The organism is Niveibacterium sp. (assembly GCF_041909475.1).
Taxonomy (GTDB): domain Bacteria; phylum Pseudomonadota; class Gammaproteobacteria; order Burkholderiales; family Rhodocyclaceae; genus Niveibacterium.
Window position 1 is genome coordinate 1 of sequence record NZ_JAYRDJ010000001.1, and the last position, 57,671, is coordinate 57,671.

Genomic DNA, 57,671 nt, shown 5'->3' on the forward strand with positions numbered 1-57,671 from the left:
CGCCCGCCCGCCCCTGATCGTTGAAACCCATCGCGACGGATGGCGGCGATGCGTTTGCAGTATTCGGCAAACCCGTCGCGCGAGCGCTCAGCACATCAAGCGGCAGGCGGTTTCCGTCGTGGTCACGCGCAGCAATCGTGAAGACAACGTCTTCACCGCTGGCGACGAACACGCGGCTCTGGCTGGTGAGGATGCGGATCGACGGATCTGCTTCGTCGCTGCCGTTGTTGAGCGGGCGATCTTCCGTCACCGGTCGGTTGGGGTAGAGCTGATCGGCGTTTTCAGCGGCGGGGCGGGAATTGAAGGGATACATCGTTGTCTTCCGGTAGCCCTCCAGCGCGGCCCGCGCGCGAGCGGCGCGTTCCTGCCACAAAGCCAGCGCGGCAGCCCGCTCTGCGGCAGTCATCGGCGCGTTGGCGTTGGTCGCGCCGGGGGCCGAGAACATCGGCCGCCCCTGCGTTGCCGCGCTGGCGTCGGGGCCCGCGCGCTCCGCGAGGCGCGCCGATGCAGCGGGCCACAGCAGCCAGCCGAGGCCTGCTGCGGCGACTGCGAGCATCGCGAGGCGGGTGCCGATCCGCAACAACCGACGCCCTCGATGCGGCCGCTGCTCAGCGGGCATTGTTCACCACGTCGGTGCGCACGACCGACACGATGCCGCCCCAGGCGCCATTGGTGTAATGGTTGTAGGCCTCGCCGTCGTCACGGAACTTGACCGTGTGGTAGCTCCACTTGGCCGATCCGCCCTCGTTGTTCGCGGTGCCCAGGTTGAGGTCGTTGCAGAACCAGTCGGACGGATTGCAGAAGCTTGCACCGGATGAACCCGATACGCCGCCGGTCGAGTGGTAGGCCACCACCTCATCGTCCTGACCCGGCAACACGCTGGAATACAGCGTGCCCTTGGCCCCGGCGAACATGTTGAACCACACGCCGCGCGTGGTGTTGTGGTTGTACAGCGCGCGCGCCGTGGTGGTCTTCAGATCCTGCGTCAGCACATCGGACACCGCCCACGAACCGATATCGGCGAGCTCCGACCCGCCGCCGGCGCCGGACGCGACGTTGATCCACTTGATGTTCCATCCGGTCTGGGTGGTGCCGTCACTGTTGCTGCAAGTGCCGGACGCGTCGGGTTGCGGATTCTTCTTGTAGCGAGTGGAGCCACCGTAGTTGGCCATCGTGTAGCCGATCATCAGATCGCCCGCGCTATGCACTGCGACGTAGCACCAGTTGTTGCCGGTGCAGTAGCAATCCAGCGCGTTGCGGATCAGGTAGTTCTGGTCAGCGATGTGGCTCTTGCCATCCCAGTTCACCGCCTTCTTGTTCACGCCGGCCGCCGTGCTGGCCGGCCCCCAGTACGTGAAGCTGTCGTAGTTGCCGATCTGCCCGCCGCCGTTGCGGCCGTTGATCCAGAGCGTGAAGTTGGCGGCTATCGCGGGTACGGCAAGAAGGGCGAGGAGGACTGCGAGGGCGAGGCGATACGGTTTCGTCATGGTGCGTGCTCCGTTTGGGTGAGTGACACGATGCGATGCGTTCCGGCGCAGCGGGTGGCGCGCGTCGGAGTTGGGCTTGCCGGAATCACGGTCTTCGAGCGCAAGCGGGCGATCCCCAGCAAGCCCGGCTGGATGGAGACCGCGCGGCACTATATCCGCCTCGCATGGCCCAGTGGTGACAGGCTTCAAGGCCATGTTGCGCTGCTGCCAGCGCACAAAATCGCCATACCGAGCGGTATGGAAAAGCGCGTTGCACGTGGGGGCGGGCAGATCGTTTCTGTACCGTCGGCCTTGGCAGCGGGCGGGCGTCGATATGGCGCCGCAACACGTCGCGCAAGCCGCGCAGCGAGAGGCTCTACAATCACGCGGTGCGTCCGTCCCGCCTGCCCAAGCCACTCTTCCCGTTGATCGCGATCATGCTGTTCGGCCACATTGCCGTGTCGGGCGGGCGTGTGGCCTCATCCGTTTTCGTGCTGCAGTCGGGTGCGGGGGAATCTGCGGTCGGTTTGTTGATTGGGCTCTACAGCGTCGTTTCGGTGCTGCTGGGCTTGCAGTTCGGCCGCTGGAGCGATCGTTTCGGCCCACGCCGTGTGGTGACCGGTGGCGTGTTGTCGATTCTCGTGGGCATTCTGCTGCCGGTTTGTTGGCCTGCGCTGCCGTCCATGCTGGCGGGTGCGGTGTTCTGTGGCACCGGGGTGACAGTGGCCTCGGTCGCGATCCAGCATGCGGTCGGGGCTCTGCCGATCGAAACCACACAGCAGCGGGTCGCGCTGTTCGGCTGGCTTACGCTGGGGCATTCGACTTCGTCGGTGCTCGGCCCGTTCATCGCCGGGGCGATGATCGATGCGGCCGGCTTTCGCGCGGCGTTTGCGGCCTTGTGCGTGGGCACGCTGCTGGCGCTGGTGCTGACACGCAAGGTTGCCGACACGCACGGTGATGAAGTGGCGCCGACCCCGAGCCGACATGCCCGTGGCTGGCGGGGTTTGCTGGCCGATCCATCGCTGCGGATGATCTACCTGCTGACCTCGGCCAACGCCGTCGCCTGGGACGCTTTTACCTTCCTCGGGCCCGTGCTGGGGCATCGCGCTGCGCTGAGCGCGACGGCGATCGGCACGATGATGTCGTGCTTCGCGCTGGGTACCTTCGCAGTACGCGCCGTGATTCCCTGGGTGGCGCACCGCCTGGGCGAATGGCGGATGCTGGCGGCGGCCCTTACCCTGATCGCCTGCGTCTGGGCGCTGCTGCCGTTTGCGCGTGCCGGCGTGCCCTTGTTTCTGCTGGCTTTCCTGCTCGGTTCCGGCGTTGGCTGTGGCCAACCGAATGTGCTGTCATTGCTGCATCGGTTCGCGCCGGCTGGGCGGGTTGGAGAGGCGATTGGCCTGCGCTCGCTGTTCGGCAATCTGTCCGGTGTTGGCGTGCCATGGCTGTTCGGCGCAACCGCCGCCGTCGCAGGCCTGTGGCCGGTGTGCTGGCTGATTGCGGGCGCTGCGGCATTCGCGTCGACGCGAGCGCGCCGCGGGACCCTGTTGGGCTGAGCGTCGCCGGCGCTCAACAGCCTTTGGCGCGTATCCGTTCCTTGAGCTGTTCGAGCATCGAGTCGCCGACTTCGCGTACGAAGGCTGGCTCGTCGCGTGGCTGGCGCGCGATGGCGCGCTCGGTTTCCTCTTGATATTGGCGCATTGCGGTACATCCGGATTGTTCGATCCGGCAACCCTTCTCTCTCGCCTCCGTCAGCGACGCCGAAGACGACAGGTTACGACAGGCCGCGCTGGTGGGGCCGTACTCGTCGGCGAGATTATTGCGGCGGCTCCGCGCACGTGCCGCGATCGATGACTCGCGAGTCGCGGGAACCGGCGTGGGCGTGATACCGCCGGGCTTGACGACATCGACCGACTGCGCGCTCTGACGCGGCGGTGGAACATCGCTGTAGTGGACCTTGCCTTGCTCGTCGGTCCATTTGTACAGACCTGCATAAGCCGGCAGCGAGAACAGACAGAGGAGCAGGGTGGTGATTCGCATGGGCGTTTGGCGGGTTGGAGGCCCCTGCATCTTAGCCGCCCTGCGCGCCACCTGATTGACCGGATCGGGGCTGAGGCGGCGGGTCGTTATAATTGGGCCGATGCAGCCCTCCCTCGACGCCGCGCCAGCGGCCCCTGCGCTCGACACCCTTCGCCACGTTTTCGGCTACCCGGCTTTCCGCGGGCAGCAGCAGGCGATCGTCGAGCATGTCGCAAACGGGGGCGACGCGCTGGTGCTGATGCCGACCGGCGGTGGCAAGTCACTGTGCTACCAGATCCCCTCACTGCTGCGCGAAGGCTGCGGCATTGTCGTATCGCCCCTGATCGCGCTGATGCAGGATCAGGTCAGCGCGCTGAAGCTGCTGGGCGTGCGAGCGGCCTTTCTGAACTCGACGCTGGAACTCGAGCATGTGTCGGTGATCGAGCGCGAGTTGCTCGAAGGCGAGCTGGACATGCTCTACGTGGCGCCGGAGCGCCTGATGACGCCGCGCTTCCAGCAGTTGCTGGGGCAGGCGCGGATCGCGCTGTTCGCGATTGACGAGGCGCACTGCGTGTCGCAATGGGGGCACGACTTCCGCCCCGAGTACATCCAGCTCTCGGTTCTTCACGAACGCTTCCCGAACATTCCGCGTGTCGCGCTGACTGCCACGGCGGATAACGCCACCCGTGCCGAAATCATCGAGCGCCTGCAGCTGCAGCACGCCGAGGTTTTCCTCTCCAGCTTCGACCGCCCGAACATCCGTTACACCGTGGTGGAGAAGGACAACCCGCGCAAGCAACTGCTGCGCTTCATCCGCAGCACGCACGAGGGCGATTCCGGCATCGTCTATTGCCTGTCGCGCAAGAAGGTCGAGGAGACCGCGAAGTGGCTGCGCGGGGAAGGGCTCAACGCCTACCCCTACCACGCGGGGCTCGATGCCGAGACGCGCGCGACGCACCAGAACAAGTTCATCCGAGGTGAGGGGGTGATCATGGTGGCGACCGTGGCGTTCGGCATGGGCATCGACAAACCGGACGTGCGCTTTGTTGCGCACCTGGATCTGCCCAAGTCGCTCGAAGCCTACTACCAGGAGACCGGCCGCGCAGGGCGCGACAGCCTGCCGAGCAACGCGTGGATGGCCTACGGCCTGCAGGATCTGGTGTTGCAGCGCGAGATGATCGAGCAGTCACAGGCACCGGACGAAGTGAAGCGGGTTGAGCGGCAGAAGCTCGATGCGTTGCTCGGTTACTGCGAGGCGCCCGCCTGCCGGCGCGAAGTGTTGCTGCGTTACTTCGGCGAGGAATCCACGCCCTGTGGTAACTGCGACATGTGCCTGACGCCGCCACAAACCTGGGATGCGTCGGTCGCCGCGCAGCAGGCACTGTCGACCATCTACCGCAGTGGTCAGCGCTACGGCGCGGGTCATCTGATCGATATCCTGCAGGGGCGCGAGACGCCCAAGGTGATCGAACGCGGCCACCAGCACCTGAGCACCTTCGGTATCGGCAAGGCCGTGAGCGATGTGCAGTGGAGTTCGCTGCTGCGCCAGATGGTGGCGCAAGGCTTGATCGGCGTGAACGAGCACGGCGGCCTGCTGCTGCTCGAACCCTGTCGGCCGATCCTGCGCGGCGAAGCAGAGTTCATGGCGCGCAAAGTGCGCGAAGCGACCCCGGGCGGTGCCACCAGTGTGCGCAAGGAGATCGAGTTCGAGAGCGACGAGGCGCGTGCCTTGTGGGCCGCGCTACGCCAGTGCCGGCGCAAGCTCGCCGAAGAGAACAACGTGCCCGCGTATATCGTGTTCGGCGACGCTACGCTCAAGCAGATGCTGGAGCGGCGGCCGGCGAGCCTCGCCGAGATGTCGGAACTCTCCGGTGTGGGCGACAAGAAGCTGGAACGATATGGCGAGGAGTTCCTCGAAGTGCTCAAGGGTCACGCCCGCCAATACGGCTGATCGCGCAAGGACGAAAGGACTCACCCATGGAATGGCTGTGGATCGTCGCAATACTCCTGATGTTGATCGGAATTGCCGGCGTCGTGCTGCCGGTGCTGCCGGGAACGCCTTTGCTGTTTGCAGGCATGCTGCTCGGCGCCTGGCTGGATGATTTCAGCAAGGTCGGCATCATCGCGGTCGTGGTGCTCGGCGTGCTGGCGGTGCTTGCGTGGGTGATCGATTTTGTTGCCGGGATCTTGGGCACGAAGCTCGTCGGTGCGAGCGGGTACGCGATGGCCGGTGCCGGCGTTGGCGGGTTAGTCGGGCTCTTTGGCGGCATCCCAGGGCTGATTCTGGGGCCTGTCATCGGCGCGGCGGCAGGCGAACTCTATGCCCGCAAGGACGCACAGCAGGCGGCCAAGGCGGGTGTCGCAGCGGGGCTTGGATTCGTCGTCGCGATGGCGGCCAAGCTGGGTATCACGGTTGCAATGATCGGCGTTTTTCTCTTCGCTTACTTCGTTTGAGACCGGCTTTTCGGCGCTGGCTCGGCGTTCTCGGACGTCATCGCTGTTTTGCTGCAGGCCGCTTCGCGCAAGGCTTTCCGCTGGCTCGACTAGGGAAAACCCTTAAAACGTCAGATTCAGCAATTTCCGACTAATCCGCCACTGGCGGCACCTCCAGAATCCGTTTGGCATGTGCAAGTGCACCTGTCGAACCCTCACCGACTTTTGGCCTGGAGCCCCCATTCATACTCCGGGCCGGAGTTGTTTCTGGAGCAGGAATGACTTCTTCGAATCTTGGTCGCCGTTGCGCGATCTGGCTGGCGCTCGCGGGTGCCGGTCTCTCGCTGGCCCCGGGTGCATGGGCCGCAGACTGGAAGCCGGGTGTGCCGCGCACGGCCTACGTCAATCTGTTCGAATGGAGCTGGGCGTCGGTGGCGCGCGAATGCGTGACCGAGCTGGGCCCGAAGGGCTATGCTGCGGTGCAGGTGTCGCCCCCGCAGGAGCACGTGAAGGGTTCGGAGTGGTGGACCCGCTATCAGCCGGTGAGCTACAAGCTCGATTCGCGCAGCGGCAACCGCCGCGAGTTCTACGCGATGGTGCAGATCTGTAAGGCCGCGGGCGTGGATGTCTACGTCGACGCCGTGATCAACCACATGGCCACGCCGCCTGCGACGACGTCGGTTGGGGTCGGTGGTTCGAGCTACAGCAGCTACAACTTCCCGGCCGTGCCCTACACCGCCGCGAGCTTCCACCCGAAGTGCACGATTGCCTCGACCGACTACGACGGCAACCGCAACAACGTGACGCAGTGCGAAATGCCGGGCCTGCCGGACCTGGATACCAGCAATCCGGCGGTGCAGGACCGCATCGCGGCCTATATGAAGGATCTGCTGTCGCTGGGCGTTGCGGGCTTCCGCATCGATGCCGCGAAGCACATCAAACCGGACGAGCTGGCCGCAATCAAGGCCAAGGTGCCGGGTTCGTACTTCCTGACGCAGGAAGTGATCAAGGACGGTTCGCTGTATGACTCGGGCGACATCAACCGCTACCCGGAAATCGGGACGGTGAACGAGTTCAGCTACGTCTACGCCATGAAGAACATGTTCATGAATCTTTATGGCTTCAACCTTTCGCGCATGCCGGAAGCTTTTGCCAACTGGGGCATGTACCCCAGCAGCAAGGCCACGGTGTTCGTGAACAACCACGACACCGAGCGCAAGTACTGCGACAAGTACGCGCCGGGCGCCAACTGCGATTCGATGAACACCTTCAACGGCGACAAGCTCTTCCTCGCCAACGTGTTCATGCTCGGCTATCCGTACGGCTATCCGCAGGTCATGTCGGGCTACAACTTCAACAGCCACGACATGGGCCCGGTCGGCCAGCCGTACAAGGGCTTCGAGCTGGTGCCGTCGAACTGCAGCAGTGACCCGACTGCCACCGGCAAGTGGGACTGCGTGCATCGCGATAAGCGTGTGGCGAACATGGTCGGCTTCCGCAACTACACCGCAGCCTCGCCGCTGCTGTACTGGGCTGCTGATGGTGCGAACCGGATCTCGTTCAGCCGCGGCAACAAGGGCTTCGTTGCGATCAACAACACGACGGATGCCTGGAGCAAGACCTTCGCAACCAACCTGCCGGATGCGACGTATTGCAACGTGGTCGCCAGCGCTGCGCCTGAAGTCGGCATCTGCCCGGCAAGTGCCCAAGTGAAAGTGGTTAACGGCCAAGCAACGCTGAACATCGCGGCGAACAGCGCAGTGGCGCTGCATTTCGGCGCGATCGTGCAGCCGCTCACGCTGAAGACGCTGCCGGCGCGCGTGCCGGATAGCCTCAACGTGGCGCGCAATCAGGTCGTTACCTCCGCGCCGCTACGTTACCTCGACTACAAGTCGGCGACGATTTCGGTCACCAACGGCCAGTTGAGCGTGAATGGCGGTGCGTTTGTCAGCGGCTCGACGACGATCAAACCAGGGCAGGTGTTCCGTCTGCGCACTACGGCAGCCGCGACCGATCACACCGTCAAGCTTGTCGGCGTGAGCATCGGCGCGCAGAACGGCGTGTGGAAGGTGGCGACGGCGGGCAACGTCTGTGTCGAGGCTTACTGCCCGACCAAGACGCCGTTGGACTACACCCCGTCGTCGATCACCGGCGGCCAGCCGGTCACGCTGTACTACAACGGTACGCTCGCCAACAGCGCTGCACTGACGCTGCGCTGGGGCTACTCGGGCTGGAACAACGTGACCGACACCGTGCTGACCAAGCGCGGCGACGGTTTCTGGTCCGCCACGATCACGCCGCCGAGCAACGCCAACGCGATCAACTTCGTTGTGACCGATGGCACCAACTGGGACAACAACGGCGGTGCGAACTGGAACCTTCCGGTGACGCCGGCGGTGGATACCTCGGTGACGGTCAGCTTCAAGGTCACTGCGGAAACGGTGTGGGGCGAGAGCGTCTACATCGTTGGCAACACCGCGGAAATCGGCAACTGGGGTACCAACCCCGACAGCTTCCGCCAGTGCTCGCCGACCGCCTACCCGCAATGGACCTGCGTGATCAAGTTCCCACAGGGCGGCGTTGGCATCGAGTACAAGTACCAGAAGATCGGCAACGGCAACGTGACTTGGGAAAACGGTGGCAACTATGTCTACACGTTGCCCACGGTGAACACCGAAGTGGATAACGGCAGCTTCCGCTAATCCAGCTGGCAGTGTCCGCGCCGCGAGGCGCGGAAAAAAGAAGGCCGCCCTGACAATAGTCGGGCGGCCTTTTTACGTTCGCGGCGGCTCGCATGAAGCGAACGGCCGGCTCCAGCGATGCGGGCGTAGTTTTGCCACTAGACGCCGCAGCCTGTTCCGGCTACGGCAGTGCGGTGTCAGCGCGCGATCTGCCAGCCCTTCGCGAGGAACAGTTCCAGGTAGTCGTCCGGCACGAACAGGCGGTCTTCCGGGTTCTCGACCGTGTAGTAGCGCTGCGGGTCGATCAGCAGGTTGTCGGCCTTCGAGAGATCGATCACCCAGCGGTTCGGCGCCTTGCGCTGCGTGAGGTAACGCAGCTCGAAGGCCTGCAGACGCAACGGGTCTTCGGTATCGAACACGCCAACGCCCGCTTCGCGGTTAGCACGGAACCACTCGCGGGCTTGCTTGAGGCGGTTGTCCGTTTCGGCGATACGCGCCTGGCTGCCAGGAATCGGCACCGCGTCGCGCAGGGCACCGATGCGCCGCCACGGTGCCACGTTCGGCCAGATGAAGTAGGGCAGTGCGAGCCCCTTCAGCATCATGCGGTGGTTATAGGTCGGCGGGCGATCGTCCGAGGCTTCTTCACGGTTGATCCAGCCGAGCAGGCGGCCATAGCTGTCCATCACTTCGCGCGAGAAGCGCACATAGAAGCGGAAGTCTTCCGGTGTCAGGCCGGTGCTCGCGAGGTCCGACGCGATTTCACCTTCCAGCCCGCGCTCCGCGGCTTCGGCGTGGCGATGGTGATTGCTTGCGCAACCGGGGCCGACGCGTGCGGCGATGTAGTCCTGCAAGCCCGGGTCGAGATCGATCGGCGGCAGGTGCGGCGCGAAGGGGTCGCTGAGAAAGGCCTCCCATGCCGGGTGGTCCGTCCGCACGAAGGCACTGGAGCCGGGCAGCGGAAGGCTGATCTCGGGCGTATCGACACCGAGGAAGCGCACCGCGAGATTGCCGAGCGGCCGCACCATCACCGTGTCGCCGTCGTGCACCAACGTACGCACGCTGCCGATGCTGCCGCCGTGCCCACCGAGGCCAACGTGGCCCACCGTGATGCTGCCGATTCGTTCGATTGCCTTGCTCATGTCGTCCCCCGAAATCCCTGATGCCGATGCAACGTGACCCGCAAGCCTAGCGCCCGAAGTCCGGACGGCCATGCGCTGGATCAATTTTGCGCCGCAGCAATTGCGTCGCGCCGCCAAGCGGACGGCGCGCATGAACTTGTTTGCCCGCAACGAGGGCGGCAAACTGCCACGTGGCTACGATGAGCCGAAGCAGCACGCTACGCAAGTCGGTGCCTGCTGGCGGACGAAACGGTACGGAGAACAACATGCAACACATGGGAATCGGGTTTCGGGTGTTCCTGGCCTTGGCTGGCTTGGTCGCCTCGACTCACGCAATGGCCGGCTTGCCTTCGGTGAAGGTCTGCGCGAACGCGAACTTCCACCCACCGTGCACCACGCTGCGCCAACCCTATCGCGATCTGTCGGAACTGGGCATCGCGAATGCGATCTCCAGTTTTTCGATCGAGTCCGGTACGTGGTTGATGTGCACCCGGCGCGATTTCCACGGCGTTTGCCGCGTGTTCGACGAAAACGAACGCGACCTCTCCGGCTCGCAGTTCCAGGACAGCATCGTTAGCCTTCGCCCGATGAACGAAGGCGGCTGGGATGGTGGAGGCGGTCAGCGCGAGGAGGGGGCGGCTGTGCTGTTCGAGGATGCAGGCTTCCGCGGCCATCGGATTGCGGTCACGGATCATGAGCCTGATCTGTCTCGTAACGGTTTCAATGATCGCGTGTCGTCGGTGCAGTTCAACGGTGGCCGTTGGCAACTCTGCAGCGACGCGGGTTTTCGCGGGCGTTGCATCACCGTGGATGGCAACGTGAGCAACTTTGCCGACCTTGGGCTCAACGACCAGATTTCTTCCTTGCGCAGGTTGGGCGGAGGGAATGATGGCAACGCGTGGGGGAACGCCAGCAATGACGGCGACGACGGCGGTGATGCCGATGTCGCAGTGCTTTACGAGGATGCCAATTTCAGCGGTCGCCAGATCACCGTGACCGAGGGCGTGCGCGATCTGGGTCGTTGGGGTTTCAACGATCGTGTCTCGTCTGTGCGGCTGCAGGGCGGGCGTTGGCAGGCCTGCACCGATGCCGACTTCAGCGGCCGCTGCGTGGTGCTCAGCGGCAACGTGAAGAACATGGAGCCGCTCGGGGTGAACGATCAGATCTCGTCGATCCGCCGTATGCACGACGGCGGTCACCAGGGCTGGGGCGGTGGCGGCGGAGGTTGGGCGGGCGGCGACGGCAACTATGGCGAGAAGCCGCATGACGCGGCGGTGCTGTACGCCGATGCTGACTACCGTGGCCGCCAGATCCGCATTGTTGGCGAGGCCGCCGATCTGTCGCGTCTGGGATTCAACGATCAGGTGTCGTCGATGCGGATGTCGCGCGGGCGCTGGGAAGTGTGTTCGGATGCGAATTTTCGCGGGCGCTGCCAGGTCGTGACCGGCAACGTCGTTAACTTCGATCGACAAGGCATGAACGACAGCATCTCATCGGTTCGCCAACTCGAATGAGCGGCGCGTTTCGAGTCAGCGCTCGTCGAAACTGATGTCGCCGTACCACGCATCGACTGTTTCGCCAGTGTTGTCGGTATCGGTCAGCACGCCGTAGCCGGTCAGACGAAGCGGACTCTCACCAAAGCTGTGTCGATAGTCCTCGACCCAGTTGCGTGTGGCGCTCTGCCACACGCCGCCGGGGCTGTTGGCGACAACGATCATCTTCACGCGGCTGGTGTGCGGGTTGTCGATCACCGTGCCGATCGGGTCGTGGCTGGACCATATGTACATCAGCGTGGCGTAGGCCATTTCGCGGCCCGCCAGCTGGCTGCCGATCGCGAGCGCGGCCTGGTCGAACAGCCCGAGCGAATTTCGATCGCCATCAAAACTCAGCACCACTCGTGCTGCCGCGTCTTCGCGCGTGCCGACGCGGTTATCCGCATGTTCGAGCGGGTGCGAAATCTTCCAGCGCCAGCGCAGCACCGGGCGCTTGTTCCAGTCTGCGGGGGGCTCGTGGGCGAGAGCCAGTGCGGCGGCCGCAGCGTGGGCGTGGATCACGGGCTTGCCGCCCTCACGCTCGATGCGGTACTCGGTCGGGCGTTTGTCGCCGGTCAACGGAATGCGGTGCCAGTCGGCGGGCAAAACGCCATCGTCAGCGATGCTGGCGTGCACGCTGTCGAGCCCGAGCAACAGGCTTGCGATTCCGGTGATCAGCGTTTTGCGCACGCAGTGAAGGCCTCGTAAAAGCGGCATCGTAAAAGAAAGAAGGGGCCGCCGGAACGGCGACCCCCAAACCACAGGTGCTACTGGGTGACTCCGGAATCTCAGACGTCGAAGCGGATGCCTTGCGCCAGCGGTAAGGCATCGCCGTAGTTGATCGTATTGGTGGTGCGCCGCATGTAGGCCTTCCAGGAATCGGAACCGGACTCGCGCCCGCCGCCAGTTTCCTTCTCGCCGCCGAAGGCGCCGCCGATCTCGGCCCCGGAGGTGCCGATGTTCACGTTGGCAATGCCGCAATCCGAACCGGCCGCTGCCATGAAGCGCTCTGCCTCCTGCATGCGTTCGGTGAAGATTGCGGACGACAGACCTTGCGGCACGCCGTTGTTCAGCGCGATCGCTTCGTCCAGTTCGCGGTAGGGCATCACGTAAAGGATCGGGGCGAAGGTCTCATGGCAGACAACCTTGAGGTTGCCAGGCACTTCGACGATGGTCGGTTGCACGTAGAAGCCGCCGGCCGGCAGGTTGTCCGTGATGCGCTTTCCGCCACAAACGATCCGGCCGCCCTGGGTTTTCGCGTCGTCGAGCGCCAGTTGCATGGCTTCGTACGAGGCGGCGTCGATCAGCGGGCCGACCAGCGTGCCCGGTACGCGTGGGTCGCCGACAGGCAGGCTTTGATAGGCCTTGACGAGCTTGGGCAGCAGTTCCGGCAGTACCGATTCGTGCACGATCAGGCGACGCAGCGTCGTGCAGCGCTGTCCGGCGGTGCCGGCAGCAGCGAAGACGATCGCGCGCAAGGCGAGATCCAGCCGCGCCGTCGGCGTCACGATCATGGCGTTATTGCCGCCGAGTTCGAGCAGGCTGCGGCCCAGCCGCGCGCCAACCGTGGCAGCTACGCGCTTGCCCATGCGCACCGAGCCGGTGGCGGATACCAGCGGCACGCGGGTGTCGGCGGCGATGGCTTCACCGACGTCGGCGAGCCCCACCACCAGTTGCGACAGGCCCGCCGGCGCTTCATCCATCGACGCAATCGCCTGGCCCACCAGGGTTTGCACGGCGAGCGCGCAGAGCGGCGTTTTTTCTGACGGCTTCCAGATCACCGAGTCGCCGCAGACGAAGGCGAGCATTGCATTCCACGCCCACACCGCCACCGGGAAGTTGAACGCCGTGATGACGCCGACCGTGCCGAGCGGCAGCCATTGCTCCATCATCCGGTGATCCGGCCGCTCGCTGGCGATGGTGAGGCCGTGCAACTGGCGCGAGAGGCCGACCGCGAATTCGCAGATGTCGATCCATTCCTGCACTTCGCCTTCCGCCTCGGCGGGAATCTTGCCGGCTTCCAGCGTGATGATGCGGGCCAGTTCGCGCTTGTTCTGGCGCACCGCTTCGCCGATGCGGCGCACCAGCTCGCCGCGACGCGGCGCCGGCACCGTGCGCCAGGCGACGAAAGCGGCCTGCGCCCGCTCAACGGCCTCGCTGGCCAGCGCCGTGTCAGCCAGAAGCTGGCTGCCGAGCGGCGCAGCGTCGAGCGGGCTCTTCAGCCCGCGGGTAGGGGCTCCCTCGGGGAAGCGCGCTTCGCCGTCGATGATGGCGGCGGGGTAGGTGGAGCCGCGCACCGGCGGCTGAACGCCGGCGAGTACCGGCAGGGTGTTGTCAGTCATGCAGCGTAGTCCTCACAGCGTCACGCGTTCGGCGTGATGCGATTCGGTGGAGTAGTAGCGGCCGAAACGGTTGGCCAGGAAGTGTTCGAGGTCGACCTGCTCCTGCCGCACGAAGCCCTTGTTCGGCAGGCGGCCTTCGCGGTGCAGGTCCACCGCGGCGCAAGCGCCGGCTGCGGTGGTGAGCTGGATCGAACTCCAGGCTTCGCCGAACAGATTCTGATGGTAGATCTTCCGTGCGTCGGTTTCCTGCCAGTAGTGGCCATCCTTCCAGCCGGACACCGCGCAGTACACCAGCACCACGTCCTGCTTGGTGATCGGCAGGGCCGATTCCATGATCTCGCGCAGCTCGTGGCGGCGCTCGAGGCTGTGGCCCATCTTCAGGCCGTTGATGAGGAAATCCATCAGGTACTGGTGGCCGGGGTAGCGCACGGTCTTGTAGTTCAGATCGTTGATGCGGCCTTCCAGGGTTTCACACAGCGTACCCAGCCCGCCAGAGGTGTTGAAGGCTTCGTATTCCAGGCCGTCGAGCGAGAAGCGTTCGAGGCCTTCAAGCGCGAGCACTTCCATGCGGCGGCCCTTGTGGATCACCTCGCAGGGGTTGCAGTACTCGTTGATGACCCCGTCGGTGGACCAGGTCAGGTTGTACTTCATGTGGTTGTGCGGGTACTGCGGCAGCGCGCCGACGCGCATCTTGATGCTGTCGAGCCGGTCGAAACGGCGGCTCATGGCGTGCGCGATGATGCCGATGAAGCCCGGCGCCAGCCCGCATTGCGGCATGAAGATCTGGCCTTCGCGTGCGTCGGCCGAGTACTGGCGCACGCGGCGCGTGGTCTCAACGTCTTCCGTCAGATCGAAATAGGACACCCCCGCATCCAGCGCGGCTTCCGCGATCGCCGGGTTCACGTCGAACGAGCAGGCCGAGAACACCGCACGCTGGCCGACCAGTGCCTGGCGCAACTGCTCCGGCGCCGACAGGTCGATCAACTGGGTTGCAACATGAAGTTGCTTCGCGAGCCGCTCGAGCGTGGCCGGGTCGCGGTCTGCGACGGTAACCTGGTAGTCGCCGCTCATGTGCAGCAGCTTTGCGATGGATGCGCCGATCTTGCCGGCGCCGAGGATCAGAATCGGATACATCAAGTGTCTCTCTCCGTTGTGGGTTGGAGGTGCGCTGCCTGCGGGCAGTCGTCAGTGTTCGGCGCGCACGCTTGTGCCGTGGGCCGATTTCTTGTTACCGCTGGGTGCTACAGATGCAGTGGGCCGCCAAACGAACGGGCGTATGCCGGCCGCAGGAAGACATGGATGGAAAGGTGCTGGAGCTTGGCGGGCAGGGAGCCTGCCGGAAGAAAAAAGAAGGGCGGACGCGCAACCGGGCAAGCCGGTACTCGTACGTACAACCAACATGCGCGATGTCACACAGCCGCAGTCCACTCGCATTCCCCCCAGAAGCGAAGTGGCTTCGCCCCGAGGAGAGACGAAGCGGGGGGATCGTGTCCCCCCACATGTTGGGCGTGCGCACAGGGATTGCCCGAACGCGCGTCCGCTCACCGGAAGCCGTGATGCGGTGTCTTCCGGTGTCGGAATTAAAGACTGCGGGGGCGATTGCGGCTTGCCGGTGTGCGGCGGGTGTTGTCGAAAACGGGACGCTCTGGCGGGCCTGGTGTGACTTATGACGTTCGCGCGAAAAGCGCCGACTGGCCCGCGGCGTCGATCAGGCGCCTGCTCTGCGCTGTCGTGCAGCCCAGCGGCCTCGAGGGACACTGCGGCGTTCTGACAGGGTGCCGCAGCGTGATCAGCGATGGGTCAACGGAATACGTCCATCAGCACATCGGCGACGATCGCAGTGCCGATTGCCACCAGCACCAGATCCGTCCCGCAGACCTGCCACTCATAGCCGGGATGCTTCGGCAGACGGGCGATCATGGGTGCCGGTGCTGACTGTTTGGCGATTCCCGGCGGCAGCGGTTTGCCACGTGCGAGGTTTTTGCGGATGCCGGGGGGCAGGGGTTTGTAGCTGCCCTGCTGGTAGCCGACATCGACTGCGATGCCGCGCGCGGCACTGACCGTGATGCCCGCGGTGCTCAGGCTCACCGATACGCTGACATCCGAGGATTCCTGAGATTCGCTCTGGTTACCGTGCCCCTGGTTGCCGTGTTTGTTGCCCTTGCCCGGCGGCGGGTTTGCCAATGCGGGCCCGATCCCAAGAGTCAGGCTCATCAGGGCCACCAGTAACTTGCTCGTGCAGCTATGTGAGTGACGTTGCATCAAAACCTCCCTGCCTCATGGATGCCTGTGAAAGACGCGCTCGGTGTGGGCGATGAGCGACCGCCCGTGCCGAAGCGGAACCGATTCTGGGCCTGCCGTCGGCGCCGTGACATGCCGAGTGGCAAGTGTTACATCGCTGCGCGTGGATCGCGACGCCGGTCAGTGCTTTCTGCGCGGACTTGCTTTGCATCATGTGGTGAGCTGCAGCAATCACCCAACCTCCCGTTAGCACTCATCATGGGGGCGGGCGAACAGGGGCCTCGCCGTTGGAACGAATGAAGCACATAGACTGGGACGACGCGTTCAGTATCGGGGTGCGGGTCATTGACGACCAGCACCGAACGCTCTTTACACTTCGCAACGACCTTGCCGATTGCTGTCGCGCGCCGGAGGCGATTCACTCGGAACGTTTTCACGACATCCTTTCCGAGATGTTCGAGTATTCGCGAACCCATTTCGCGACGGAAGAGGCCTACATGCGGTCGATCGGTTATCCGGAACTCGATCGCCACGTTGAAGAGCATGCTGGATTCATCGAGTCCGTTGCGGATCTCAGCGTCGCGATCATGGCCGGCCGAGCTACCCCGGAGGCCGTACTCGCGTTTCTGTCGGACTGGTTGCTTGCCCACATTCTGAAATCCGACCGCCGAATCTGCGATCCGATGCGTGAACCTGCGGTGGCGCTCGACTGCGGATAGCATGCCCGTTCCACGAACGACATGGAGGTGGCGGGGATGACGATGCAAACCGACGCGAACATGATCCGCGCGTATCAGCAGGCGCGCAGCCTTGGCGCGGCTGATGCGGCGCTCGTGCTGTTGTGCATTGGCGAAACAGAGAGCGTGCTTGTGTCAAGTGACGCGGGCGCTTCGCCCGGTGTTCGCATACTGCCTTTCGGTGCCGGCGCGATCGCCAGTCCGCCTTTTCGCCATGATCCTCCGACGCCGTTCGAGCTCGAAAACGCCATTGCCGTGATCGAAGACGAGCTGATGCCCTTGGCGAAAACTTTGCCGAGCCCAGCGGCGCTTGTCGTCGCAGGCGAGCCGGTGCGGCCACTGGCACAACTGATTGGTGGCCTTGAGTCAGCGAGCTCGGTCACGCGCGAGGCTATCGAGAACCTCTTCCAAGAGCTGGCGACGATCTCGGCAAGCGGGCACGCCGGATCGAGTGGCATGCCCACGGCGAGGCACTTCGCCGGCATGCTGCTGATCCTGCGCGAGTTCATGCATCATCTGGGCTTCGCAACGGCCAACCTTGCGCCAGCGCTGTACCCGAGCGACTTGGCGACGCGCTGATGGCTTTTTGAGCGGGGGCCGGATCCATCGCGCGGCGCTGTTTGGCGTGCCGAATGGTGTGCGCGAAGCTGTTTTGCTCGCGGCCACGCCGAGCGCCCTTCACCACGCCATGTACTTCCCATCTGCATTCGATTGCCATGACACATGATGACCCTCTGATTCGCGCGCTGGTACGACTCCTGTCGTCGGCGGGACGCGTTCCGACCGCCGAATTCTCCGCCTCCGAGCGCAGCGCCCTCGTCGAGTTTTCCCGCAGCAACGGTGGCCTGAGGCTCGTCATGGTCGGGCGCAAGTCCGACTACGCGATCACGAATCGCGCTGCGCTGGAGCGCCATATCAACCAACTGCAACCAGGGGCGTGGGTGCCAAATGCCGCGGCCCCTGCTGCGCCGCCGGCAGCATCAAGTGCCGCGTCCGATGGGGCTGGCGTTTTCTACCTGCTGCTCAAGGCAATCAGCCCTGACGCCTGCTGGACTGACGGTGCGTCGATGCCACCACGGACGCTGCAGATCGCGTCGCAGCAGCAGTCTGCTGGTGTTGCCGCGCTTGCGCTGCGGCATGACGACGCATGGCACAGCGACGGCGTGCTGTGGGTCGTGGAGCAGCAGGCGCAGTTCGATACGCCCGACTGGCTCCCGGTGGGCGCTACCGGCACGCTGGCGTACTGCGTCGTGCCGGCCCAAGCTGGCCTGCGGCAATGGTTGGCCCACAGCCGGCGGGCAAGCGAAGTCCGGCATGTGGCGCCGCGCTCAGCCTGAGGCCTTGTCCATCGTCCGTGTTGTCGCGCAGCGTATCCGCGGGCAAGCCCGATGCATGGCGGCGGTGGGCGTATGACGCCGCAGCGAGCCGTTTGTCGCTGGTTGCGTGGCCACACCCGGCGGCCACTCGGCTTAAGTTGTCAGCGCGACGGCCGTTAGTCCAACGATCGATCGGGCTGCGTATTGTCGGCGCTGGTTTCGCTGCACCGATGGCAGGCGCGAGATCGTCACTCGGCAACGGAGGGCTCGGGAGGTGGTCGTAATTGAGTACGGACGATAATGGGGAGCGCAGGCCGCGCATCGGCGTCCTGATTAATGAGATCGATGGTTACTTCAACCATCCGCTCATCGACGGATTCCGCGCCAGGGCGCAGTCGCTCGGGCTGCGGCTGATGTTCTTTCCGCTGCGCATCATCGATGCGGAGTCGGCCTTCGAGCGTCAGTACAACCAGTTGCTGAACTTCGCGGCGACGCCGCATCTCGATGGGCTGATCTCGGTGACGTCGTCCTTCATGTCGGCCGGTGACCACGCTGCGACGGTGGCGGCGCTGGCCCGACTGGCGCATGTGCCGACAGTCAGCCTGGGGCTGAAGTTGCCGTGGGCGCCGACGATTACACCGGACAACACGACGGGCTTCCGCGCGCTGATCGAACACCTGATCGTCGATCACGGCTGCAAGCGCATCGCGTTCATGAAGGGGCGCGAGAGCAATCCGGATTCGATTGCGCGTTTCGAGGTCTTCCAGGCCTGCATGGCCGCGGCCGGTTTGCCGATCGACGAGCAGATCATCGTGGTGGGTGAGTTCGATCATTACCACGGCCGTATTGCGATGGAAACGCTGCTCGATCGGCGCATTCCCTTTGATGCGCTCGTGGCCGCCAATGATGAGATGGCACTCGCGGCGATGTCGGTTGCGGCGGAGCGCGGCTGGCATATTCCAGATGACTTTGCGGTCGTCGGCTTCGATGACCTGCTGTCGCTTCACCGCACCGGGCCGCCCTTGAGTACGGTCAGGCAGCCGTTGTGGGAACAGGCCGAGCTCGCGCTCGACGTGCTGCTCGCGAAGCTACGTGGCGAGGTGGTGCAGGATCACCACGTCGTGCCGACGCGTTTGGTGCTGCGGCAGACCTGTGGATGCCGAAGCGACCGCGCTGCGGCCTCTGCGTTGGGGGCTGCGAGGGAGGGCGCCGCGATTGAGCAGATGCTCGACGGTGCTGCGGTGCCCGTCGAGTATCGGGACGCGTATTGTCGTCACTTGATCCGCCTGAACGATGCGCTGTTCAATGGGGACGAACGGGCGTTCGACGCCTGCGTGAGCGAGGTGGCGGAGGCCTGCCTCGCTGAACAGGGTGATCTGAGCACGCTGCAGGCCTTGCTGTTTCTGATGTGTCGGCGCCTGTTTGAAGATGGCGAGCGCTCGCGTGAGGACTTGCAGCGCCATGTTGAGCGGCTGCAGAACGGCCAGATCCTGGTTTCGAACGCTTACGCGCTCGACCAGATGCGGATTGCATTCACGTCGAAGTTCGTCGACACCCAGTTCACCGGGCAGCTGCGAACCCGTGTGTCGAGTTACGCGATCGACGAGACGCTCCACTTGATCGAGAGCGCGATTGCTCGCCTCGGGCAACGCAGTTGCTACATCGGGCTCTACGATGCGCCGGTATCGTTCGACGGTATCGCCCACAGCGCGGCGCCGGGTAGCGCGCATTTGATCTTCTCGCTGGTCGATGGCGTTCGTCAGCGTGCCGACGATTTGCCATCCTTCCCTGCAATCCATCTGGTGCCCGAGGCGCTGTTCCGCAGCGGTGGCTTTGAAGTGATGTGCCTCTTTCCGGTCGCCCAACTCAATCACCACTTTGGCTACCTGGTGCTGGACGTGACCAGCGAACCGCCGACCTCACGCCTTGAAGTGGTGATAGAGGAAATTACCTCCACGCTCTGTGGCGCACTGGTCGCGGCCGAGCTGGCGCGGGCGCGCGACATGCTGCGCAACGACCTCGCGGACGTGTCGCAGAAGAACAGGCGGCTCGCTGACCTTGCAGAGCGCGACGAATTGACGGGGCTCTATAACCGCCGCGGATTCTTCCGGCGCGCCGAAGCGGCCATGCTGGCCAACGAAGGGCAGCCGCTTGTCGTGATCTTTGCGGACCTCGACCGACTCAAGTACATCAACGACAGCTTCGGACACAAGGAAGGCGACTTCGCGATCCGCATGGCCGCGCAGATCCTCGCCCAGGCTTTCCGCAGCGGCGATGTGGTCAGCCGCATGGGCGGGGATGAGTTCGTGATCCTCGGCGTCGAATGCACGCTCGCGGCGGCACAACGGATCCGCACCCGCATCTATCAGATGTTCGACCAATTCAACACCCGCAGCGGGAAGGGCTATCCGCTCGGATGCAGCATCGGCTACTGCGAGCTCGCGGCGGGCTCGGCAGCCTCGCTGGAAGCGGTGATCAGCCAGGCCGATGCCTTCCTCTACGAAGAGAAGGCACGTCGCAAGGGGCTGCGACCGAGCTGAGGTTCGCATCGGGCGGCGTCCCGATGCTGATGAGCATCCTCAACCCGCGGCGCCGCGCTTCAGCTACAGAGGCAGGGCTGGGCCGGGAAGCGGACCTCGAATACGCTGCCACCGCCCGGATTCGCGCTGCATTCGACCACGCCGCCGAGCCCATCGGTCACCAGATTACTGACGATCGCGAGACCCAGACCGACATTGCCGGACAGCCGCCGTGTCGTGAAGAATGGGTCGAAGATTCGCCCACGCACGTCCGCTGCGATGCCACAGCCGTTGTCCGCTACGCGGATGCGCGCCGTGGCGCCCGAATCGATCAGCGCGGCGGACACGACGATCCTTGGTTCGATTTGCATCCCCGGCGGGAAGGCGTGACCCAGCGCGTTCTGGATCAGGTCGGTGAGGATTTCCTGAATCGCGGGCAAGTGCGCCCGAATCCACATCGGGCGGGTTGCGTCGATCGCGGTATGGATGAACCGCGCGCTGAGTTCCGCGTGAAAACTCGTCAGCACTGCAGCGAGCTCGTCGACCAGGTCGCAGTTAACCAGTTGATCGCCGAACTGCGTGATGGACACCTTCTTGAAGGTCTCTACCAGGCGAGCCACTCGGCTCAGATTGCGTTCGAGCTGATCAAGACCGCTGCGGCAGGCAGTGAAGTAGTCGATGACGTTCGTGCGCGAGAGGCGATTGCTCTGGTACTTCGCATCGAGCCCCTCTAGCTCGGAGCGGATGACCGACGCGACCGTGATACTGACGCCAAGCGGGGTGTTGATCTCGTGCGCAACGCCGCGCACAAGCGTGCCGATGGTTCGCGTCTTTTCCGCCATCACGAAGCTGCGGTTCCATTCGCTCAGGTTCTTGCGGATCGCGCGGGCGACTTCGTACTCCCGATCGCACACCAGTGCCAACGCCGCCTGCAACTGCATCAACATTGCTTCGCTGCCCGGATGCAGTTCAACGACCAGCAGCCCGTGCCAGGTGGAGCGCGATGCAACCGGCAGCACCAGCAGTGTGGATTCGCCGAGCTGTTCGATCCACGCGTCGGGCGCGATCAGTGATGCGTTGAAGCGCCGTGAATCGGGCGCCTCGTCAAGCGGCGGGCAACTTGCGACAACGGTGAAGCGTGTGTGGCACGTCGGGCCTGGCTCATGGTCTGGGGCGCTATCGGCAGTGCTGAACGGTGCGGCGTCGCCAACTTGCTGCGAGCCGGCCAGCGTGGGCATGACCGACAGACAGTATTTGCCGATGCCAAGTCGCGGCAGATGTAGTGCCATCAGATCCGGCAGCGAGGCGAAGCTCGCTACGCGCAGCGCATCGAGCGCAGCGTCCCAATTCGAATGCGGCTGAGCGCTCGCAGCACCATCGGGCGCGGCGCGGCGCGCCGCCACCCGGAGAAAGAGCCGGTTGTGCGCAGCACGCAGCGCGTTAGCCGGTAGCTTGGCGATGTTCGGGTGACGTTCAACGACAAGGCGTTCGATTGCGGACCACAGATCGAATGCCCGATCGGCCAAGTCGTCGCCCGCGCCGGGCAGAACGTCGATCGCATCGGCGAATGCGTCGGCATCTTCCGCGGCGGCAACGACATGGTTGCGCAAGGCTGTGTCGATGGTCCATCTGTCACGCGGGCAGCCACACGAGGCGCGTAACTGCAGTGCGCAGGGCGGCAGGCTCACGGGAGTAGGTGGCTCCCCCAACCAGATCTGGGCCAGCAACTCGATCGCGGCTTCGACCTGCGCGTAGATCGGTTGCGATACCGATGTGAGTGGCGGATCTGCATAGCGATTGTGCGGGTCGTCGTCGAAGCCAACCACGGCGACGTCCTGCGGCACGCGGATGCCCGCGTCACGCAGCACCGCAATGATGTGACGGGCCATCAGATCGCTGGCCGCGACCACCGCATCGAAGCGCTTGCCGCTGCGCCATGCGTCCACGAGGCGGTGTGCGTCGGGCACCTTGACGAAGTCGCCTTGCAGGACGAGATCCGCGTCCGGCTCGATACCGTGCGCGCGCAGTGTCTGTTGCCATGTCGCGTGGCGGACAAGGCCATCCTGCGCGCTGGCGGGGCCGCACACGAAGGCCTGGCGACGATGGCCGTGCGCGTGGATCAGGTGTTCCACCAGAGCCTGCATGCCGGCGGCGTTGTCGGCCAGCACCGCGGGCAGATCGTTGATCGACGCGGCAATCGAAACGGCGGGCAAGCCGCCGAAGTCGAGCAGAAACTGGGACGACGCTTCTCGGCCGTCGAACTGACAAAGCCCTGCGTTCAGGATCAGGCCATCCAGTCGCTGCGCATCGATCAGCCGAAATACCGCCGACTGCACACTGAACGACAGGTAGTCGCTGACGTCCTGCGGGCCGGTGAACACCAGTAAGTCAAAGCCCTTGCGGCGACAGATGTCGACGGCTGCGCGCCACAGCCGGTTGGTGTAGTGCCCTTCCCAGCCGAGATGATTAACGAGAAATCCGATGCGCCGGCGTCCAGCCATGTGCTGCCCTGGGTTGCGATCAGCGCGGAAGGTGGATCGAGCGCTGCGCGAGCTGCTGGCTTTACCCTGTATCCCTGCCGCGGATCTGTGTCTTGGCTGGGGTGTCCCGCCGTGTTGGCGGCGTTGCGATGGCTCGCAACGCCTGCCGTGTTCCGTTGCGCTGGATACTAGGCGGGGCAGGGGGCCACATTCCATGACCTTGATTGCGGCTTTTGTCGGGCGCGCCAACGAATGCCTGCGGGTCGGCACCCGATTCCGCCGCCGCGTGGCGCGACGGCGGGCATTGCGAGGCTCAGGGGAGCCAGAGGCTCGCTTTCTGTTCGATCGACTCCGTTGTGCCGTCAAGCGTCTGCAAGCGGAAGCGGATCGGCTGGGCGCCGTGCAGTGAGCCGATCCGATCGCCATTGATCCGAACGGCAATTGATTCCACTGCGGTGCCCGCGGGTGGCAGCACGAAGCGGGTGCGACCGATGATGCGCGCTGCGTTCAAGCCCTCTACGCTGAGGGTCAGCGTGCGTGTGGTCTCCGCCGTGTTCGCAATGGTGATCTGGTAGCTGTTCTCGATGCCGTCTTCGGTCTCGCGGTAAAGGCCACCGCGATCGCGCTGCACTGCAAGCTGCACATCGGCGCGGTGCGCGAGGCTCCAGCTGGTGCCGAGCATCAGGGCGGTGAAGATCGCGGCGTAGATCGCGGTGCGCGGCCGCAACGCCCTGCGCACGATGTCCTGCCGGCCGAGCTTGCGCACCACTGCGTTCTCGGTGGCGTAGCGAATCAGGCCGCGCGGGCGCTCGATCTTGTCCATCACCTGGTCGCAGGCATCGATGCAGGCAGCGCACGCGATGCACTCCGCTTGCAAGCCGTCGCGAATGTCGATGCCGGTTGGGCAGACCTGCACGCAGATGCCGCAGTCGATGCAGTCGCCGCGCGGTGCTTCAGCGCCCGACTGGGTCTTGTTGATACGCCCGCGCGGTTCGCCGCGCGCTTCGTCATAGGTGATGATCAGCGTGTCGGCATCGAACATCACGAACTGAAAGCGCGCGTAGGGGCAGACGTACTTGCACATCTGTTCGCGGAAGAAGCCCGCATTGCCATAGGTGGCGGCCGCGTAGAACAGGATCCAGAATGCCTCCCAGGCGCTGACGCTTGCATTGGCAATGGCTTCGGTAAGCGGGCGGATCGGTGTGAAGTAGCCAACAAAGGTCAGCCCGGTCCATAGCGAGAACGCGATCCAGGTGAAGTGCTTGGCGGTTTTTCGGCGCAGCTTGTCGAATGACCAAGGGGCCGCGTCCAGCTTCATACGCTGGCTTCTGTCGCCCTCAATGCGCGCTTCGATCCACAGAAAGATCTCGGTATAGACCGTCTGTGGGCAGGTGTAGCCGCACCAGAGCCGGCCCGCGACTGCAGTGAACAGAAACAGGGCGAGCGCCGAGAGAATCAGCAGGATCGCGAGGTAGATCGTGTCCTGAGGGCGCAGGCTCAGGCCGAAGATGTCGAACCTGCGCGTGTCGAGATCGAACAGCACGGCTTGCCGTCCGTTCCACGGCAACCAGCAGAACCCGTAGAACACGGCTTGCGTCAGCCACACGAAGAGCCAGCGCCAGCGCTGGAAGCGGCCGCTGATCGACTTGGGGTAGATCTTGGGTTCGGCAACGTAAAGCGAGTTGATCGGGATGACGCGCTTCTGTCCAGGCTTAGCGGCCATCGTCGGCCCCCATGTCGGCGTCCTGGTCGTTACCTGCTGCGTGCTGTGGCCACGCGGGCGGGTGGCCGTTCCGATCCCAATGCCCTTCGAGCGCCGGGAACAACACGCGCTCCTCGAACCGCACATGCTCGTTCAGCAGTTGCGCGAAGCTGGCAGCGTGGCGCCTCATGCGGGGCGCGCTGGCGAGAAAGTCGATCAGCACTTCGTGGTCGGCGCGCAGCTGCGCAACCAGCGTCCCTTCGCCGAAGCGTTCAAGCTCAGGAATCAGCACCGTCTCCTCAAACCTGAAGTGCGCCAGCAATTCTGGTCTGAGCGCGAGGGCGTCGGCGACGGCGGCCTCCAGTGCTTCCGGCGAGTTCGCCTGGCCAAGATGGGATGCAAGACGCAGTGCGGCGTGATGTTCTCGTGACAAGGGGCGCAGATGCGCAGTTCGTTTCATGCTCGGGCTTACCTTCTTCCTAAACGTGCTTCTGTCTTGAGATCACATGTGCCGCCAAGTCGTGCCCGCACGGGCGAGACCGATACTCGTTGCCCGGGCCGTGCGTGAGCTGCCATCGAAAGCCTGACGGCGCCTCGTGCTCGAGCAGAGCGCCGATCCAGCACGTTTGTCTGCGCTCGGAGGGCAAGGGTGGCGGCTGTCATGGATCAAGACGCGGTCGTGCCACAATGATCAACATGTCGATTTATATCACAACGTGATGGTTTGAGATGACTGAACCAACGACGCCAGAATCGACGACACCGGTTGTGCTGCTTGGCAAGCACCAGTACGAGGCGCTCTCCGAGTTTCGCTACCAGCTCCGGCGCTTCCTGCACTTCAGCGAAACCGCGGCGCGTGATGCTGGGCTCACGCCGCTGCAGTACCTGCTGCTGTTGCACATCCGTGGTTTTCCGGGGCGCGAGTGGGCGACCGTGGGCGAGCTCGCCGAGCGCTTGCAGATGCAACATCACGGCGCGGTGGCGTTGCTGACACGATGCGAAGAGCAGGGGCTTGTCGAACGTCGGCGCAGTGATACCGACCGGCGGAAGGTCGAAATCCACCTCACCGCCACCGGCTCCCGCCACCTCGAACACCTGGCGGCCATGCATGAGGCGGAACTACGGTCTCTGCAAAGCACGTTCCGGGTCGCGCGGATTACTGCCTTCAACGACGACGCATGAGTTCAGTGCGTCGTTGGATGCCGCCCCCAGATTTCGCTTTCATGGACCTCTGATGGCGGCGTCGTTTCAAGTGGGTGTGGCTGCGGTTTTCGTCGGTGCCGACGCGAAACGCGACGTCACGCGTCGAACGCGATCGGGCGCGCTTCTTCGATGAGCCATTGGCGGAGCGCGGCGGTGCTTTCCTGTTCCAGTTGCCCTTCGCGATACATCAGGTAGTACGAGAGTCGCAGCGATACGTCGGTGCGGAACGGGCTGACCAGGCGGCCGGCGGCGAGGTCGTATTCAACCAGCAGCTGTTGCCCGAGCGCGATGCCTTGTCCGTCGATGGCGGCTTGCAGCGCGAGCTGTGTGTCGCTGAGCCCCATGCTGCGGCGGGCCTGGCTTTCGGAGAGGCCGACTTCCTCCAGCCATTGCCGCCACGTCGGCAGATGCGCGAGCCGCTGGGCGCTGCGATCGTGCAGCAGGTTGTGTTCGAGCAGGCTGGGCAGGCCGTCGAGTTGCGCGGCGACCGCGGGGCTGCACACCGGCAGGAAACCGGTGGTGGCGAAGCGCTCGGTTACGGTGCCCCGTTCAGCTGATTGCCGTTCGGCGATCAGCAGGTCGAGCGAATCGAGTGATTGCAGTTCGGGTTCGGTGATGACCTCGACGCGCAGTTCCGGGTTGGCATTGAGGAAACGGAACAGCCGCGGCACCAGCCACTTGCTGCCGAGTGCGGCGGGCACGCCGATCCGGAGAGGCCGGGCGGTGTCAGAGAGCAGCAGCTCGGTGGCTTGCTGCACCGAGCGGAAAGCGTCGCGGATACGCGGCAGGTAGTTCTCGCCAGCCCCCGTCAACAGCAACTGGTTGTTGTGGCGATCGAACAGCTTGAGGCCGAGGAACTCCTCAAGCTGTTTGACCTGATGGCTTACCGCCGCGTTCGTGACGCAGAGCTCGTCGGCGGCGCGCGTGAAGCTCATGTGGCGTGCAGCGACCTCGAACACGCGCAGTCCGTTGAGCGGGGGTAGTCGTTTTCGGGCGTGCATGCGTTGAACGTGATTAATCGTTTCATTAAGTTTATGTAGTTTGCCAAATTCCGTGTGGCAGTCAAGGATTGTCTGCGTGTATACCCGCGCCGCTATTGTCAAATAATGTGTGACAACACAAGACTTTCTCGGGCGGATTCGGGTGTCGGTGATGCGCGGAATTAATGGGATTTAAGCTTTAATCAAATCGTGGAGATGGAGGTATTCGCCGCGGCGGTGGCCGGGCGTGGCGAGGCAAGTGTCGTGATGCGCCGCGGAAAACGAGCGGCGGCCGAGAGTTCGGAGTGCCACGGCGAGAACTGTGCAGAGATTGCGCATCGCAGCACATCGATAAGCGGTGGGTACATCCGGCTGCACTGCAAATCGGGCGCGCCAGCGCCCTTGCGAGGAGACAAACAAGAAATGAATTTCATCAACCACGTGTTGGCGTGTCTGACGGCGTGCCTGCTGCTGCCCGGCGTGGCGGCGGCCGCGACGTTTGCGAAGGGGGCGGATGTCAGCTGGGTCAACCAGGAGGAAGCGGCGGGCTACGTCTTCTACAACAGCGCTGGTGTGGCGACCGATCCTTTCGTGCTGCTGAAGAACCTCGGGACGAATGCGATCCGGCTGCGGGTGTGGGTGAACCCGGGTGACGGCTGGAATAACGGAGCGGACGTGCTGTACAAGGCCAAGCGCGCGGCCGCCCAGGGCATGCGCATCATGATCGACTTCCACTACAGCGATTCGTGGGCCGACCCGGGGCAGCAGACCAAACCGTCGGCGTGGTCCAGCCATACCTACAGTCAGCTCAAGACGGATGTCTACAACCACACCTACGGCATCCTCACCTACCTCAAGACCAACGGCATCACGGTCGAATGGGTGCAGGTGGGGAACGAGATCAACAGCGGCATGTTGTTGCCGGAGGGCAGCACCTCGAACTTCACGCAGCTTGCCGGCCTGATCAATCAGGGCTACGCCGCGGTGAAGGCGGCCTACCCGAGCGCACTGGTCGTACTCCACCTTGCCAACGGCTACAACAACACGGTGTTCCGCTGGTTCTTCGACGGTGTGAAGGCCGCCGGTGCCAAGTGGGATGTGATTGGCATGTCGCACTACCCGCCGGTGGCGAGCTGGTCGAGCTACAACACGCAGCTCACTACCAACATGGCGGACATGGTGTCGCGCTACGGCAAACCGGTCGTGATCAGCGAGGTCGGGATGGACTGGACGCAGGCGGCGACTGCGAAGAGCATGATGAGCGATCTCATCAGTCGCGTCAGCGCGCTCGGTTCAAACGGGCTTGGCGTCTTCTACTGGGAGCCCGAAGCGTATCCGGGCTGGCAGGGCTACACCTACGGCGCGCTGAACGGTTCCGGGCAATTCACGCAGGCGCTGGACCCGTACTGATCGCCTGATTTGATCGGGTGGGGTGGTCGGCGCGGCCCGGCTGCCCCATTGCGCGGAGCGAAGGGCGCCGCGCACGCCCGCTTTGCCGCAGTGGTGCCCGCCGCAAACCGGGCGCTTTTCAACAGGATCACTTGCAATGATGAATCCGCAACGATGCGGTCGCGGGCTTTGCCTCGCGTTGGTGCTGGCGCTGGCCGGCTGTGGTGGTGGCGGGGGCGCGACGGATAGCGGCACGTCGGGCGGCGGCAGTTCGCCTGCGAAGCCGATTGCCGCGTTTGCGCGTGGTGCCGACGTCGGTTGGCTGAGTGCGGAAGAGGCCGCGGGCTACCGTTTCCAGAGCGCCAACGGCACCGAGACCGATGCCTTTGCGCTGCTTGGTGCGCATGGGGTGAACGCGATCCGCCTGCGCGTATGGGTTGATCCGGCCGATGGCTGGAACGGCGTCGCGGATGTCGTGGCCAAGGCGCGTCGCGCGCAGGCCGCGGGGCAGCGCATCATGATCGACTTCCACTACAGCGATACCTGGGCCGACCCGGGGCATCAGACGAAACCGGCCGCTTGGGCGACGCACGACTACGCAGCGTTGAAGAATGACGTTGCCGCGCACACGCGCGATGTGCTGGCGGCGCTGAAGCAAGCTGGCGTGAGCGTGGAGTGGGTGCAGGTCGGCAACGAGATCGGTGGCGGCATGCTGTGGCCGGAAGGCAGCTACCAGCACTTCGACCAGCTTGCCGGGCTCATCAACAGCGGCTACGCGGCCGTGAAGGCGGTGTATCCGGAAGCCCAGGTCGTCGTGCATCTGCAGAACGGCAACGATGACGCGCTGTTCCGCTGGCTCTTCGACGCCTTGAAGGCGGCCGGCGGGCAGTGGGATGTGATCGGGCTCTCGCACTATCCGCCTGCGAACGACTGGCTGCGCTACAACCAGCTGATCGGCGCGACGATGGCGGACATGGTGAGCCGCTACGGCAAGCCGGTGATCGTCACCGAAGTCGGTATGGACTGGCAGAAGGCGGCGGCCGCGCACGCGATGATCAGCGACCTGATTGCGCGCATCGCCCAGCAGGGCGAATACGGCCGCGGTGTTTTCTACTGGGAGCCGCTCGCCTGGCCGGGGTGGCAGGGCTACACGATGGGCGCGCTGGACAGCAACGGCCGACTCACCGAGGCGCTGGACGCCTATCGCGAGTGATCCGCCACGGGCGCGCGGGTCGTGCTCAGTTGCGCGACCGGCGTACCCGCGCGGTGGAGTCCCGCACGACCAGTTGCGGCACCGAGGTCATCGCGTGGCGGGGCACGGTGTTGTTGCCGTCCTCGATCACTTCCATCATCAGCTGCACCGCGAGTTCCGCCGCTTCTTCGGACGGCACGGCGACGGTGGTCAGCGCCGGCCGCACCTGATGCGCGAGCTGGATGTCGGTGATGCCGATGACCGATAGGTCCGACGGCACTTCAAGGCCGAGATCCGCTGCCGCCTGCAGCACGCCGATTGCCGGCAGGTCGTTCGATACGAAGATCGCGGATAGATCCGGCACCGCAGCGAGCAAGCCGTGCGCGGCATTGCGGCCCGCATCGATGGTGTCGCCGCCGAAGCGCACTTCTTCTGGCGGATGCGGCACGCCGGCTCGCGCCAGCGCATCGCAGAAACCGCGGTAACGCCAGATATGGTTGCCGGTCGGCTCACTGCCGACGACCGCGCCGATGCGTGTGTGGCCCAACTTCAGCAGGTGTTCGGCCGCGATCACGCCGGCCTGGTGGAAGTCGACGCCGATGTAGGGCAGTTCCGGCGCTTCGTCCGGCTTCTCCCACATGCACAGCACCACCGGCACGCCGCGGCGACGCAGCGCGAGCAGCTCTTCAACCCGCACGAAATCGGCGTTCATCACCAGCACGCCTTGCGCCAGCGAACCGCCGACCGCGTCGAGGTAGGCCGCTTCCTGCGCCGGGTCGTTGTTGGTGTTGCAGACGAGCAGGAAGTAATCGCGCTTGCGTACAGCCTTTTCCACCGCAAGTGCGAACTCGGGGTAGAACGGGTTTGCGATGCTGGAGACGATCAGCGCAATCGTGTGCGGCCGCCCCTCGACCAGCGCGCGCGCATTCAGATTCGGGCGGTAGCCCAGTTGCTGCACGGCAGCGAGCACGCGCTCGCGGGTTGCATCGCTGACGCGGCCGCGGCCACGCAGCACGTTGGATACGGTGGCGGGGGTAACGCCTGCCAGGCGCCCGACTTCGACGAGGGTGGACATGGATGGATCTTAGCAGCGTGACGTTGGGTCGACCGTTCAGGGCGTGCGCAAAACGGCTTCGATTGCGTTGATTTCTTCCGGCGACAGCGGTGCGGCATTGGCCGCGGCCACCGCATCGAGAATCTGTTCGCTGCGGCTGGCGCCGATCAGCACCGAGCTGATCGCCGGCTGGCGCAGCACCCAGCTCAGCGCCATCTGCGCGAGTCTCTGGCCGCGTGCCGCCGCGATGTCGTTCAGTGCACGCACCAGCGCGAGCCGTTGCGGCGTGATCTGCTCCGGCTTCAGGAAGGCGCCGCGCGCGGCGCGCGAGTCGGCCGGAATTTCGCCGCTCAGGTAGCGATCGCTCAGCACGCCTTGCGCCAGCGGCGAGAAGGCGATGCCGCCGATGCCCTCGTCCGCCAGCGCATCGAGCAAGCCGCCTTCCACCCAGCGATCCAGCATGCTGTAGCGCGGCTGGTGGATCAGGCAGGGTGTGCCCAGCTCGCGCAGCATCGCTGCCGCGCGGCGTGTGAGCTCCGCCGGGTAGTTCGACAGGCCGACGTACAGTGCCTTGCCGCTGTTCACGATGTGCGCCAGCGCGGCCATCGTTTCCTCCAGCGGCGTCTCGGGGTCGGGTCGGTGGTGGTAGAAGATGTCGACGTAGTCCAGGCCCATGCGCTTGAGGCTCTGATCCAGGCTCGCCACCAGATACTTGCGCGAGCCCCAGTCACCGTAGGGGCCGGGCCACATCGTGTAACCGGCCTTGGTCGAAATCACGAGCTCATCGCGATAAGGCTTCAGATCGCTGGCGAGAAGGGCGCCGAAAGTCTCCTCGGCGGAGCCGGGCGGTGGGCCGTAGTTGTTGGCCAGGTCGAAGTGCGTGATGCCGTGGTCGAAGGCGCAGCGCACCAGCGCCCGCGCATTCTCGAAACGGTCCACGCCGCCGAAGTTGTGCCACAGGCCGAGCGATACGGTGGGCAGCTTCAGGCCGCTGCGGCCGCAGCGGCGATAGGGCAGGGTGGCGTAGCGACTCTCCGCTGGCGCGTAGTGACTCATGGCTGACTCCGGTTCCGGTCAAGGGGGCGAGTATCCATCAGGCGGGCTCGTCCTGGGGCCCGACTTCCCATGCCGCAACGCTGGCGGCCGGCAGAATTTCCGCGCCGAGCACGAAGCGCGCGCCGGCCGGTGCCGGCACGCGGGCGCTGTGCGGGCCGTGGTTGATCGCGAATTGCAGCTTGCCGCGGCGGCGCAGGCGCAGGCCATCGTCCACCCGGCGCACCATCACGCCGGCTTCGCGTGCGCAGCCTTCAAGTTGATCCAGCAGCAGCGCAGAGGCGAAGCTGCCGGCGAAGTAACGCGCGTTGCCATGGCGCAGGATCGCCGGCTGGCCATCGCCGAAGCGCGCCAACACCTCGGTGGCGTCGAGCGGTTCGACGAAGTCGCGCCACACACCGGCACTGCCGAGTTCTCGGCCGGCTGCGAGCACCGGAATATTGACGCCGGGCCGCAGGCTTTCGACCCGCGTCACGCGCATCGGCAGCAGCGTCCGCAGCGCACCGGGCGGCAGGCCTTCCGGCACCGCGAATAAGGGTGTCTTCGCGCCGCAGCGCGGGCCGAACACCAGTTGGGCGCCACTGGCGCGCAGACGATCGGTGAGGGCCTCGTCGATCACGCTGAGCGCAGGCACCGCGATCAGCGCGTAGCCAGAAAAGCTGTCAGCGCTGGCCGGGACGATGTCGATGTCGAGGCCCAGCCGGCGCAAGGCGCTGTACCAGCTGAAGGCCTCGCTGTAGTAATCGATGCTGGCGCCGTGCGGCTGGATGTCGTGCATCCACTTGGCGCTGTAGTCGAACACCAGTGCCACGCGGGCGCGGCCGGCCGGGCCGGGCTGCAGGCGGGCGAGTTCGCGCGCGACCTGCGCCGCCTCGGTGCCGCCGATGTCGACCTGGTCGTCCGGTGTGTGAAGGCCGGAGTGCATCTGCTCCTGCGCATAGGGCACCTGGCGCCAGCGGAAGTACGACACCACTTCGGCACCGTGCGCGAAGGCCTCCCAGGTCCAGGTGCGCACCATGCCGGGCAGTGGCGCGGGGTTGGCGTTGGCCCAGTTGACCGGGCCGGCCTGCTGTTCCATCACCCACCAGCGGCCCTTGCAGACGCCGCGGTAGAGATCGTGATTGAAGGCGGATACATCGGGGTGGCCGGTGCGCATCCAGCGCAGGCGGTCTTCGTCCGACACGAAGTGGGCCATGTCGGTGAAGCCGAGCGGATAGTTGTCCCAGCTCGCGACATCGAGGTCGTGCCCCATCTGGTGGTGCTCGAACTCGGCGAAGAAGCCCATGAAGTTATGCAGCACATCGCGGCCGGGCGCGTGCTCGCGCAACGTCTCGACCTGCATGCGGTTGTAGCGGATCACTTCGTCCGAGGCGAAACGCCGGTAGTCCAGCGCATGGATCGGATTGGCGAAGGTCGGCAAGGCCACCGGCGCGCCGATCTGCTCGAAGCTGCTGTATTCCATGCTCCAGAACACATTGCCCCAGGCTTCGTTGAGCGCGGCGATGCTGCCGTAGCGCTCGGCCAGCCAACGCCGGAAGCCCTGCACCGCCGCCGCGGAGTAGGAGAGCACCGTATCGTGGCAGCCGTATTCGTTGTCGGTCTGCCACGCGATCACGGCCGGGTGTTGGCCGTAGCGGCGCGCCATCGCCTCGATAATGCTGCGGCTCGCGGCGTGGAAGGCTTCGTTCGAAAAGCAGTAGTGGCGGCGCGAGCCGAAGCCCCTGGGGTGGCCGTGGGCGTCCAGCGCCAGCATGTCCGGGTGTTGGTCGAGCAGCCAGCGAGGCGGCGCTGCGGTTGGCGTGCCGAGTACGATCTGCAGCCCTGCACCCGCGAGTGTTTCGATTGCCTGATCGAGCCAGGCCCAGTCGTACTCGCCCGGCTTCGGTTCGAGCTTGCTCCACGCGAACTCGGCAATCCGGACAATGCGGATACCCATTGCGTGCATGCGGCGCGCGTCGTTGGCCCACATCGTCTGCGGCCATTGTTCGGGGTAGTAGCAGACGCCGAGCTGCATCGTCCGGGCGGGTAGGGGCTCCATGATCCGACGAATCCTATCAGTGAGGTTAAGCGATTAATGCGCTGCGAATCATACGCGTCAGCTGAATCTTGTCACCATCCAGATGCGAGCCTGGGGTGGGATTTGCGTTGGATCAAAGCCCAGGATGGCAGCGAACCTGCCTCCACGCCGAAGGTGTTTGTGTTTGAAGATCCAGATGATTCAAGGCTTGCGGGCGTGTTGTGCATATAGATGTTTGACTTGAATTGCTTGTACGTAGGGGTATACCCTTATTGTTTGTGCGTCATCGAATCGCGAGACTGCGCCGAAACTTAAACGCTTAATCAAAAACGTGACTTCTTCGATCTCGCTCAGCCTTCCTGCCGACCTCGCTCCCGTGGAGCGCGACTTCCTGAACCTCGGGCACTACCAGCCTGCTGCGCGCCGCCTGACGGTGAACAGCCGCTACGTCGAGCTCGACGGCAAGCCGTGGCTGCCGGTGATGGGCGAGTTCCACTACTCGCGCTACCCGGCCGACGAGTGGGAGGCCGAACTGCGCAAGATGCGCGCCGGCGGTGTCAGCATCGTTGCCAGCTATGTGTTCTGGAACCATCACGAAGCCGAGCGCGGCCAGTTCGACTGGGCGGGTTCGCGCGATCTGCGCCGCTTCGTGCAACTTGCGGCGGCGGCCGGGCTTTATGTGTATCTGCGCCCGGGCCCCTGGGTGCATGCGGAATCGCGTTACGGCGGTTTTCCGGACTGGCTGATCGGCATTGGCGAGCTGCGCTGCAACGCGCCGGCCTATCTCGCCGAAGTGACCCGCTTCTATCGGCAGATCGGTGAGCAGGTGGACGATCTGATGTGGGCGGATGGCGGCCCGGTGATCGGCGTTCAGCTCGAAAACGAATACGACCGCATCGGCCCCGGCTGCGGTGCCGAGCACATTGCCGAACTCAAGCGCATCGCGATCGAAGCTGGTCTGCGTGTGCCGCTCTACACCGTCACCGGCTGGCCGACGCTGGATATTCCGCCGCACGACGTGGTGCCGGTGTCAGGTGCTTACCCCGATGGCTTCTGGCAGGGCAGCAGCGAACCGCTGCCGCCGTCCGGCGTATTCGTGTTCAACACCGAGCGCGCGATCGGCGAGATGGGCAACGTCGGTGGCACGCCGGCCGAGGGCCGCGTCGACAAGACGCACTACCCCTTCTTCCTCGCCGAGGCTGGCGGTGGCATGCATGTTTCCTACCACCGTCGCCCGACGCTGATGGCAGACGATCTCGCTGCGACGACGCTGGTGCAGATCGGCTCCGGCGCCTCGCTGTACGGCTACTACATGTATCACGGCGGCACCAACCCGCTCGGCCCGCGCCGCTACAACGAAACGCAGGACACCGGCTACCCCAACGACGTTTCGGTGCTGGGCTACGACTTCCGCGCGCCGCTCGGCCAGTACGGCCAAACGCGCGAATCCTACGGTCGCCTGCGCTGCCTGCATCTGTTCCTGCAAGCCTTCGGCGAAGAACTGGCGCCGATGGAAGCGGTGATGGCCGATGGCGCGAGCCTCGATGCCGCGGCGCGCGAGCCGTTGCGCGTGGCGGCTCGTGGGGCCGGTGAGCAGGGCTTCGTGTTCATCAACAACCATGTACGCCACCACCCCTTGCCGGATTTTCCGGCGGTGCAGATTTCGGTGAAGACGGCGGCTGGCGCGCAGCGCTTCCCGCGCGTCGATGTGCCGAGTGGCGCCTACATGATCTGGCCGCTGGGTGCGCGCATCGGTGCCGCAGTGCTGCGAAACGCCACGGTGCAGCCGCTGACGCGCTGGGTCGAGGATGGCCGCACGACCTGGGTGGCGTTCGTGCATCCGGCGATCGCACCGAGCCTGGCGTTCGACGCTGCCACGGTGAGCGTCGTTGATGCCGGTGGTGCCGCCGTTGAAACGGTGGGTGACGAGTTGATCGTCCGCCCGGCCGCCGGCGCGTCCGCCACCCGGCTGAAGCTGGTCGACGCCGCCGGTGTGCAGCACGACGTATTGCTGCTCGATCGCCCGCTCGCCGAGCAGGCGGCCCGCGTGCAGTACCGTGGCCGCGAGCGCCTGGCGTTCAGCGCGCATGCAACGTATCAGCGCGGTGCCGACATTGTGGTGGCTTCGCCCGCCGCGCAAGCCGCAGCGATCAGCTTCTTCCCGGGCGACGATCTGGTCGGAGAGGCGCTTGCGGGCGGTCTGGTCCGGGTCACGGTGGCCGAAGCGAATACCGCACCGTACGCCGCCGCCATCGCGTTTGATGTGCTGCACGACGAACCGACGCCGCCGGCCGTGCGCCTCGGCCCGCATATCTCGTGGCGTGCCGGCCCGGTGCCGCTGGCGCCGGACGATGCCGAGTTCGCACAGGCCACCACGGTGCGCCTGAATCCGCCCGCCGAGTGGGCCGCGATCAAGGGCCGCTTGCTGGCCGAGATCCAGTACGTCGGCGATGCCGCGCGCCTGTATGCCGACGGCGTGCTGGTGGACGACAACTTCTTCGACGGCGAGCCCTGGTATGTCGGCCTCGATCGCTTCATCCGCAACGGCCAGTGGCCGACGCTGGAACTGCGCATCGTGGCGGCGCGACCGGAGTTGCCGATCTTCCTTGAGGCCGCGGCACGCGAGCGGCTGAACCAGGCCGCGCATCGCGGCTGCCTGGCAACAGTCACGCTCACCGCATGGCGCGAAGCGCTTCTCGCATCGGCGATCTGACCGAACAGACGACTCACAGAATCGGAGCACGGTGTGGCAGGGGTAACGCTTAAAAACGTCAGCAAGTCCTACGACGGCAATGCGCCGGTGGTGCGGGACGTGTCGCTCGAAATCGCCAATGGCGAGTTCTGCGTGTTCGTCGGGCCCAGCGGCTGTGGCAAGTCCACCTTGCTGCGCATGGTCGCCGGGCTGGAAGACATCACCGCCGGCGACATGCTGATCGGCGAGCAGCGGGTGAACGATCTCGCGCCGTCGGAACGCAACGTCGCGATGGTGTTCCAGAACTACGCGCTGTATCCGCACATGGATGTGGCCGCCAATATCGCCTTCGGCATGGGCCTCGCGGGCCACGACAAGGAAACGATCAAGAGCCGCGTCGCGAAGATCGCCGAGATGCTGCAGATCGAGCGCCTGCTGGCGCGCCGACCGCGTGCTTTGTCGGGCGGGCAGCGGCAGCGGGTGGCGATTGGCCGCGCCCTGGTGCGCGACCCCGGTGTGTTCCTGTTCGACGAACCCTTGTCGAACCTCGATGCCGCGCTGCGCACGCAGATGCGCGTCGAGATCGCCCGCATGCACCGCGAATACGGCAAGGCCAGCACGATCTACGTGACGCACGATCAGGTGGAAGCGCTCACGCTGGCCGACAAGATCGTGCTGCTGCACACCGGCGACGACGTGGCGCGTTACGGCAGCGTGGCGCAGGTCGGTTCGCCGATGCAGCTCTACAACGCGCCGGCGAATCGTTTCGTGGCGGGCTTCATCGGCTCGCCAAAGATGAATTTCATCGATGTCGAGATCAGCGCCATCGCGCCGCAGGGCGTGCAGGTGCGCACCCGCCGCGGCGAAGTGCTCAACGCGGCTGTCAAGCCGGGGGCACTGGCGGTGGGCGATCGCGCAACGCTGGGCGTGCGGCCGGAGCATGTGGCGCTGCAGGCCGGCAACGACGCCGATACGATTGGGTGCGGTGTGCGCTGGGTCGAACATCTGGGCGACCAGACCTTCGCCTACCTCGATGCGGGCGAGGGCGAAGATCTGCTCGCGCGCATCGACGGCACGCACGCGGTGCGCATCGACGATGCGGTGCGGCTGCAAGTGCCGGCGCAGGCCTGCCATTTGTTCGATGCCGATGGCCGCGCCTGCGAGCGCCTGGGTTACTAGCAATTTGGGGGGCGGCCCCGGTTGCGGGCTGCCCAAGGTGGGTCGTGCGCCAGTGGGCGCGCGGCGTGAGTTCGGGTGTTAGAAGAATCAGGAGACACGTAATGACAGTATTCACTCCCCGTCGTCGGGCGCTGGGTCTCATTGCAGCCGGCGTGATCGGCGCGCTGGGCAGTGCCGCCTTCCCGGCCATGGCGGCAGAGAAGGGCAGCCTGCTCATCTGGATCAACGGTGACAAGGGCTACGAAGGCATCACCAAGATCGCGCAGAAGTTCACCAAGGACACCGGCATTGCGGTGAAGGTGGAGCATCCGGAAGACGCGATCGCCAAGTTCGAGCAGGCCGCCGCCGCCGGCAAGGGCCCGGACATCTGGATGTGGCCGCACGACCGCGCAGGTAGCTGGATCTCGGCCGGCCTGATCACGCCGGTGACGCCGTCGAAGAAGACCGTCGAATCGATCGATCCGCTCGCGTGGAAGGCGTGGAACATCGGCGGTAAGACCTGGGGTTACCCGATCTCGATCGAAGCCGTGGCGCTGCTGTACAACAAGGATCTCGTGCCGACCGCACCGAAGACCTGGGACGAAGTGATCGCGCTGGACAAGACGCTCGCCCCGAAGGGCAAGCGCGCCATCATGTGGCCGATGACCGAGATCTACTACTCCTACGGTCTCTTCTCGGCAGGCGGCGGCTATGCCTTCAAGCGTAACGACGACGGCACCTACGACGCCAAGAACACCGGCATGGACAGCCCCGGTGCGATCCGAGGCATGGAAACCATCATGTCGCTGATCAAGGCCGGCGTGATGCCGAAGACGGCGAGCTACGCCGAAGCCGAAGCGGCAATGAACGAAGGCCGCGTCGCCATGACGATCAACGGCCCGTGGGCATGGAACAACCTGAAGAAGAGCAAGATCAACTTCGGCGTTGCCCCGTTCCCGAAGGTTGATGGCAAGCAGGGCGGCGCCTTCGTCGGCGTGCTCGGCGCGATGGTCAGCACCGCCAGCCCGAACAAGGAATCGGCCAACGAGTTCCTCGAGAACTACCTGCTGTCGCAAGAGGGCCTCAAGGCGATGCATGCGCATGTGCCGCTGGGTGTGCCGGCGAACAAGGCGTTCTACAACGAGCTCAAGAGCGATCCGCTGATCGCCGGCACCATGGCGGCCGCCCAGGCGGGCTCGCCGATGCCGAACAACCCCGAGATGACGCGCTTCTGGACGGCCATGCAGGCCGCGCTGCAGAACATCACCCAGGGGCGTGAATCGGTGAAGGACGGCCTCGCCCGCGCAGGCAAGCGCATCCGCGGCGAGTGAAGCAAACAGGTTAATCGGGAAGTGATGATGAAAGCGGTGAGGGAATGAAGCGCTCGTATCTGCACATGGCCTTGGCGGCACTCGGCGTGGTTGCGCTGGTGGCTGGCTTTGCGCTGGTGGTGGTGTTCTACATGGCGCGCCAGCCCGCGCTGGCGCTTGCCGCGCTCGGGCTGATCGGCGGTTCGGTCTGGATCTACCTGTCGCCGCGCTTCTACGCGTGGCGCTATGTGGTGCCGGGCATCTTCGCTGCGCTGCTCTTCATCGTCCTCCCGATGGCCTACACGCTCACCATTGGTTTCACCAACTACAGCTCGGCACACCTGCTGTCGTTTGACCGGGCAACCGATGTGCTGCTCGGCCGCACCGTCAGCAGTGGCGAAGGCGTGAGCTTTCGCATGCTGCCGCAGCAGGGCGGTGCTTACCGCTTCGTGTTTACCGACGACGCCGAGCAGCATTTCGCATCCGAGCCGGTGAAGCTCGGCGGCGCGCAGCGCGTGACGGTTGCAGCGATTGCCGACGAGCCGCAGGGCGAGCCGGCAACGCTGAAGGATGTGATCGCCTTGCAGGCGCAGATCAAGGATCTCGTCGCGGTAATGCCCGACGGTACCGAAATGCGCATGAGCAGCCTGCGCCGCTTCTCGGCGATGCACCCGGCGTTTTCGCGCAACAAGGATGGCTCGCTGACCGATGCGGCGGATGGCTCGCGCCTGACGGCCGACTTCGCCCGCGGCTACTGGCTGCGCGCCAATGGTGATCCGGTCGAACCGGGCTTCCGGGTCTACGTCGGCTGGGAAAACTATGTGCAGATCTTCAAGGATCCGCGCTTCTTCGAACCCTTCGGCCGCGTGTTCGGCTGGACGATCAGCTTTGCCGCGATCAACACCGTTTTGACTTTCGCGATCGGCATCCTGCTCGCCAACGCGCTGAACTGGGATGCGCTGTGCTACCGCAACTTCTACCGGCTGATGCTGTTCCTGCCGTATGCGGTGCCGGCCTTCATCTCGATTCCGGTGTTCCGCGGGCTGTTCAACGAGAACCTCGGCGAGATCAACATGGTGCTCGAAATGTTCTTCGGCGTGCGCCCGAGCTGGTTCTCGGACGCTACGCTGGCGCGCAGCATGGTGCTGATCGTGAACACCTGGCTCGGCTACCCGTACATGATGATTCTGTGCATGGGGCTGATCAAGGCGATCCCATCCGAGCTGTATGAAGCCTCAGCACTGGCCGGTGCCGGCCCGCTGACCAACTTCTTCCGCATCACGCTGCCGCTGATCGCTCGCCCGATCGCGCCGCTGCTGATCGCATCGTTCGCGTTCAACTTCAACAACCTCACGCTGATCGCGCTGCTGACCGGTGGTGCGCCGGACTACCTCGACACCCAGGTGCCGGTGGGGGCGACCGACTTGCTGGCGTCCTACACCTACCGCATCGCGTTCCAGGACTCGGGGCAGAACTACGCGCTGGCCTGCGCGATCTCGTCGATCGTGTTCCTCATCGTCGCCACGCTGGCGGTGGTGAACCTGCGCCTGTTCAAGGTCAACCACGCCAACGCCTGAAGGATCCAAGACCATGGCCATCGTTCTCAAGAAATCGCACCGCTGGCGCGTGTTCGCCACGCACGCCGCGATGATCGCCTTCATCGCACTGACGGTGATGCCCTTCCTGATGATCGTGTCGATCTCGCTGCGCCCCGGCAACTTCGCCGGCGGCAGCCTGATCCCGTCGCACATCAGTTTCGAACACTGGAAGCTCGCGCTCGGCATGTCCTACCTCGATGCCGACGGCACGCTGGTGAAGCCGCCCTTCCCGGTGCTGCAATGGATCATCAACTCGATGAAGGTCGCGCTGATCTCCGCGATCGTGTCGCTGGTGCTGTCGATCACCAGTGCCTACGCCTTCGCCCGCATGCGTTTCCGCGGCCGTGACATGATGCTCAACGCGCTGCTGCTGTTGCAGATGTTCCCGTCGGTGCTGGCGCTCGTCGCCATCTACGCGCTGTTCGACCGCATCGGCGACTTCGTGCCCTGGCTGGGCCTCAACAGCCACTGGAGCCTCGCACTGGCTTACACCGGTGGCGTCGCACAGCACATCTGGCTGATCAAGGGTTACTACGACAGCGTGCCGCGCGAACTCGAAGAGGCGGCCGCCGTGGATGGTGCAACACCCTTCCAGGCATTCGTGCATGTGCTGCTGCCGATGGCGGTGCCAATCCTGGTCGTGGTGTTCGTGCTCGCCTTCCTCGGCGGCATGATCGAGTACCCGGTCGCCTCGGTGCTGATGCACGAAGAAAGCAAGCTCACGCTGGCGATCGGCTCGCGCCTGTTCCTCTTCAACCAGCGCTACCTGTGGGGCGACTTCGCGGCCACCGCGATCCTCGCCGGCATGCCGCTGACCGTGCTGTTCCTTGTCACGCAGAAGTGGCTCGTCTCGGGCCTCACCTCGGGCGCCGTCAAGGGCTGAATCTCTCAACACGCGTGTCTCCGTCACCGGCCGTTCGGCGGCCGGTGCGGGCGGCGCACGCCTATCGACCAAGTAACACAGACCGAAAATAACAGGGGACAAACGAACATGAACCAGACTTCGTTCCGACTGCGCACGCTGGCCGTGGCCTTGCTGTGCGCCGCCACGCTGCCGAACGTCACCTTTGCCGCCGCGCCCGCTGCGGTCACGGTGCAGCCGGTGCCCGAGCTGCGCGCCGATTTCATGATGGGCGCCGATGTGTCGATGACCGACCAGATCGAAAAGCTCGGCGGCAAGTTCTACGACGCGCAGGGTCAGCAGAAAGACATCTTCGCGATCCTGAAGGAAAACGGCGTCAACTGGATCCGCCTGCGGATCTGGAACAACCCGGTCAACGCGGCCGACGTGGTCGAAGGCGGCAAGACGATCTCGCGCAAGGGCGAACCGGTCGGTGGCGGCAACAATGATCTCGCGGCCACGATCCGCATGGCGCAGCGCGCCAAGGCGCAGGGCCTGAAGCTGCTGCTGGACTTCCACTACAGCGATTTCTGGGTCGACCCGGACAAACAGTTCAAGCCCGCCGCATGGGAAAAGCTCAAGGGCAAGGAACTCGAAGCCGCGGTGCATCAATACACCGCCGATGTGCTGAAGGCGCTGCGTGAGGCGAACGCCTCGCCTGACATGGTGCAGATCGGCAACGAACTCAACGGCGGCATGCTGTGGCCGGACGGCAAGACCTGGAAGGCCAAGCCGGAAGAGCAGATCGGCGGCGACGAAGGCTTCGTTGCGCTGCTGAGCCAGGGCATCAAGGCGGTGCGCGAATCCGACCCGAGCCGCAAGACCAAGGTCGCGGTGCACCTCGCGAATGGCGCTACCAACGATCTCTATCGCCGCGTGTTCGATCTGCTGACCAAGAAGGGTGTGGACTACGACGTCATCGGCCTGTCCTTCTACCCGTACTGGCACGGCACCTTCGACGACTTCCAGACCAACGTCGATGACATCTCCTCGCGCTACGCGAAGGAAGTGGTCGTGATGGAAACCGCCTACGCCTATACCACCGAAGACGGCGACGGCTTCCCTAACCTGTTCAACCGCGACATGCAGAAGAGCGTGGGCTACAAGGCCACGCCGCAGGGGCAGGCGAGCCTGGTGCGCGATGTGATCAACGCCGTCGCGCAAGTGCCGGGTCAGCGCGGTGCGGGTGTCTTCTACTGGGAACCGGGCTGGATTCCGGTCAAGGGCGCAGGCTGGCGTACCGGCGAAGGCAACGCGTGGGACAACCAGGCGATGTTCGACTTCAAGGGCCGCGCGCTGCCCTCGCTGGCCGTTTTCAAGCGGGTGCGCGAAGCGGGCACGGCGGCCGATGTGCCGACGCTGCTACCGGTGGCGCCGCTGAAGCTGACCACCTACGTGGGTGAGAACTTCGCGCCGCCGGAGAAGATGCGCGTCGCGTTCTCCGACGATGCGCAGCGTGAAGTGTGGGTGAGCTGGGACGACGTATCGGCCGAGCAGCTCAAGCAAGCCGGCAACTTCAAGCTCAAGGGCCATCTGAGCAACTTCGATGTACCGGTCGAAGCGGCCGTCGCGGTGGTGCCGCGCCGCAACCTGATCGAAGACCCGAGCTTCGAAAACGGCAAGCTGGAAGGCTGGACGATCACCGGCACCGCCGCGGCGATCAGCAACGAACGCAATCCCGGCAACGCGAAGACCGGCCAGCAATCGATGCACTACTGGCTCGGCGAGCCCTTCAAGGTTGAGGCGACCCGCAGCTACACCGGCATCCCCAACGGCACTTACAGCCTCAAGGCCTGGGCCGCAGGCGGCGGTGGCGAGAAGTCGATCGAGCTGATCGCCCGCGATTGCGGCGACGGCAAGCGCTACACCAAGACGATCACCAACACCGGCTGGCAGAAGTGGGCGCAATACACCGTCAGCGGCATCAAGGTGACCAACGGTGCCTGCACCGTGGGCGTTGCGATCGACGGCCAGACCGGCAACTGGGGCAACCTCGACGACTTCGAGTTCATTCGCGACGGCGCGAACTGAGCGGCATGCCGGGCGCTGCCACAAGCCGCGCCCGGCATGAATGAAATCTCGGAGTGGGGGGACATTCCATGAAGCACAAAGGTATCGCGCTGCGCCTGTGGCTGATCGTGGGCGTTGCGGCGGTGGCGCTGCTGCTGGTCGGCGGCGCAGGTCTGCTGGCGACTGGTGCGCTCGACCGTGCGCTGGGCGTTGCGAACGGGCAGACGATTCCATCGATCACCGCGATCGATGGCGCCGAGGCGGCGCTGTTGCATGCGCAGGTCGACGTGCTGAGTCACATGACCAACATCGCCGACGGCAAAAAGGACGAAATCGAGAAGGGGTTGAACGCCAATCTCGCCACCCTCGAACGGCAACTTGCCGCTCAGGAAAAGCGCGTCAGCGGCGCTGAAGAAGGCAAGCTGATGAAGGCCGACCGCGAGGGCGTGAAGGCCTTTCTGGCAGTGGTACCCGAGGTGCTGAACCTCTCGCGCAAGAACATGGACGACGCCGCGCGCCATGCGGTGGAGAACGACCTGCTGCCGGCCGGCGCCAAGGCGCTCGCTGCGCTGCGCGCACATGCCGACTACAACGCGCAACGCTCCACCGCCTCGGCCAAGGCTGCGGCGAACGACGCCCAGCGTGGTCACCTGATGATCGCATCGGTGATCGTGCTGGCGATCGCAACGGTTGCCGGCCTCGGCGCGATGCTGGTGCGCGGCATTGCCGACGCGCTGCGGCGGGTGCAGGACACCGTAACGCGCATTGGCGCCGAGCGCGACTTCACGCTGCGCGTACCGGTGGCGCGCGCCGACGAACTGGGCCGCATCGCGCAATCGCTCAACGCGCTGTTCGAATCGCTGCAGACCGATCTGGCTGCACTCGCCGGTGGCGCGTCGCGGGTCGGCACCGCGGCGGCACGTGTGGCACAGGGCGCGGACGAGGGCGCTGCGAGTGCCGATGCGCAGAGTGAAGCCGCCGCGGCGATGGCTGCCGCGATGGAGCAACTCACGGTCACCGTGTCGCACATCGGTGAGCAGGCCGGCGAGGCGCATGCGCTGTCGCGCGAATCCGGCGCGCTGGCCGCCAGCGGTGGCGAAGTGATCGGCCGCACGCTGGACGACATTGCGCAGATCGCCGCGGCGGTGGATGAGGCCTCCACCCGCATTCGCGCGCTCGGCGCGGACAGTGATCGTATCTCGTCGGTCGTTGCGGTGATCCGCGAGGTGGCCGAACAGACCAACCTGCTCGCGCTCAACGCCGCGATCGAAGCGGCGCGGGCGGGCGAGCAAGGGCGCGGCTTCGCGGTGGTGGCGGACGAAGTGCGCAAGCTCGCCGAGCGCACTGCGAGTTCCACGCGTGAGATTGCCAAGATGGTCGATGCGATCCGCGGCGGCGCACGAGTCGCGATCGAGGGCATGGACCACGCCGTCGATTGCGTGTCGCAGGGCGTTGCACGTGCGAACGATGCGAGCCACGCGGTGCAGCGCATCGCACAGGCCAACGCCAGTGCCGAGGCGCGCGTCACGGAGATCAGCGACGCAATCCGCGAACAGGGCAGTACGAGTGTTGCAGTGGCGCAACGCGTCGAGCAGATCGCGCAGATGGCGGAAGACGCGAGTCGCTCCTCCAGCGTCAGCGCATCGCTCGCGCGCGAGCTCGACAGCCTCGCGGCCGACATGCAACGGGCCATCTCGGCCTACCGCCTGGCCTGACGTGATGACGCGCACACAACTGCCTGGCTGCGGCCCGCCCAGGGCTGGCGTGCCTTAGCGCGCAACGCAGCCACAGCAAGCCTGAATACCAATCGTCGCCTGCGCGAAACCCGCGCCGGGCAGGGCTTCTGCACGCCTTTGCAGGCAAGAGCTTCGTTAAATCAAATTTGATGAGGCGTCCAAAAAACCTCGTTTGCAGCGCAATTCCCGTCAAACGAACAATGCATTCCGGCTAGCCGCCAACGCGCACTTCGGTGTCGCGATAGCGGCCCGCAGCAAGAAATACATCGTCATCGGCGCAGCCATGTCGGCGGTGACGAAAACGAAATGTCAGCCCGCGATCGACGCGGGCGGCAGCACGCCACAGTGGGTGGACAAGGTTTTTTGAGGAGAAAACAAATCATGAAAAAACGGTTTCCGATGCGTGTGATTGCAGCTGCACTCATGATGGCCGGCACCAGCGCAATCGCTGCGCCGGGGCTTTCCAGCAACGGCTATTTCCGCGCCGGCTTTGGTGCCAGCGACGAGGGTGATCAGGCCTGTTTCGGCCTCGGCCCGGCGAAGTACCGCCTTGGCAACGAATGCGACAACTACGCCGAACTGGGCCTGGATGTCGAAGCGCCTGCGATGGCCAACGGCACCGTGTGGAAAGGCCACGCGATGATCACGGGCTGGAGGGGCTACCCGAACTCGATCAACGGCACCGATGTGAACTGGTCGCAGCTCTACCTGTCGGGCCACAACCTCGGTGAAGGCGTGCTGAAGGGCGCGAGCATCTGGGCCGGCCGTCGTTACTACGACCGTCCGGACATCCACATCCTCGACTACAAGTACCAGAACAGCGACGGTGACGGCGCCGGTATCGAGAACCTGGACTTCGGCTTCGGCAAGTTCAGCTACGCGATCGAACGCACCGCGGTGACGTGGAACGATTCGACCAAGACCGACGACGACACCCTGTACTACGCCAACCTGCTGAAGCTCGAAAGCGTGAAGCTGCACGACAACGGCTACCTCACGGTCAACGCCGGCTTCGCGATGGGCAAGGAAAGCCGCAACAAGGCCTACAAGGCTGAGGACGGCTGGTACGTCGGCGCCTTCTACGATGCACAGCTGGGTAGCCTGAACGCCTGGAACCGCGTTGGCATCCAGTACGGTACCGCGTCGATGGCGAACGGCAACTTCGGCCAGATCGCTACCGACACGACGAAGGATGACGACACCCTCCAGATCCTTGACAACGTCAGCTACACCTCGGCCGATGGCAAGTGGACCGCGCTCGCGAACGTCATCTACCGCAAGGACAAGCGCACCGACATCTGGAAAGACCAGACCTGGTTCTCGGTTGGTGCCCGCCCGCACTACCACTTCGACGACATCTGGGGTGTGGCGACCGAAATCGGCTGGACGCAGCTGAAGTCCTCGGGTGACGACAAGTCGCGCAACCTGACCAAGGGTACGATCGCGCTGACCGCCGCCGCTGGCCGCACGCCGTATTCGCGCCCGGAACTGCGTGTGTTCTACACCTACGCAACCTGGAACGAGAACGCCAAGGGTTGGGTGGCGTACGACGCCTACGGCACGCAGACCAACGGCAGCTCCTTCGGCATCCAGGCCGAGAGCTGGTGGTAAGCATCGCTTCGGTGCCCGCGTAAGCGGGCACCGCAGTGGACCTCTGCATTCCTCCTTTGATTGGAAGGTCACCTCCTTCCTGTGGTTGCCGTCTTGCCCGGAGGTAAGACGGCATTTTTTTCGTGCATCGCGCATCGGCTGCAGCGATGCACTGCGGAGCGCATGATGAAAAACAACACAGAACCTCGTCGCCTTCGTTGCCTTGCCGCGCTGTGCGTGGCGCTGGCGGCCGGCGACGCCGCCGCTGCCGAGCAGGGCAAGCTGCTGGTGTGGGTCAACAAGGACAAATGCTTCGATGCCTGGGTCGGCACCGCCGAGCGCTACACCAAGCAGACCGGTGTGCCGGTGAAGGTCGAAGCGACGATCCCCGATTTCTTCCATAACTCGGCCGCGGCCGGCAAAGGGCCGGACGTGGTGATCTGGGCGCACGACATCCTCGGCCGCTGGGTCGCCGATGGTCTGCTGCAACCGGTGGTACCGAGCCAGCGCGTGCGTGATGCGATCGACCCGCAGGGCTGGCAGGCCTTCTCGCTCGGCCGCAAGCTGTGGGGCTATCCGATCGGCATCGAAGCGATTCACCTGATCTACAACAAGCGCTACGTCAGCGCTCCGCCGCAGAGCTTCGACGACGTGGCGGCGCTGGACAAGCGGCTTGCCGCGCAGAACCGCAAGGCGATCCTGTGGGATCTCTCGCACATCTACTACAGCTGGCCGCTGCTCGCCGCGAATGGCGGCTACGCATTTAAGTCGCGTGAGGACGGCTGGAACGCCAACGACGTGGGCGTGGCGAATGCTGGCGCGCAGAAGGGCGCCAACCTGCTCGCGCGTCTTGTAAAGGATGGCGTGCTGCCGAACGGCGCCAGCCGCGAGGAAGCGGAAAGTGCCTTCCTCGAAGGCAAGGTTGCCATGACGATTGACGGCCCCTGGGTGTGGGACAAGCTCAAGGACGCCAACATCGACTTCGGCACCGCGGCGATCCCGCGCGTCGGCGGCAAGCCGGGCGCGCCCTTCGTCGGTGTGACCGGCGCGATGGTCAGCCGCGCGAGCCCGAACCGCAAGATTGCCACCGAGTTCATCGAGAACGCGCTGCTCGCGCCGGCTGCCTTGAAGGCCTGCAACGCCGACAAGTCACTCGGCGTGCCGGCGGATCTGCGCGTGCGTGCCGAACTCGCCAGCGACCCGCATGTGCGCGGCATGAGCGAGGCCGCGCGCAGCGGTGCGCCGATGCCGAACAACCCGGAAATGACCTACTTCTGGGCGCCGATGGAAACCGCGCTGGAAGGCATCGTGGAGGGCCGCAAGGCGCCTGCGGAGCTGCTCGGCGCAGCAGCCAAGCGTATCCGCGAGCGCTGACCTCGGCGCGCGCGGCAGGTGCGGCACTCGCGAAATCCTGCTTTCGGAGTGCCGCATTTCAGTGGTGGTTTTTCGTTAAGAAAATTGAGGCGAAAGCCCAAGTATTGATCGTTTGATCGTCGTGCCCGCGATCGCGAAGATGGCAGTCAGTCAGAAAGCGCAGTTTGCAGGATCAGCTAGTCGCATCGCGGCAGACACGAAGACCCATGAACGTCCTCACCATTGATACTGGCACCACCAACACCCGCGTCACCGTATGGTGCGACGGCGCGGTGCTGCATCGTGCGGCACGCCAGGTCGGCGTTCGCGATACCGCGATCAGCGGCAGCAGCGCGGCGCTGAAGGCCGGCGTGCGCGACACGATCGCCGATGCGCTGCACGGCGCCGGCATCGGCATCGATGCCGTCACGCGTGTGATTGCGTCGGGCATGATCACCTCCGAGCTGGGTCTGCGTCAGGTGCCGCATGTCGATGTGCCGGCGGGGCGCGATGTGCTGGCCGCCGCGATGGCCTCGGCGCGCATCCCCGAGGTGTGCCGCAAGACGCTGTGGTTCGTGCCCGGCGTGCGCAACGTTGCCGCCGATCTCGGCCTGCACAACTGCGAAGCGATGGACATGATGCGCGGCGAAGAGACCGAGACGATGGGCCTCATCGATCGCCTCGGCATCGCCGCGCCGGCGGTCGTCGTGCTGCCCGGCTCGCATTCCAAGTTCGTGCATCTCGATGCGCAGCAGCAGGTGGTTGGCTGCGTCACCACGCTCGCCGGCGAACTGCTGCATGTGCTCACGCACAACACGATTCTCGCCGGCTCGCTGGAGAGCGGCTTCGCCGATTCGATCGACGCCGAGATGCTGCTGGCCGGCGCGCTCGCCGCGCGCGACATCGGCCTCGGGCGCGCCGGCTTCGTCGTGCGCATCCTCGATCAATTCACGGTGTATGGCCGCAACGCGCGTGCCAACTACCTGCTTGGCGCGGTGCTGGCGGCGGACCTGATGACGCTGAAGAACAGCAGCGCGGTGCGCATGAGCCCTGGCACCCAGTTCGTGATCACCGGCAAACCGCTACTGCGCGAAGCGCTGGCGCTACTGGTGGCGGGGGACGATTTCTTCTCCGGCCGTGTCACGGTCACCAGCGATATCGAACAGGCCGATCTGGCCGGCTGGGGCGCGCTGTGCATCGCACGCGTGCGCGGCCTGGTGCCAGACGCCTTCTTCCCGCAGCCCGCGGTGGTGGCTGCGCCGCGCAAACCGGCACGCACGAAGGTGCCGGCATGAGCACCGCCTACGCACACTACCCCAGCCTTGCCGGCCGCCATGTGCTGATCAGCGGCGGCGCGAACGGCATCGGCGCGAGCCTGGTCGAACACTTCGCGCAGCAGCATGCGCGCGTGAGCTTCCTGGATGTCGATCGCGACGCGGGCGAACAGCTTTCCGTGAGGCTGGCCGGCGCTCGCCACCGCCCGCTCTTCATCGCCTGCGATGTGTGCGACGTGGCGGCGCTGGAAGCGGCCATCGTGCAGGCGCGCAGCGCGCGTGGCGGCATCGAGGTGCTGATCAACAACGCCGCGAACGACGAGCGCCATGCCGTCGGCGCGGTCAGCCCGCAGTACTGGGAACAGGCTTTCGCGGTGAACCTGCGCCATCACTTCTTCGCCGCGCAGGCGGTGTTCCCGGACATGCGCACGGCTGGGCGCGGCGCCGTCATCAACGTCGGATCCAATGGCTGGATGATCAAGGCGCCGGGCTATCCGCTGTATGCCGCGGCGAAGGCGGCGATCCACGGTCTCACGCGCAGCCTTGCGCGCGAATTCGGCGCCGCCGGGGTGCGCGTGAACACGCTGGTGCCCGGCTGGGTGATGACCGAGCGGCAACTCAAGCTGTGGGTCGGCCCCGGCGCCGACGCGGAAATCGAGCGCAACCAGTGCCTGCGCCAACGCCTGCAGGCCGACGACGTGGCGCGCCTCGCGCTGTTCCTCGCGGCGGACGACAGCGCGATGTGCACCGGGCAGGACTTCGTCATCGACGGGGGCTGGTCATGAACGGCATCGTGACGCCGCCGATCGCCGCCGTGCCGTTCTCGCTCACCGGCTTGCGCTGCGAGCTGGGCGAATGCGTGCATTGGGATGCCGACGCTGCCCGCCTGCTGTGGACCGACATCGAAGGCCGCTGCCTCTACGCCTGGACGCCCGCCAGCGGCGATGTCCGGCGTTGGGCGATGCCGTCGCGGCTCGCCTGCTTTGCGCTGGGCAAGCAGCCCGGCCGGCTGCTGCTGGGGCTGGAGCGCTCGCTCGCCAGCTTCGATCTCGAAACCGCCGTGCTGACCGAGCTGTGCCAGTTGCCGATCGGCGCTGGCCTGCGGATCAACGATGGCCGCTGCGACCGTGCCGGCAACTTCGTGTTCGGCCTGAAGAACGAACGCGATCGCTCGCCGCGCGAGAGCTTCTGGCGCTACACCGCGGCCGGTGACTTGCAGCCGCTGGCGCTGCCGCCGGTGGTGATCACCAACAGCCTGTGTTTCAGCGCCGATGGCACACGAATCCACTTTGCCGATTCGCTCGACTCGCGCATGCGCTGCGCCGACTACGATGCCGTGCTTGGCCGCGTGAGTGCGGTGCGCCCCTTCGGCCCGCACTTCGGTGCCGGCGTGGAGCCGGACGGCGCGGTGGTCGATAGCGAAGACGGCGTGTGGTGCGCGCTGTGGGGCGGCAGCCGCGTGGTACGGCTGGATGCCCGCGGCCGCATCAGCGACGAATACATGCTGCCGGTAAGCCTGCCGGCCTGCCCGGGCTTCGGCGGCGCAGCGCTGGAGCGGCTCTACGTGGCTACTGCGCGCGCCTTCCTGCCGCCGGATCTGCAGCGGCGCGAGCCACTGGCCGGCGCAATGCTCGAACTGCGCATTCCGGGTTTGCGCGGGCTCGCCGAAACCCGCTTCGGGGGCGCGCTGTGAGTGCGCCGCGCATCATCGCGATCCTGCGTGGCGTGCGTGAGCACGAAGCCGCCGCACAGCTCGATGCGCTGCGTGCGGCGGGCATCCTCGACGCCGAGATCCCCCTCAACGCACCGGGTGCCGAAGCCGCGCTCGAAGCCGCCCTGGGCTACGCCGGCACGCAGATGCGCATCGGCGCCGGCACCGTGCTGGATACCGCGGCGCTGTCGCGCGTTGCGCGCATCGGTGCGCAATTCGTGCTGACGCCCAATCTCAACGACGCAGTGGTGCGTGCGGCGGTGGAGCAGGGCATCGAGGTGGTGGTCGGTGTGGCCACGCCGAGCGAAGCCTTCGCCGCGCTGGCGGCCGGCGCCCCGGCGCTGAAGATCTTCCCCGCCGCGAGCCTTGGCGCCGGTTTCATTGCGGCGCTGCGCGCGGTGTTGCCGCCGGTACCGCTGTACGCGGTGGGCGGCATCGACGAACGCAACCTCGCGGCCTTCATCGCTGCCGGCTGCGCCGGTGCTGGCCTTGGCGGTGCGCTCTACCGCGCCGGCCAGACGCCGCGCCAGACCTACGCCCGCGCGATCGCGCTGCAAACTGCGCTGGAGGCCGTTGCAGCATGAAGGTCACCCGTTTCACAACTTACCGCGTCGCGCCGCGCTGGCTGTTCCTGAAGGTAGAAACCGACGCCGGCATCAGCGGCTGGGGCGAGCCGGTGATCGAGGGCAGGGCGCGCACCGTCGAAGCGGCGGTGCATGAGTTGGCCGAATACGTCATCGGCCGCGACCCGGCGCAGATCAACGACATCTGGCAGACGCTTTACCGCGGCGGCTTCTACCGCGGCGGCCCAGTGCTGATGAGCGCGATCGCCGGCATCGACCAGGCGCTGTGGGACATCAAGGGCAAGGCGCTCGGCGTGCCTGTGTACGAACTGCTCGGCGGCCGCGTGCGCGACCGCATGCGCACCTACCGCTGGGTCGGCGGCGACCGCCCGGCCGAACTCGTCGCCGCGATCGGCGAACAGCTCGCGGCCGGCTTCGACACCTTCAAGTTCAACGGCAGCGAAGAGCTGGCGATGCTCGCCGGCCCCCGTGCGGTGGATGCCGTCGTCGCGCGGGTCGTTGCGGTGCGCGAGGCCTTCGGCGATCGCGTCGATTTCGGCATCGACTTCCACGGCCGCGTCGCCGCGCCGATGGCGCGTGTGCTGTTGCGCGAGCTCGAACCCTTCCGCCCGCTCTTCGTCGAAGAACCGGTGCTGCCGGAGCAGGCCGAGCACTACCGCCGGCTCGCCGACAGCACTTCGATTCCGCTCGCGGCCGGTGAGCGCATGTACTCGCGCTTCGACTTCAAGCGGGTGCTCGCCGACGGCGGCCTCGCGATCCTGCAGCCCGACCCCTCGCACGCCGGCGGCATCACCGAATGCCACAAGATCGCCGCGATGGCCGAGGCGCACGACGTGGCCTTCGCGCCGCATTGCCCGCTTGGCCCGATCGCGCTGGCGGCCTGCCTGCAGCTCGATTTCGTCGCATACAACGCCGTGCTGCAGGAACACAGCATTGGCATCCATTACAACCAGGGCGCAGATCTGCTCGACTACGTGGTTAACCGCGAAGACTTCCGCATCGATGGCGGTTGCATCGCAGCGCTGCCACGGCCAGGGCTGGGCGTAGAGATCGACGAGGCACGCGTGATCGCCGCCAGCCGCAATGCGCCCGATTGGCGCAACCCGGTCTGGCGACACGCCGACGGCAGCGTCGCGGAGTGGTGAGCCCGCTCACCACCGGCAACACATCAGGAGAACCAAGCATGGCCAGCATTTCCTTCCGCGGCATCAACAAGACCTACGCCGGCAACGTGTCGGTGATCCGCGACGTCGATCTCGATATCGCGGATGGCGAGTTGTGCGTCTTCGTCGGCCCCTCGGGCTGCGGCAAATCGACGCTGCTGCGCATGGTCGCGGGGCTGGAAGACATCACCTCGGGCGACCTGCTGATCGACGGCAAACAGGTCAACAAGCTGCCGCCCTCCGCACGCGGCATCGCGATGGTGTTCCAGAGCTACGCGCTGTATCCGCACATGACGGTGGCGCGCAACATGGGCTTCGCGCTGCGTCTGGCGCACACCGCCAAGGCGGCGATCGACGGCAGCGTGGACAAGGCCGCGCGCATCCTGCAGGTGGAACACCTGCTTGAACGCAAGCCGAAGGAACTCTCCGGTGGCCAGCGCCAGCGCGTGGCGATCGGCCGCGCCATCGTGCGCGAACCGGGCGTGTTCCTGTTCGACGAACCGCTCTCCAACCTCGACGCCGCGCTGCGCGTGCAGACCCGCATCGAGATCGCCCGCCTGCAGCGCAAGCTCGGCAAGGCGAGCATGATCTACGTGACGCACGATCAGGTCGAAGCGATGACGTTGGCCGACAAGATCGTGCTGCTGAACACCGGTGAAGATACGCAACGCTACGGCAGCATCGCGCAGGTCGGCTCGCCGCTGGAGCTCTACCACCGCCCGCGCAACCTGTTCGCGGCCGGCTTCATCGGCTCGCCGAAGATGAACCTGATCCCCGGCATGCTGGTGTCCGCTACGCCGACGCACGCCGAAGTGCGCATCGAAACCGGCGAGCTGCTGACGGCCGAACTCGACGCGACGCGCCTGCCGCTGGGCGCCAAGGTCACGCTGGGTGTGCGGCCGGAACACATCGTGCCGGGCGCCACCGACGTGCAGACGCTGAACCGCCAGGTGATGTGGGCGGAGCGCCTGGGCGAATCCACTTTCATCTACCTGGAGCAGGCTTGCTCGGCCGATGCGCTGATCGCCAAGGCCAAGGGCGACCAGCCGGTGCCGCGCGGCGAAATGGTCGCGCTGGGCATTCCGCCGGCCGCCTGCCACCTGTTCGACGACGCGGGCCAGGCGCTGCCGCGCCCCTGCCACGAGCTGGCAGGGTTCAAACTACCCTGGCTCAACAAGGAAACAAGCCGCCACGCTGCACCCGAAGTGCAGATGGCCTGACCGTGCAGTACGCTGGCCGCATCGCCCGAATCCCCCAATCCCTCCCCCCAGGGTGGTGGCGGCCAGCCCCCATTTTCAAGAACGGTGCCGCTGCAGCCACTGCAGCCGGTGCGGTGAAAGGAAGACCATGAAGATTCTCGTGACCGGCGGCGCCGGCTACATCGGCAGCATCACCAGCGTGCAACTGATCGGCGCCGGCTACGAGCCGGTGATCGTCGATAACTTCTGCAACGCCAGCCCCAAGGTGCTCGACCGCATCGAGCAGATCGCCGGCCGTCGCCCCACGCTCTACACCGGCGACATCCGCGACCGCGCGCTGCTCGACCGCATCTTCGCCGAGCACAAGATCGAAGCGGTGATCCACTTCGCCGCGCTGAAGGCCGTCGGCGAATCGGTCGCCAAGCCGCTGGAGTACTACGAGAACAACCTCGGCGGCACCTTCGTGCTGCTCGAAGCGATGCGCGCGGCAGGGGTGAAGAACTTCGTCTTCAGCAGCTCCGCGACCGTGTATGGCGACCCGGCCTCGGTGCCGATCCGCGAGGATTTCCCGACCCGCGCCACCAACCCCTACGGCTGGACCAAGCTGATGATGGAGCAGGTGCTGACCGACTTCCAGCACGCCACGCCGGACTGGTCGGTGACCCTGCTGCGCTACTTCAACCCGGTCGGCGCCCACCCCAGCGGCCTGATGGGCGAAGACCCGCAAGGCATCCCGAACAACCTGATGCCGTATCTGGCGCAGGTCGCCGTCGGCCGCCGCGAATTCCTGTCGGTGTATGGCAGCGATTACCCGACGCCGGACGGCACCGGCGTGCGCGACTACATCCATGTGATGGATCTCGCCGACGGCCACATCGCCGCCTTGCGCGCGCGCCAGGGCAGGGCCGGCGTGCATGTGTTCAACCTCGGCAGCGGCCACGGCAACAGCGTGCTCGAAATGGTCGCCGCCTTCGGCCGCGCGGTCGGTCGTGAGCTGCCCTACAAGCTGGTCGAACGACGCGCCGGCGACATCGCCGAATGCTGGGCCGACCCGGCCTACGCCGAACGCGAGCTCGGCTGGCGCGCCACGCGCAGCCTCGACGATATGACCCGCGACACCTGGAACTGGCAGTCGAAGAATCCGAACGGTTATCAGGACGCCTGAATACGAATCGTCGCCCGGCATCCTGAAGGCACAAGTTTGAATTGAAGAATTGAAGGAAAGAGGTACCCCAGATGTTTGACCCGATCGATCACCCGCACCGCCGCTACAACCCGCTGAAGGGTGACTGGGTGCTGGTCTCTCCGCACCGTGCGAAGCGCCCCTGGCAAGGCCAGCAGGAAACGCCGGACCGCAGCGCGCGCCCCGCGCACGACCCCGAGTGCTACCTGTGCGCGCGAAACAAGCGCGTCACCGGCGAGACCAACCCGGACTACGCGCACACCTTCGTCTTCACCAACGACTTCGCCGCGCTGATGACCGACACGCCGGCCGCGCCCGAATCGGCCGACCCGCTGTTCCAGCTGCAGAGCGCGCGCGGCACCAGCCGGGTGATCTGCTTCTCGCCGGACCACAGCAAGTCGCTGCCCGAGTTGTCGCTGGCGTCGATCGGCCATGTCATCGACACCTGGCAGGTGGAATCCGCCGATCTCGGCAAGACCTACCCCTGGGTGCAGGTTTTCGAGAACAAGGGCGCGATGATGGGCTGCTCCAACCCGCACCCGCACGGCCAGATCTGGGCCAACAGCTTCCTGCCGAACGAGGCCGCCGCCGAGCAGCGCACGCAGGCCGAATACTTTGCCAAGAACGGCCGCCCGCTGCTGCTGGACTACGCCGCGCGTGAAGTCGCCGATGGTGCCCGCACCGTGGTCGAAACGGAACACTGGATCGCCGTGGTGCCCTACTGGGCCGCGTGGCCCTTCGAGACCCTGCTGATGCCCAAGGCCGCCCATGTGCGCCGCATCACCGAGCTCTCGCTGGCGCAGAAGGCGGACCTTGCCGTCGCGCTGAAGAAGCTGACCAGCCGTTACGACAACCTGTTCCAATGCTCCTTCCCGTACTCCATGGGCTGGCACGGCGCGCCGTTTGGGGATGAGGCCGGCACCGAGCACTGGCAACTCCACGCGCACTTCTACCCGCCGCTGCTGCGTTCGGCCACGGTGCGCAAGTTCATGGTCGGCTACGAAATGCTCGCCGAGGCCCAGCGCGACCTCACCGCCGAGCAGGCCGCCGACAAGCTGCGCGCCGTCAGCGATGTCCACTTCCTGGAGAGTGCAGCATGAGCAGCCCTCAACAACGCACCCGCGACACCTTCGCCCAGCACTTCGGCGACGGCGGCATCACCGTCCGCGCGCCCGGCCGGGTAAACCTGATCGGTGAGCACACCGACTACAACGACGGCTTCGTGCTGCCCTGCGCGATCGACTACGAAACCGCGGTCACCGGCCGCGTGCGTGCCGACCGCACCGTGCGCGTCATCGCCGCCGACTACGCCGACGCGACCGACGAGTTCTCGCTCGACGCTGAAATCGTGCCGCGCGACGACGCGATGTGGGCCAACTATGTGCGCGGCGTCGTCAAGTTCCTGCTCGCCCGTGGCTTGAAGCTCGGCGGCGCGGATCTGGTGATCTCCGGCAACGTGCCGCAAGGCGCGGGGCTCTCGTCCTCTGCGGCGCTCGAAGTCGCAGTCGGCCAGGCCTTCAAGACGCTGTTCCAGTTGCCGGTGTCGGCCACCGAGCTCGCGCTCAACGGCCAGCAAGCCGAGAACCAGTTCGTCGGCTGCAACTGCGGCATCATGGATCAGCTGATCTCCGCGCAAGGCCAGGCCGCCCATGCGCTGCTGATCGACTGCCGCTCGCTGGAAACCCGCGCCGTCGCGCTGCCCGAAGGCGTCGCGGTGATGATCCTGAACTCCAACGTGCGCCGTGGTCTGGTCGACAGCGAGTACAACACCCGCCGCGAGCAATGCGAAGCCGCCGCGCGCCACTACGGCGTCAAGGCGCTGCGCGACATCGACGAAGCCGCGCTGGAAGCCGGCAAGGCCGGGCTCGATGCGCTCACCTATCGCCGCGCCCGCCACGTCGTCACCGAAAACGCCCGCACCCTGGCTGCCGCCGACGCGCTGGCCGCGGGCGAGCTGCGCCGCATGGGCGCGCTGATGGCCGCCTCGCACGCCTCGATGCGCGACGACTTCGAGATCACCGTTGCACCGATCGATACCTTGGTCAACATCGTCAAGGAAGTCATCGGCGAAGATGGCGGCGTGCGCATGACGGGCGGCGGCTTCGGCGGCTGCGTCGTCGCGCTGGTGCCGCTGGCGCAAGTCGCCGCGGTTGAAGCGGCGGTGGCGGCCCAGTACCGCTCGCCGGAAGGCAAACCGGCCACGGTGTACGTGTGCCGGGCAACGAACGGAGCAGGGGAAGCATGATGGACACGGCAGCGGCACGCATCTTCAAACTGGAGCACCCGGGCGGTCTGCGCATCGCGGTGATGGACATCGGGGCCACCTGGCTGTCCTGTGAAGTGCCGCTGGCCGGTGGCGGGCACCGCGAGGTGCTGCTCGGCTGCGACAGCGCCGAGGACTACGCTAAGCAGAGCGCCTACCTCGGCGCCATCATCGGCCGCTACGCCAACCGCATCACCGATGCGCGCTTCACGCTCGACGGCGAAACCTACACGCTCGCCGCCAACAACGGCCCCAACAACCTGCATGGCGGGCCGGAGGGCTTCGACCGCCAGCGCTGGACGCTCGTCTCGCACAGCGCCACCGAGCTGGTGCTGGCGATCGACTCGCCCGACGGCGACCAGGGCTTCCCCGGCCGCGCGCAGGTGCAGGTGCGCTACGCACTCACCGATGCCGGCACGGTGCAGATCGACTTCACGGCAGAAGTCGACAAGGCCTGCCCGATTGCACTCAC

The 57,671-nt window shown here is 65.4% G+C and carries 47 protein-coding genes (1 of these 47 running past the window's edge); 32 read left to right on the forward strand and 15 right to left on the reverse strand.

Features of this window, described 5'->3' with window-relative positions; genetic code table 11:
- Together ACE3P0_RS00005 and ACE3P0_RS00010 are read right to left on the reverse strand one after the other, a co-directional pair.
- On the reverse strand, positions 1 to 580 hold a 580-nt coding region (locus ACE3P0_RS00005), incomplete at its 3' end, for a hypothetical protein (protein ID WP_374398596.1).
- Positions 581 to 608: 28 nt separating this feature from the next.
- Entirely contained in the window at positions 609 to 1,487 is an 879-nt protein-coding gene (locus ACE3P0_RS00010) for a hypothetical protein (RefSeq protein WP_374398598.1), read from the reverse strand.
- Positions 1,488 to 1,855: 368 nt separating this feature from the next.
- Here ACE3P0_RS00010 and ACE3P0_RS00015 point away from each other — a divergent pair, with 368 nt between their 5' ends.
- Complete coding sequence (locus ACE3P0_RS00015) at positions 1,856 to 3,022, forward strand: MFS transporter (RefSeq protein WP_374398600.1); 1,167 nt, start codon at positions 1,856 to 1,858, stop codon at positions 3,020 to 3,022.
- Between the two features lie 13 nt (positions 3,023 to 3,035).
- On the opposite strand, the gene ACE3P0_RS00020 is transcribed toward ACE3P0_RS00015, so the two are convergent.
- Positions 3,036 to 3,506, reverse strand: coding sequence for a DUF4124 domain-containing protein (locus ACE3P0_RS00020; protein ID WP_374398601.1), 471 nt, complete (start codon positions 3,504 to 3,506; stop codon positions 3,036 to 3,038).
- Between the two features lie 100 nt (positions 3,507 to 3,606).
- On the opposite strand from ACE3P0_RS00020, the gene recQ reads away from it, so the two are divergent.
- The 3 genes from recQ (at position 3,607) to ACE3P0_RS00035 (ending at position 8,620) form a co-directional block, all read left to right on the forward strand.
- Positions 3,607 to 5,436, forward strand: coding sequence for a DNA helicase RecQ (recQ, locus tag ACE3P0_RS00025; protein WP_374398603.1), 1,830 nt, complete (start codon positions 3,607 to 3,609; stop codon positions 5,434 to 5,436).
- A 26-nt stretch (positions 5,437 to 5,462) separates the two neighbouring features.
- Entirely contained in the window at positions 5,463 to 5,939 is a 477-nt protein-coding gene (locus tag ACE3P0_RS00030; RefSeq protein ID WP_374398605.1) for a DUF456 domain-containing protein, read from the forward strand.
- Between the two features lie 257 nt (positions 5,940 to 6,196).
- The gene (locus tag ACE3P0_RS00035) at positions 6,197 to 8,620 is read left to right on the forward strand and encodes a carbohydrate-binding module family 20 domain-containing protein (protein ID WP_374398607.1); all 2,424 of its coding nucleotides are present in this window, start codon (positions 6,197 to 6,199) and stop codon (positions 8,618 to 8,620) included.
- Positions 8,621 to 8,796: 176 nt separating this feature from the next.
- Here ACE3P0_RS00035 and ACE3P0_RS00040 read toward each other — a convergent pair whose 3' ends face one another.
- Positions 8,797 to 9,738 carry a hypothetical protein gene (locus tag ACE3P0_RS00040; RefSeq protein WP_374398609.1) on the reverse strand — a complete coding sequence of 314 codons (942 nt, stop codon included), beginning with the start codon at positions 9,736 to 9,738 and terminating at the stop codon, positions 8,797 to 8,799.
- Positions 9,739 to 9,983: 245 nt separating this feature from the next.
- On the opposite strand from ACE3P0_RS00040, the gene ACE3P0_RS00045 reads away from it, so the two are divergent.
- The gene (locus ACE3P0_RS00045; RefSeq protein WP_374398611.1) at positions 9,984 to 11,231 is read left to right on the forward strand and encodes a beta/gamma crystallin-related protein; all 1,248 of its coding nucleotides are present in this window, start codon (positions 9,984 to 9,986) and stop codon (positions 11,229 to 11,231) included.
- A gap of 15 nt (positions 11,232 to 11,246) precedes the next feature.
- Here the strand turns inward: ACE3P0_RS00045 and ACE3P0_RS00050 are convergent, their stop codons facing one another.
- The 4 genes from ACE3P0_RS00050 to ACE3P0_RS00065 all read right to left on the reverse strand — a co-directional run bounded on the left by ACE3P0_RS00050 (position 11,247) and on the right by ACE3P0_RS00065 (position 15,853).
- Complete coding sequence (locus tag ACE3P0_RS00050; RefSeq protein ID WP_374398613.1) at positions 11,247 to 11,939, reverse strand: DUF3047 domain-containing protein; 693 nt, start codon at positions 11,937 to 11,939, stop codon at positions 11,247 to 11,249.
- Between the two features lie 98 nt (positions 11,940 to 12,037).
- Positions 12,038 to 13,591 carry an aldehyde dehydrogenase family protein gene (locus ACE3P0_RS00055; protein WP_374398615.1) on the reverse strand — a complete coding sequence of 518 codons (1,554 nt, stop codon included), beginning with the start codon at positions 13,589 to 13,591 and terminating at the stop codon, positions 12,038 to 12,040.
- Between the two features lie 12 nt (positions 13,592 to 13,603).
- Positions 13,604 to 14,725: a saccharopine dehydrogenase C-terminal domain-containing protein gene (locus tag ACE3P0_RS00060; protein ID WP_374399346.1), complete on the reverse strand. Its 1,122-nt coding sequence runs from the start codon at positions 14,723 to 14,725 to the stop codon at positions 13,604 to 13,606.
- 666 nt (positions 14,726 to 15,391) lie between these two features.
- Positions 15,392 to 15,853, reverse strand: a complete 462-nt coding sequence (locus ACE3P0_RS00065; protein WP_374398617.1) for an anti-virulence regulator CigR family protein — start codon at positions 15,851 to 15,853, stop codon at positions 15,392 to 15,394.
- Between the two features lie 275 nt (positions 15,854 to 16,128).
- On the opposite strand from ACE3P0_RS00065, the gene ACE3P0_RS00070 reads away from it, so the two are divergent.
- From ACE3P0_RS00070 to ACE3P0_RS00085, 4 genes are all read left to right on the forward strand, one after another.
- Complete coding sequence (locus tag ACE3P0_RS00070) at positions 16,129 to 16,551, forward strand: bacteriohemerythrin (RefSeq protein WP_374399348.1); 423 nt, start codon at positions 16,129 to 16,131, stop codon at positions 16,549 to 16,551.
- Positions 16,552 to 16,587: 36 nt separating this feature from the next.
- Positions 16,588 to 17,148, forward strand: coding sequence for a hypothetical protein (locus tag ACE3P0_RS00075; RefSeq protein ID WP_374398618.1), 561 nt, complete (start codon positions 16,588 to 16,590; stop codon positions 17,146 to 17,148).
- A gap of 137 nt (positions 17,149 to 17,285) precedes the next feature.
- On the forward strand, positions 17,286 to 17,906 hold the full coding sequence (locus ACE3P0_RS00080) for a hypothetical protein (RefSeq protein WP_374398620.1): 621 nt from the start codon (positions 17,286 to 17,288) through the stop codon (positions 17,904 to 17,906).
- 263 nt (positions 17,907 to 18,169) lie between these two features.
- Positions 18,170 to 20,425 (forward strand): diguanylate cyclase domain-containing protein, encoded by a 2,256-nt coding sequence (locus tag ACE3P0_RS00085; RefSeq protein WP_374398622.1) that lies wholly within the window; start codon positions 18,170 to 18,172, stop codon positions 20,423 to 20,425.
- 59 nt (positions 20,426 to 20,484) lie between these two features.
- Here the strand turns inward: ACE3P0_RS00085 and ACE3P0_RS00090 are convergent, their stop codons facing one another.
- The 3 genes from ACE3P0_RS00090 to ACE3P0_RS00100 form a co-directional block, all read right to left on the reverse strand.
- On the reverse strand, positions 20,485 to 22,905 hold the full coding sequence (locus ACE3P0_RS00090; protein ID WP_374398624.1) for a substrate-binding domain-containing protein: 2,421 nt from the start codon (positions 22,903 to 22,905) through the stop codon (positions 20,485 to 20,487).
- A 292-nt stretch (positions 22,906 to 23,197) separates the two neighbouring features.
- Entirely contained in the window at positions 23,198 to 24,607 is a 1,410-nt protein-coding gene (gene ccoG / locus ACE3P0_RS00095) for a cytochrome c oxidase accessory protein CcoG (protein WP_374398626.1), read from the reverse strand.
- Positions 24,597 to 25,046, reverse strand: a complete 450-nt coding sequence (locus ACE3P0_RS00100; RefSeq protein ID WP_374398628.1) for a hemerythrin domain-containing protein — start codon at positions 25,044 to 25,046, stop codon at positions 24,597 to 24,599. Before ACE3P0_RS00100 ends, ccoG begins: the two co-directional genes overlap by 11 nt.
- Positions 25,047 to 25,315: 269 nt before the next feature.
- Here ACE3P0_RS00100 and ACE3P0_RS00105 point away from each other — a divergent pair, with 269 nt between their 5' ends.
- Positions 25,316 to 25,768 carry a MarR family winged helix-turn-helix transcriptional regulator gene (locus tag ACE3P0_RS00105; protein ID WP_374398630.1) on the forward strand — a complete coding sequence of 151 codons (453 nt, stop codon included), beginning with the start codon at positions 25,316 to 25,318 and terminating at the stop codon, positions 25,766 to 25,768.
- A gap of 116 nt (positions 25,769 to 25,884) precedes the next feature.
- Here ACE3P0_RS00105 and gcvA read toward each other — a convergent pair whose 3' ends face one another.
- On the reverse strand, positions 25,885 to 26,790 hold the full coding sequence (gene gcvA, locus ACE3P0_RS00110) for a transcriptional regulator GcvA (RefSeq protein ID WP_374398632.1): 906 nt from the start codon (positions 26,788 to 26,790) through the stop codon (positions 25,885 to 25,887).
- 402 nt (positions 26,791 to 27,192) lie between these two features.
- Between gcvA and ACE3P0_RS00115 the strand changes: the two genes are divergently transcribed.
- Both ACE3P0_RS00115 and ACE3P0_RS00120 read left to right on the forward strand, forming a co-directional pair.
- Positions 27,193 to 28,179, forward strand: coding sequence for an arabinogalactan endo-beta-1,4-galactanase (locus tag ACE3P0_RS00115; protein ID WP_374398634.1), 987 nt, complete (start codon positions 27,193 to 27,195; stop codon positions 28,177 to 28,179).
- Positions 28,180 to 28,315: 136 nt separating this feature from the next.
- Positions 28,316 to 29,371: an arabinogalactan endo-beta-1,4-galactanase gene (locus ACE3P0_RS00120; RefSeq protein ID WP_374398636.1), complete on the forward strand. Its 1,056-nt coding sequence runs from the start codon at positions 28,316 to 28,318 to the stop codon at positions 29,369 to 29,371.
- Positions 29,372 to 29,396: 25 nt separating this feature from the next.
- On the opposite strand, the gene ACE3P0_RS00125 is transcribed toward ACE3P0_RS00120, so the two are convergent.
- Genes ACE3P0_RS00125 through ACE3P0_RS00135 form a run of 3 tightly spaced genes read right to left on the reverse strand, consistent with a single transcriptional unit; the run spans position 29,397 to position 33,495 of the window.
- Positions 29,397 to 30,425 (reverse strand): LacI family DNA-binding transcriptional regulator, encoded by a 1,029-nt coding sequence (locus ACE3P0_RS00125; RefSeq protein ID WP_374398638.1) that lies wholly within the window; start codon positions 30,423 to 30,425, stop codon positions 29,397 to 29,399.
- A 36-nt stretch (positions 30,426 to 30,461) separates the two neighbouring features.
- Entirely contained in the window at positions 30,462 to 31,460 is a 999-nt protein-coding gene (locus ACE3P0_RS00130; RefSeq protein WP_374398640.1) for an aldo/keto reductase, read from the reverse strand.
- Positions 31,461 to 31,497: 37 nt separating this feature from the next.
- Positions 31,498 to 33,495, reverse strand: a complete 1,998-nt coding sequence (locus tag ACE3P0_RS00135; RefSeq protein WP_374398642.1) for a beta-galactosidase — start codon at positions 33,493 to 33,495, stop codon at positions 31,498 to 31,500.
- A gap of 310 nt (positions 33,496 to 33,805) precedes the next feature.
- Here ACE3P0_RS00135 and ACE3P0_RS00140 point away from each other — a divergent pair, with 310 nt between their 5' ends.
- The 20 genes from ACE3P0_RS00140 to ACE3P0_RS00235 form a co-directional block, all read left to right on the forward strand.
- Positions 33,806 to 36,187, forward strand: coding sequence for a beta-galactosidase (locus tag ACE3P0_RS00140; protein ID WP_374398644.1), 2,382 nt, complete (start codon positions 33,806 to 33,808; stop codon positions 36,185 to 36,187).
- A gap of 33 nt (positions 36,188 to 36,220) precedes the next feature.
- Positions 36,221 to 37,345: an ABC transporter ATP-binding protein gene (locus tag ACE3P0_RS00145; protein ID WP_374398646.1), complete on the forward strand. Its 1,125-nt coding sequence runs from the start codon at positions 36,221 to 36,223 to the stop codon at positions 37,343 to 37,345.
- Between the two features lie 101 nt (positions 37,346 to 37,446).
- Positions 37,447 to 38,655, forward strand: a complete 1,209-nt coding sequence (malE, locus tag ACE3P0_RS00150) for a maltose/maltodextrin ABC transporter substrate-binding protein MalE (protein WP_374398648.1) — start codon at positions 37,447 to 37,449, stop codon at positions 38,653 to 38,655.
- A 44-nt stretch (positions 38,656 to 38,699) separates the two neighbouring features.
- The gene (malF, locus tag ACE3P0_RS00155) at positions 38,700 to 40,211 is read left to right on the forward strand and encodes a maltose ABC transporter permease MalF (RefSeq protein WP_374398650.1); all 1,512 of its coding nucleotides are present in this window, start codon (positions 38,700 to 38,702) and stop codon (positions 40,209 to 40,211) included.
- A 13-nt stretch (positions 40,212 to 40,224) separates the two neighbouring features.
- Positions 40,225 to 41,115 carry a maltose ABC transporter permease MalG gene (gene malG, locus ACE3P0_RS00160; RefSeq protein WP_374398652.1) on the forward strand — a complete coding sequence of 297 codons (891 nt, stop codon included), beginning with the start codon at positions 40,225 to 40,227 and terminating at the stop codon, positions 41,113 to 41,115.
- 108 nt (positions 41,116 to 41,223) lie between these two features.
- The gene (locus tag ACE3P0_RS00165) at positions 41,224 to 43,164 is read left to right on the forward strand and encodes a glycosyl hydrolase 53 family protein (RefSeq protein WP_374398654.1); all 1,941 of its coding nucleotides are present in this window, start codon (positions 41,224 to 41,226) and stop codon (positions 43,162 to 43,164) included.
- 68 nt (positions 43,165 to 43,232) lie between these two features.
- Positions 43,233 to 44,858, forward strand: a complete 1,626-nt coding sequence (locus tag ACE3P0_RS00170) for a methyl-accepting chemotaxis protein (RefSeq protein WP_374398656.1) — start codon at positions 43,233 to 43,235, stop codon at positions 44,856 to 44,858.
- 193 nt (positions 44,859 to 45,051) lie between these two features.
- The gene (locus tag ACE3P0_RS00175) at positions 45,052 to 45,246 is read left to right on the forward strand and encodes a hypothetical protein (protein WP_374398658.1); all 195 of its coding nucleotides are present in this window, start codon (positions 45,052 to 45,054) and stop codon (positions 45,244 to 45,246) included.
- A 14-nt stretch (positions 45,247 to 45,260) separates the two neighbouring features.
- Positions 45,261 to 46,490 (forward strand): maltoporin, encoded by a 1,230-nt coding sequence (locus ACE3P0_RS00180; RefSeq protein WP_374398659.1) that lies wholly within the window; start codon positions 45,261 to 45,263, stop codon positions 46,488 to 46,490.
- 165 nt (positions 46,491 to 46,655) lie between these two features.
- The gene (malE, locus tag ACE3P0_RS00185; protein ID WP_374398661.1) at positions 46,656 to 47,843 is read left to right on the forward strand and encodes a maltose/maltodextrin ABC transporter substrate-binding protein MalE; all 1,188 of its coding nucleotides are present in this window, start codon (positions 46,656 to 46,658) and stop codon (positions 47,841 to 47,843) included.
- 206 nt (positions 47,844 to 48,049) lie between these two features.
- The gene (locus ACE3P0_RS00190) at positions 48,050 to 49,117 is read left to right on the forward strand and encodes a 2-dehydro-3-deoxygalactonokinase (RefSeq protein WP_374398663.1); all 1,068 of its coding nucleotides are present in this window, start codon (positions 48,050 to 48,052) and stop codon (positions 49,115 to 49,117) included.
- The gene (locus ACE3P0_RS00195; RefSeq protein WP_374398665.1) at positions 49,114 to 49,881 is read left to right on the forward strand and encodes an SDR family NAD(P)-dependent oxidoreductase; all 768 of its coding nucleotides are present in this window, start codon (positions 49,114 to 49,116) and stop codon (positions 49,879 to 49,881) included. Before ACE3P0_RS00190 ends, ACE3P0_RS00195 begins: the two co-directional genes overlap by 4 nt.
- Entirely contained in the window at positions 49,878 to 50,789 is a 912-nt protein-coding gene (locus tag ACE3P0_RS00200) for an SMP-30/gluconolactonase/LRE family protein (RefSeq protein WP_374398667.1), read from the forward strand. The genes ACE3P0_RS00195 and ACE3P0_RS00200 overlap by 4 nt, the downstream gene beginning before the upstream one ends.
- Entirely contained in the window at positions 50,786 to 51,391 is a 606-nt protein-coding gene (locus tag ACE3P0_RS00205) for a 2-dehydro-3-deoxy-6-phosphogalactonate aldolase (RefSeq protein WP_374398669.1), read from the forward strand. The genes ACE3P0_RS00200 and ACE3P0_RS00205 overlap by 4 nt, the downstream gene beginning before the upstream one ends.
- On the forward strand, positions 51,388 to 52,536 hold the full coding sequence (dgoD, locus tag ACE3P0_RS00210) for a galactonate dehydratase (RefSeq protein WP_374398671.1): 1,149 nt from the start codon (positions 51,388 to 51,390) through the stop codon (positions 52,534 to 52,536). Before ACE3P0_RS00205 ends, dgoD begins: the two co-directional genes overlap by 4 nt.
- A gap of 38 nt (positions 52,537 to 52,574) precedes the next feature.
- Positions 52,575 to 53,774 carry an ABC transporter ATP-binding protein gene (locus tag ACE3P0_RS00215; protein WP_374398673.1) on the forward strand — a complete coding sequence of 400 codons (1,200 nt, stop codon included), beginning with the start codon at positions 52,575 to 52,577 and terminating at the stop codon, positions 53,772 to 53,774.
- Between the two features lie 127 nt (positions 53,775 to 53,901).
- A complete protein-coding gene (gene galE, locus ACE3P0_RS00220) occupies positions 53,902 to 54,918 on the forward strand; it encodes a UDP-glucose 4-epimerase GalE (protein WP_374398675.1) in 1,017 nt (338 codons plus the stop codon).
- 71 nt (positions 54,919 to 54,989) lie between these two features.
- On the forward strand, positions 54,990 to 56,036 hold the full coding sequence (galT, locus tag ACE3P0_RS00225) for a galactose-1-phosphate uridylyltransferase (protein ID WP_374398677.1): 1,047 nt from the start codon (positions 54,990 to 54,992) through the stop codon (positions 56,034 to 56,036).
- Positions 56,033 to 57,181, forward strand: a complete 1,149-nt coding sequence (gene galK / locus ACE3P0_RS00230; RefSeq protein ID WP_374398679.1) for a galactokinase — start codon at positions 56,033 to 56,035, stop codon at positions 57,179 to 57,181. Before galT ends, galK begins: the two co-directional genes overlap by 4 nt.
- Positions 57,178 to 57,671, forward strand: the start of a protein-coding gene (locus tag ACE3P0_RS00235; RefSeq protein ID WP_374398681.1) for a galactose-1-epimerase. The gene runs 538 nt beyond the window's last position; 494 of the gene's 1,032 nt are visible here — the first part of the coding sequence; it begins with the start codon at positions 57,178 to 57,180; its stop codon lies off the right edge, out of view. The genes galK and ACE3P0_RS00235 overlap by 4 nt, the downstream gene beginning before the upstream one ends.

Coding starts and splice junctions, on each gene's coding strand:
- ACE3P0_RS00010 (WP_374398598.1), bottom strand. CDS start 1,487: ATGACGAAACCGTATCGCCTCGCCCTCGCAGTCCTCCTCGCCCTTCTT.
- ACE3P0_RS00020 (WP_374398601.1), bottom strand. CDS start 3,506: ATGCGAATCACCACCCTGCTCCTCTGTCTGTTCTCGCTGCCGGCTTAT.
- recQ (WP_374398603.1), top strand. CDS start 3,607: ATGCAGCCCTCCCTCGACGCCGCGCCAGCGGCCCCTGCGCTCGACACC.
- ACE3P0_RS00030 (WP_374398605.1), top strand. CDS start 5,463: ATGGAATGGCTGTGGATCGTCGCAATACTCCTGATGTTGATCGGAATT.
- ACE3P0_RS00035 (WP_374398607.1), top strand. CDS start 6,197: ATGACTTCTTCGAATCTTGGTCGCCGTTGCGCGATCTGGCTGGCGCTC.
- ACE3P0_RS00040 (WP_374398609.1), bottom strand. CDS start 9,738: ATGAGCAAGGCAATCGAACGAATCGGCAGCATCACGGTGGGCCACGTT.
- ACE3P0_RS00045 (WP_374398611.1), top strand. CDS start 9,984: ATGCAACACATGGGAATCGGGTTTCGGGTGTTCCTGGCCTTGGCTGGC.
- ACE3P0_RS00055 (WP_374398615.1), bottom strand. CDS start 13,591: ATGACTGACAACACCCTGCCGGTACTCGCCGGCGTTCAGCCGCCGGTG.
- ACE3P0_RS00060 (WP_374399346.1), bottom strand. CDS start 14,725: ATGTATCCGATTCTGATCCTCGGCGCCGGCAAGATCGGCGCATCCATC.
- ACE3P0_RS00065 (WP_374398617.1), bottom strand. CDS start 15,853: ATGCAACGTCACTCACATAGCTGCACGAGCAAGTTACTGGTGGCCCTG.
- ACE3P0_RS00070 (WP_374399348.1), top strand. CDS start 16,129: ATGAAGCACATAGACTGGGACGACGCGTTCAGTATCGGGGTGCGGGTC.
- ACE3P0_RS00075 (WP_374398618.1), top strand. CDS start 16,588: ATGACGATGCAAACCGACGCGAACATGATCCGCGCGTATCAGCAGGCG.
- ACE3P0_RS00080 (WP_374398620.1), top strand. CDS start 17,286: ATGACACATGATGACCCTCTGATTCGCGCGCTGGTACGACTCCTGTCG.
- ACE3P0_RS00090 (WP_374398624.1), bottom strand. CDS start 22,905: ATGGCTGGACGCCGGCGCATCGGATTTCTCGTTAATCATCTCGGCTGG.
- ccoG (WP_374398626.1), bottom strand. CDS start 24,607: ATGGCCGCTAAGCCTGGACAGAAGCGCGTCATCCCGATCAACTCGCTT.
- ACE3P0_RS00100 (WP_374398628.1), bottom strand. CDS start 25,046: ATGAAACGAACTGCGCATCTGCGCCCCTTGTCACGAGAACATCACGCC.
- ACE3P0_RS00105 (WP_374398630.1), top strand. CDS start 25,316: ATGACTGAACCAACGACGCCAGAATCGACGACACCGGTTGTGCTGCTT.
- gcvA (WP_374398632.1), bottom strand. CDS start 26,790: ATGCACGCCCGAAAACGACTACCCCCGCTCAACGGACTGCGCGTGTTC.
- ACE3P0_RS00115 (WP_374398634.1), top strand. CDS start 27,193: ATGAATTTCATCAACCACGTGTTGGCGTGTCTGACGGCGTGCCTGCTG.
- ACE3P0_RS00120 (WP_374398636.1), top strand. CDS start 28,316: ATGATGAATCCGCAACGATGCGGTCGCGGGCTTTGCCTCGCGTTGGTG.
- ACE3P0_RS00125 (WP_374398638.1), bottom strand. CDS start 30,425: ATGTCCACCCTCGTCGAAGTCGGGCGCCTGGCAGGCGTTACCCCCGCC.
- ACE3P0_RS00130 (WP_374398640.1), bottom strand. CDS start 31,460: ATGAGTCACTACGCGCCAGCGGAGAGTCGCTACGCCACCCTGCCCTAT.
- ACE3P0_RS00135 (WP_374398642.1), bottom strand. CDS start 33,495: ATGGAGCCCCTACCCGCCCGGACGATGCAGCTCGGCGTCTGCTACTAC.
- malE (WP_374398648.1), top strand. CDS start 37,447: ATGACAGTATTCACTCCCCGTCGTCGGGCGCTGGGTCTCATTGCAGCC.
- malF (WP_374398650.1), top strand. CDS start 38,700: ATGAAGCGCTCGTATCTGCACATGGCCTTGGCGGCACTCGGCGTGGTT.
- malG (WP_374398652.1), top strand. CDS start 40,225: ATGGCCATCGTTCTCAAGAAATCGCACCGCTGGCGCGTGTTCGCCACG.
- ACE3P0_RS00165 (WP_374398654.1), top strand. CDS start 41,224: ATGAACCAGACTTCGTTCCGACTGCGCACGCTGGCCGTGGCCTTGCTG.
- ACE3P0_RS00170 (WP_374398656.1), top strand. CDS start 43,233: ATGAAGCACAAAGGTATCGCGCTGCGCCTGTGGCTGATCGTGGGCGTT.
- ACE3P0_RS00180 (WP_374398659.1), top strand. CDS start 45,261: ATGAAAAAACGGTTTCCGATGCGTGTGATTGCAGCTGCACTCATGATG.
- malE (WP_374398661.1), top strand. CDS start 46,656: ATGAAAAACAACACAGAACCTCGTCGCCTTCGTTGCCTTGCCGCGCTG.
- ACE3P0_RS00190 (WP_374398663.1), top strand. CDS start 48,050: ATGAACGTCCTCACCATTGATACTGGCACCACCAACACCCGCGTCACC.
- ACE3P0_RS00195 (WP_374398665.1), top strand. CDS start 49,114: ATGAGCACCGCCTACGCACACTACCCCAGCCTTGCCGGCCGCCATGTG.
- ACE3P0_RS00200 (WP_374398667.1), top strand. CDS start 49,878: ATGAACGGCATCGTGACGCCGCCGATCGCCGCCGTGCCGTTCTCGCTC.
- dgoD (WP_374398671.1), top strand. CDS start 51,388: ATGAAGGTCACCCGTTTCACAACTTACCGCGTCGCGCCGCGCTGGCTG.
- ACE3P0_RS00215 (WP_374398673.1), top strand. CDS start 52,575: ATGGCCAGCATTTCCTTCCGCGGCATCAACAAGACCTACGCCGGCAAC.
- galE (WP_374398675.1), top strand. CDS start 53,902: ATGAAGATTCTCGTGACCGGCGGCGCCGGCTACATCGGCAGCATCACC.
- galT (WP_374398677.1), top strand. CDS start 54,990: ATGTTTGACCCGATCGATCACCCGCACCGCCGCTACAACCCGCTGAAG.
- galK (WP_374398679.1), top strand. CDS start 56,033: ATGAGCAGCCCTCAACAACGCACCCGCGACACCTTCGCCCAGCACTTC.